50 protein-coding genes and 4 tRNA genes (1 of these 54 running past the window's edge) are annotated in these 57671 nt (G+C 61.4%); 8 read left to right on the top strand and 46 right to left on the bottom strand.

Going from position 1 to position 57671, the window contains the following annotated elements; all coding sequences use genetic code 11:
- The 24 genes from DMP08_RS07030 to DMP08_RS06915 form a co-directional block, all read right to left on the bottom strand.
- A protein-coding gene (locus DMP08_RS07030; RefSeq protein ID WP_244596860.1) for an ABC transporter substrate-binding protein crosses the window boundary here: on the bottom strand, positions 1–662 show its 5' portion. Its footprint begins 340 nt before the window's first position; the window shows 662 of its 1002 coding nt (coding positions 1–662); it begins with the start codon at positions 660–662; its stop codon lies beyond the left edge, outside the window.
- A 56-nt stretch (positions 663–718) separates the two neighbouring features.
- A complete protein-coding gene (gene nirJ2, locus DMP08_RS07025; protein WP_123192221.1) occupies positions 719–1732 on the bottom strand; it encodes a putative heme d1 biosynthesis radical SAM protein NirJ2 in 1014 nt (337 codons plus the stop codon).
- 150 nt (positions 1733–1882) lie between these two features.
- A complete protein-coding gene (locus DMP08_RS07020; RefSeq protein WP_123192220.1) occupies positions 1883–2647 on the bottom strand; it encodes a MerR family transcriptional regulator in 765 nt (254 codons plus the stop codon).
- Positions 2648–2976: 329 nt separating this feature from the next.
- The gene (locus DMP08_RS07015) at positions 2977–3789 is read right to left on the bottom strand and encodes a DivIVA domain-containing protein (protein ID WP_123192219.1); all 813 of its coding nucleotides are present in this window, start codon (positions 3787–3789) and stop codon (positions 2977–2979) included.
- A gap of 53 nt (positions 3790–3842) precedes the next feature.
- Complete coding sequence (locus DMP08_RS07010) at positions 3843–4103, bottom strand: YggT family protein (protein ID WP_114567214.1); 261 nt, start codon at positions 4101–4103, stop codon at positions 3843–3845.
- Positions 4097–4948: a pyrroline-5-carboxylate reductase gene (gene proC / locus DMP08_RS07005; protein ID WP_123192218.1), complete on the bottom strand. Its 852-nt coding sequence runs from the start codon at positions 4946–4948 to the stop codon at positions 4097–4099. Before proC ends, DMP08_RS07010 begins: the two co-directional genes overlap by 7 nt.
- On the bottom strand, positions 4948–5895 hold the full coding sequence (gene sepF, locus DMP08_RS07000) for a cell division protein SepF (RefSeq protein WP_123192217.1): 948 nt from the start codon (positions 5893–5895) through the stop codon (positions 4948–4950). The genes proC and sepF overlap by 1 nt, the downstream gene beginning before the upstream one ends.
- A gap of 73 nt (positions 5896–5968) precedes the next feature.
- Positions 5969–6670 carry a YggS family pyridoxal phosphate-dependent enzyme gene (locus DMP08_RS06995; RefSeq protein ID WP_123192216.1) on the bottom strand — a complete coding sequence of 234 codons (702 nt, stop codon included), beginning with the start codon at positions 6668–6670 and terminating at the stop codon, positions 5969–5971.
- A gap of 2 nt (positions 6671–6672) precedes the next feature.
- The gene (locus DMP08_RS06990; protein ID WP_123192215.1) at positions 6673–7521 is read right to left on the bottom strand and encodes a purine nucleoside phosphorylase YfiH/LACC1 family protein; all 849 of its coding nucleotides are present in this window, start codon (positions 7519–7521) and stop codon (positions 6673–6675) included.
- Positions 7522–7534: 13 nt separating this feature from the next.
- Positions 7535–8659 (bottom strand): cell division protein FtsZ, encoded by a 1125-nt coding sequence (gene ftsZ / locus DMP08_RS06985; RefSeq protein ID WP_123192214.1) that lies wholly within the window; start codon positions 8657–8659, stop codon positions 7535–7537.
- A gap of 268 nt (positions 8660–8927) precedes the next feature.
- Positions 8928–9977: a cell division protein FtsQ/DivIB gene (locus DMP08_RS06980; protein WP_123192213.1), complete on the bottom strand. Its 1050-nt coding sequence runs from the start codon at positions 9975–9977 to the stop codon at positions 8928–8930.
- Positions 9931–10857, bottom strand: a complete 927-nt coding sequence (murB, locus tag DMP08_RS06975; protein WP_123192212.1) for a UDP-N-acetylmuramate dehydrogenase — start codon at positions 10855–10857, stop codon at positions 9931–9933. The genes DMP08_RS06980 and murB overlap by 47 nt, the downstream gene beginning before the upstream one ends.
- Positions 10858–10864: 7 nt before the next feature.
- Entirely contained in the window at positions 10865–12307 is a 1443-nt protein-coding gene (gene murC / locus DMP08_RS06970; RefSeq protein ID WP_123192211.1) for a UDP-N-acetylmuramate--L-alanine ligase, read from the bottom strand.
- A gap of 48 nt (positions 12308–12355) precedes the next feature.
- Positions 12356–13474 (bottom strand): undecaprenyldiphospho-muramoylpentapeptide beta-N-acetylglucosaminyltransferase, encoded by a 1119-nt coding sequence (gene murG / locus DMP08_RS06965; protein WP_123192210.1) that lies wholly within the window; start codon positions 13472–13474, stop codon positions 12356–12358.
- 4 nt (positions 13475–13478) lie between these two features.
- A complete protein-coding gene (locus tag DMP08_RS06960) occupies positions 13479–14759 on the bottom strand; it encodes an FtsW/RodA/SpoVE family cell cycle protein (protein WP_123192209.1) in 1281 nt (426 codons plus the stop codon).
- A 10-nt stretch (positions 14760–14769) separates the two neighbouring features.
- Positions 14770–16251, bottom strand: coding sequence for a UDP-N-acetylmuramoyl-L-alanine--D-glutamate ligase (gene murD / locus DMP08_RS06955; RefSeq protein WP_244596859.1), 1482 nt, complete (start codon positions 16249–16251; stop codon positions 14770–14772).
- A 15-nt stretch (positions 16252–16266) separates the two neighbouring features.
- Positions 16267–17313 (bottom strand): phospho-N-acetylmuramoyl-pentapeptide-transferase, encoded by a 1047-nt coding sequence (mraY, locus tag DMP08_RS06950; RefSeq protein WP_123192207.1) that lies wholly within the window; start codon positions 17311–17313, stop codon positions 16267–16269.
- Position 17314: 1 nt separating this feature from the next.
- Positions 17315–18799 carry a UDP-N-acetylmuramoyl-tripeptide--D-alanyl-D-alanine ligase gene (locus tag DMP08_RS06945; protein WP_123192206.1) on the bottom strand — a complete coding sequence of 495 codons (1485 nt, stop codon included), beginning with the start codon at positions 18797–18799 and terminating at the stop codon, positions 17315–17317.
- Positions 18800–18802: 3 nt separating this feature from the next.
- Positions 18803–20302: a UDP-N-acetylmuramoyl-L-alanyl-D-glutamate--2,6-diaminopimelate ligase gene (locus tag DMP08_RS06940; protein WP_123192205.1), complete on the bottom strand. Its 1500-nt coding sequence runs from the start codon at positions 20300–20302 to the stop codon at positions 18803–18805.
- Positions 20303–20309: 7 nt separating this feature from the next.
- Positions 20310–22214, bottom strand: coding sequence for a peptidoglycan D,D-transpeptidase FtsI family protein (locus DMP08_RS06935; RefSeq protein ID WP_244596857.1), 1905 nt, complete (start codon positions 22212–22214; stop codon positions 20310–20312).
- A gap of 4 nt (positions 22215–22218) precedes the next feature.
- Positions 22219–22683, bottom strand: coding sequence for a cell division protein FtsL (locus DMP08_RS06930; protein ID WP_123192203.1), 465 nt, complete (start codon positions 22681–22683; stop codon positions 22219–22221).
- 65 nt (positions 22684–22748) lie between these two features.
- On the bottom strand, positions 22749–23705 hold the full coding sequence (gene rsmH / locus DMP08_RS06925; RefSeq protein WP_123192202.1) for a 16S rRNA (cytosine(1402)-N(4))-methyltransferase RsmH: 957 nt from the start codon (positions 23703–23705) through the stop codon (positions 22749–22751).
- An 18-nt stretch (positions 23706–23723) separates the two neighbouring features.
- Positions 23724–24173, bottom strand: coding sequence for a division/cell wall cluster transcriptional repressor MraZ (locus DMP08_RS06920; protein WP_114567196.1), 450 nt, complete (start codon positions 24171–24173; stop codon positions 23724–23726).
- Positions 24174–24787: 614 nt separating this feature from the next.
- Positions 24788–25681: a site-specific tyrosine recombinase gene (locus DMP08_RS06915; protein ID WP_123192201.1), complete on the bottom strand. Its 894-nt coding sequence runs from the start codon at positions 25679–25681 to the stop codon at positions 24788–24790.
- Positions 25682–25996: 315 nt separating this feature from the next.
- On the opposite strand from DMP08_RS06915, the gene DMP08_RS06910 reads away from it, so the two are divergent.
- On the top strand, positions 25997–27475 hold the full coding sequence (locus tag DMP08_RS06910) for a DUF1846 domain-containing protein (protein ID WP_123192200.1): 1479 nt from the start codon (positions 25997–25999) through the stop codon (positions 27473–27475).
- Between the two features lie 394 nt (positions 27476–27869).
- Here the strand turns inward: DMP08_RS06910 and DMP08_RS06905 are convergent, their stop codons facing one another.
- Complete coding sequence (locus DMP08_RS06905) at positions 27870–28784, bottom strand: NAD(+)/NADH kinase (protein ID WP_123192199.1); 915 nt, start codon at positions 28782–28784, stop codon at positions 27870–27872.
- Positions 28785–28850: 66 nt separating this feature from the next.
- Between DMP08_RS06905 and murJ the strand changes: the two genes are divergently transcribed.
- On the top strand, positions 28851–30875 hold the full coding sequence (gene murJ / locus DMP08_RS06900; protein WP_244596855.1) for a murein biosynthesis integral membrane protein MurJ: 2025 nt from the start codon (positions 28851–28853) through the stop codon (positions 30873–30875).
- A 121-nt stretch (positions 30876–30996) separates the two neighbouring features.
- Here murJ and asnB read toward each other — a convergent pair whose 3' ends face one another.
- Positions 30997–32958, bottom strand: a complete 1962-nt coding sequence (asnB, locus tag DMP08_RS06895) for an asparagine synthase (glutamine-hydrolyzing) (RefSeq protein WP_123192198.1) — start codon at positions 32956–32958, stop codon at positions 30997–30999.
- 234 nt (positions 32959–33192) lie between these two features.
- Between asnB and DMP08_RS06890 the strand changes: the two genes are divergently transcribed.
- The 4 genes from DMP08_RS06890 (at position 33193) to DMP08_RS06875 (ending at position 38500) form a co-directional block, all read left to right on the top strand.
- Positions 33193–33540: an SdpI family protein gene (locus DMP08_RS06890; RefSeq protein WP_244596853.1), complete on the top strand. Its 348-nt coding sequence runs from the start codon at positions 33193–33195 to the stop codon at positions 33538–33540.
- A gap of 383 nt (positions 33541–33923) precedes the next feature.
- Entirely contained in the window at positions 33924–35213 is a 1290-nt protein-coding gene (locus DMP08_RS06885) for a carboxylate--amine ligase (protein ID WP_123192196.1), read from the top strand.
- A 1-nt stretch (position 35214) separates the two neighbouring features.
- Positions 35215–36699, top strand: a complete 1485-nt coding sequence (locus DMP08_RS06880; RefSeq protein ID WP_123192195.1) for a response regulator transcription factor — start codon at positions 35215–35217, stop codon at positions 36697–36699.
- Positions 36700–36904: 205 nt separating this feature from the next.
- Entirely contained in the window at positions 36905–38500 is a 1596-nt protein-coding gene (locus DMP08_RS06875) for an FAD-dependent oxidoreductase (RefSeq protein WP_123192194.1), read from the top strand.
- Positions 38501–38574: 74 nt separating this feature from the next.
- On the opposite strand, the gene map is transcribed toward DMP08_RS06875, so the two are convergent.
- The 18 genes from map to putP all read right to left on the bottom strand — a co-directional run bounded on the left by map (position 38575) and on the right by putP (position 51218).
- Positions 38575–39345 (bottom strand): type I methionyl aminopeptidase, encoded by a 771-nt coding sequence (map, locus tag DMP08_RS06870; RefSeq protein WP_123192193.1) that lies wholly within the window; start codon positions 39343–39345, stop codon positions 38575–38577.
- A 153-nt stretch (positions 39346–39498) separates the two neighbouring features.
- On the bottom strand, positions 39499–40851 hold the full coding sequence (locus tag DMP08_RS06865) for a DUF1254 domain-containing protein (RefSeq protein ID WP_123192192.1): 1353 nt from the start codon (positions 40849–40851) through the stop codon (positions 39499–39501).
- Positions 40852–41099: 248 nt separating this feature from the next.
- Positions 41100–41282, bottom strand: coding sequence for a type II toxin-antitoxin system antitoxin (locus tag DMP08_RS06860; RefSeq protein ID WP_123192240.1), 183 nt, complete (start codon positions 41280–41282; stop codon positions 41100–41102).
- A 52-nt stretch (positions 41283–41334) separates the two neighbouring features.
- Entirely contained in the window at positions 41335–42309 is a 975-nt protein-coding gene (locus DMP08_RS06855; protein WP_244596851.1) for an SPFH domain-containing protein, read from the bottom strand.
- A gap of 113 nt (positions 42310–42422) precedes the next feature.
- Positions 42423–43133 (bottom strand): 50S ribosomal protein L1, encoded by a 711-nt coding sequence (gene rplA / locus DMP08_RS06850; protein WP_211328407.1) that lies wholly within the window; start codon positions 43131–43133, stop codon positions 42423–42425.
- Between the two features lie 114 nt (positions 43134–43247).
- On the bottom strand, positions 43248–43745 hold the full coding sequence (gene rplK, locus DMP08_RS06845) for a 50S ribosomal protein L11 (protein ID WP_114567175.1): 498 nt from the start codon (positions 43743–43745) through the stop codon (positions 43248–43250).
- Between the two features lie 126 nt (positions 43746–43871).
- Entirely contained in the window at positions 43872–44402 is a 531-nt protein-coding gene (gene nusG / locus DMP08_RS06840; protein WP_114567174.1) for a transcription termination/antitermination protein NusG, read from the bottom strand.
- Positions 44403–44405: 3 nt separating this feature from the next.
- Positions 44406–44849, bottom strand: a complete 444-nt coding sequence (gene secE, locus DMP08_RS06835) for a preprotein translocase subunit SecE (protein WP_123192191.1) — start codon at positions 44847–44849, stop codon at positions 44406–44408.
- Between the two features lie 106 nt (positions 44850–44955).
- A tRNA-Trp gene (locus tag DMP08_RS06830) sits at positions 44956–45032 on the bottom strand.
- 24 nt (positions 45033–45056) lie between these two features.
- On the bottom strand, positions 45057–45206 hold the full coding sequence (gene rpmG / locus DMP08_RS06825) for a 50S ribosomal protein L33 (RefSeq protein WP_080803366.1): 150 nt from the start codon (positions 45204–45206) through the stop codon (positions 45057–45059).
- Between the two features lie 112 nt (positions 45207–45318).
- Complete coding sequence (gene tuf / locus DMP08_RS06820; RefSeq protein WP_114567172.1) at positions 45319–46521, bottom strand: elongation factor Tu; 1203 nt, start codon at positions 46519–46521, stop codon at positions 45319–45321.
- An 88-nt stretch (positions 46522–46609) separates the two neighbouring features.
- Positions 46610–46686 (bottom strand) — tRNA-Met (locus DMP08_RS06815).
- Between the two features lie 8 nt (positions 46687–46694).
- A tRNA-Thr gene (locus tag DMP08_RS06810) sits at positions 46695–46770 on the bottom strand.
- 6 nt (positions 46771–46776) lie between these two features.
- Positions 46777–46861, bottom strand: a tRNA-Tyr gene (locus DMP08_RS06805).
- Between the two features lie 137 nt (positions 46862–46998).
- Entirely contained in the window at positions 46999–47577 is a 579-nt protein-coding gene (locus DMP08_RS06800; RefSeq protein WP_123192190.1) for a DNA-deoxyinosine glycosylase, read from the bottom strand.
- 14 nt (positions 47578–47591) lie between these two features.
- Complete coding sequence (locus DMP08_RS06795; RefSeq protein ID WP_123192189.1) at positions 47592–48104, bottom strand: YbhB/YbcL family Raf kinase inhibitor-like protein; 513 nt, start codon at positions 48102–48104, stop codon at positions 47592–47594.
- Positions 48105–48186: 82 nt separating this feature from the next.
- Complete coding sequence (locus DMP08_RS06790; RefSeq protein WP_123192188.1) at positions 48187–49344, bottom strand: coiled-coil domain-containing protein; 1158 nt, start codon at positions 49342–49344, stop codon at positions 48187–48189.
- A gap of 305 nt (positions 49345–49649) precedes the next feature.
- Complete coding sequence (gene putP, locus DMP08_RS06785; RefSeq protein WP_123192187.1) at positions 49650–51218, bottom strand: sodium/proline symporter PutP; 1569 nt, start codon at positions 51216–51218, stop codon at positions 49650–49652.
- A gap of 245 nt (positions 51219–51463) precedes the next feature.
- Here putP and DMP08_RS06780 point away from each other — a divergent pair, with 245 nt between their 5' ends.
- On the top strand, positions 51464–52750 hold the full coding sequence (locus DMP08_RS06780) for an aspartate aminotransferase type Ic (RefSeq protein ID WP_123192237.1): 1287 nt from the start codon (positions 51464–51466) through the stop codon (positions 52748–52750).
- A gap of 99 nt (positions 52751–52849) precedes the next feature.
- Here DMP08_RS06780 and DMP08_RS06775 read toward each other — a convergent pair whose 3' ends face one another.
- Both DMP08_RS06775 and DMP08_RS06770 read right to left on the bottom strand, forming a co-directional pair.
- A complete protein-coding gene (locus DMP08_RS06775; RefSeq protein WP_123192186.1) occupies positions 52850–53674 on the bottom strand; it encodes an esterase/lipase family protein in 825 nt (274 codons plus the stop codon).
- A gap of 270 nt (positions 53675–53944) precedes the next feature.
- A complete protein-coding gene (locus DMP08_RS06770; RefSeq protein WP_123192236.1) occupies positions 53945–55567 on the bottom strand; it encodes an FAD-dependent oxidoreductase in 1623 nt (540 codons plus the stop codon).
- Positions 55568–55825: 258 nt separating this feature from the next.
- Between DMP08_RS06770 and DMP08_RS06765 the strand changes: the two genes are divergently transcribed.
- Positions 55826–57232, top strand: a complete 1407-nt coding sequence (locus DMP08_RS06765; protein WP_123192185.1) for a helix-turn-helix transcriptional regulator — start codon at positions 55826–55828, stop codon at positions 57230–57232.
- Positions 57233–57671: the final 439 nt, after the last annotated feature.

Below are 57671 nucleotides of genomic sequence, written 5' to 3'. Positions count from 1 at the left end.
CCGCCCGAATACGTGGTGAGGACCAGGGCCGTAGAAGACTTGTCCGCAGGCACGTTCGCCTTAACGGCCTCCACCCTATCGGCCGTTTCCTGCCCGTTTTTCTGGTACAGGTCGTCGCGTCCGGTGATGTCGCAGCACGTGCGCAGCATGCGCAGGTAGTCGTCGAACGTGGTTACCTGAAAGCAAGCTACCGGAATCCCCGAAGCCTCGATGGCAGTTTTGAGGTCGGCTTGACTCGAGTTACCGCCGCGGCCGCCCGTACCGCTCGTCATGATGACGAAATCAGGTTCGAGCGCGATGATGGACTCGAGGTTCGGGCTGGAAAAATCCCCGACCTTCTGGACATCCTGCGATACCAGATCGTAATCGGAAAGGGTGAACGCATCATCGGAAGCCCCGACCAACGTGCCGCCCGCCAATTCCCAAACGCTCGCAAAGCTGCCCATGCAGGCCACCACGCGCTGGGGATTGCTCACCGTCACTTCGGCGCCCGTGTCATCGGTGAACGTAACCGCGCCCGCATGTTGAGATGTCGATTCCGGAGCGGTTTCGCCGGATTCGGCGGGAGCCGAGTTTGCGCACCCAGCAAGCAGCATCGATGCAGCCAAAACCGCCGCAGCCGTGCACGCCATCGCGCGCTGGGGAAACGTGCCTTGGATCATAGAACAGTCCTTTCATCGAATGACCTAGTCAAATACTTACACAAAGCCAACAAGATCTACGCCGGCTGGCACATTGGATCGTCCAGCTGCAATCCATGGGCGCAGTAATCATCCTGAGCCAAGATATCCCCGTCGTGGTAGTACGCCGCACGCGCCCGGCATCCGCCGCAGCCCTGCGCGTAGTCGCAGGTGCCGCATGCGCCGGAATAGGCCTGAGTCCGCAGTTGCTCGAACACGGGGCTCGTCCTCCAGATCTCGTCAAAGGGCGTCTGCCGGACGTCGCCAGCCTCTTCGGTCATGTACGCGCAAGGTCGCACGATGCCCTCGCTGCCGATCACGCAGTAGGTCAGCCCCGCCAGGCATCCGCGCTCGAAGCGCGTGTCCACTCCCAGTTGCTTCGCCACGCGCGTGAATTGCGGCGCGCACGTAGGCTTCACGTCAATGGGAACTTCGGCAGCCTTCGTCATGATGTCTTTGAGCAGGCGCTCGTTCTCAAGCACGTGCAAACTGGTCTCCTGAATGAACTTTCCACGCCCGACGGGGATGAGGAAGAACACGTAATGGGCGATGGCACCTGCCTGCACGGCGAAATCGGTAATGTCGCACACCTCGTCGCGGTTCCAGTCGACCACGGTCGTGTGCAGCTGAAACGGCAACCCTACGCTCTTGCATGCCTCAATGCCGCCCATCGTCAGATCGTAGGCATGCTCCAGCCCGCGAAACTTGTCATGCTTGGCAGCATCCAAACTGTCCACGCTGATCCCCATGGCGCAAGCGCCCGCGTCTTTGAGGCGCTGGGCCACTTCGGTCGTGATAAGCGTGCCGTTCGAGCCGAACACGGGCCGCAAGCCAAGCGAAGCCGCATGCGACACCAGCTGATAGATATCCGGACGCATAAGCGGCTCGCCGCCCGAAAAGATCATGATCTTGAATCCGGCGCGCGCGATCTGCTCGATCATGGCGAAGGCTTCCTCGGTCGAAAGCTCCCGATCGGTTGCCTCCTCGGCATCCTGGTAGCAGTGCACGCACTTAAGGTTGCACTTGTTCGTCGTCATCCACGACACGATCATGGGCGGTTCCTTTCAAGTCCAGGGTATGCAAAGCCAGGGGCGGCGCACGCCGTCCTTCAGCTTGGAACACGGGTAAAATCCGCGACGTTCAGGAACGGGTCGGAGATGGAGGAGAGACGTCTCCGCTCCTGAACGTCGCGCTCGGCACGGCTACTCGACCGGCCCGGAATAGTTTCGATACGCGGCCACCACAGCCTCGAGATGATCGAACACGGCCTGGCGCAATTCGTCGAACGAGCCGTCTCCGTGGGCATGCGGGGCCATGTTCTCCATGAGGATGAAGTTCGCTTCCGCATGGGCGGCGTCCTGAGAATCCTCAAGCTCCAAGTACCGCCGCGCAAGATCCTGGTTCCGCGGACTGGTCAAGGACTCGCGCGCGGGCATCTGGCGAATGGTGTCGGCAATCAACTCGTGCCATTTCGACACGGATTCGCCGCGAGCAATCCGCTCCTCGGCTTCCTGCGGCGGCGCGTCGTCGCGGATGCAGGTGAGCCTCCAGAAAAAGCGGCTTTCATCTTGACAGCGCTCGACCGCCTCGGCCATGCGCGCCCAGTCGACGTCTTGCGCGCTCTGCGCTTCATCATGCAGCGCACGAAGCGTGGTCATGCGCTTGAACAGGGAAAGGAACTGCTCTTCGATGGCATCCATCTGTGCATCCGCAAGATCCTGCACCGCGGCGGCCTGCCGGTAAAGAGCTGCGTCGGATTTGATCTGAGTGAGCGACAAGCCCAGGTACTTCAAGGTCAGAATACGATACAGGTCTTTCACGTTGGCGTCGGTGTACAGGCGCTGGTTTTGAGGCCCCTTCGCAGAAGGAGACAGCAAGCCTTGCTGATCGTAGTACTGGATGGTGCGCACCGTCACCCCGACGCGCCGCGCCAGCTCTCCTACAGTCAGGTAGTTCGGATCGGTCATGGATGCTCCTTTGCGGCAACTCGCTAGGCTGCCACGTACTCGTCCTGGCAAACACGCCCCCGCGCGTTCACGTGTCCGAGCATAGGCGATGACGTTACGTCATCGCCAACGGTTTTCAAAAGATGGCAACAAATACCGGGAAAATCCCTGGGAACAGACCGAAAACCAACGTAAACGGCACCGAGGAACGGAAAAGCCCCCGCACATCCGAATCCGTCGCGCAATCCCCTACTCATACACGTACGCACGAGCAGGGGTCAGCGGCAACGAAACGGAGCGCGGGGGCTTCGTAACGTCAAGCAGGTTCACCGGCTCGAAGCCGGCAAGAACTAGTCCAGATCTTCGAACTCGAAAGCGTCGTCGGCGTCGCCGAAGCCCGAAAGGTCCTTCTCTGCACCCGACGGCCTGGGAGTTGCCGGCGCAACTACCGCGCCCGTCGTCGGCTGAGGAGCGGTATAGGCACCCGCACCGTCGCGGTTGATGGGAGCCTGAGCCGGAGACGTCACGCGACCCGTAGACGCTGCTTCGGCAGGAGCGGACACGCGCGCATGAGCGCTTGCGGGCAACGCGATGCCGCCGGTAGGCAGCGAGCCGCCGATTTCGGCCAGCTTGCGCGTTGCGTCGCTGATGAAGTCCGTAAGCAGCTCCTGGTACTCCTCGCGAGAATCCTCGCGATCGTCCTCAAGCTTCTTGATGGCGTCGAGAACCTTCTGCTTCTCGTTCTCGGCCTTGTCGATGATGCGCTGCGCCTCTTCTTCGGCGTCCTTGATGGTGGCCGCAGACTGGGCGTTCGCGTTGGCGATGATCTCGTCGGCAGAACGCTGCGCGATGATGAGCGCCTGGGCAATGGCGTTGTCGTCGGCCTTCTTCGCCTCGAGCTGGCGCTCCAGGTCGGCGATGCGCTCGTCCTTTTCGGCAAGCAGGCTGTCATCGATAACCGGCATCTCAACCGTGCGAGCCGGCGTATCGAACCCGTCGAACTTGCGGTCATCCAGCTGGTTTTCAAGCTGAATGATCTGGGCGTTCATGCCATCGATCTCGTCGGCAACGTGCTCGAGGAACACGTCCACTTCATCGACGTCGTATCCCTTGCGGTCGATCGAGAAGCTCTGGTTGTGGATCTCAGCCGAGGTGATAGCCATCTGTTATTCCCTTCATCCAGTACGCACACTGCAAGCAGGCACGATTGTACGCGTTAGAACAAGCCAATCAGTAAACGTACTCCCAATTGTAATACAAGCAGGGCGATGATGGGAGTAACGTCCACTATACCTCCAAGCGGGGGAATCAGCTTCCTGAACAGGTTGAGGTACGGATCGCACAGCTTTGCAAGCACGTTGTTGATGTCGGCCAGGATACCGCGATCGGTAGGAAGCCAGGACATCATCACGTACACGAACAGCACCATGCTGTACACGTCGGCGATGGAAATGATCAGGTACTTCAAACTCAACATGCAGAAAGCTCCTTCGATCGGCGGACGGCGGCGTCAACGCCGGCATCGAACACGTGCGAGAACCCGGCCTCGTCCATAGCGGCAAGCGCCGCCAACGTGGTGCCCCCGGGACTGCACACGGCAACGCGCGTGGTGGCGGGGTCCTGCCCCGTTTCCTTCATGAGCGAAGCCGTTCCGTACACGGTTTGCAGCGCAAGCGCTTCGGCAAGCTGAGGATCGAGCCCCTGCCTCGCGCCAGCGTCGCGCAGTGCTTCTATCATAGCGGCCACGTACGCCGGGCCGGAGCCGCTCACGGCACCTGCGGCGTCCATGGCGTCCTCGTCGACGACGTACGCTTCGCCCAAGCAGGCGAACAGGCCATGCACCAGCTCCACATCGGCCGAAGACGCCTGCGAGCCCGCGGCAACCGTGGTCGCGCCGGCGCCCACCAAAAGCGGCGTGTTCGGCATGACGCACACCAGACGCGCGCCCGGCGGCAAGGCAGCTTCCAAGCGCTCGGTCGAAAGCCCTGCGGCAATGGACACGAACAAAGGGCCCTCGGCCCCGCCCGCAAACGAAGGCTGGCTGGCAATGCCCTCCAGCACGTCCATCATAACCTGCGGCTTAACGGCCAAAAGCACAAGATCGACGCCGCCCTCCACCGCACTCGCATCCGCCACGCAGGCAACGCGATAGCGCTCGGCCAAATAGTCGCGGCGCTCTTGGCCAGGATCGGCCACCACGAAAACGGACGCGTCGAACGCGTCGGCGGGCGCAGAGGAACCGGCTATCCAGCCGCCCATGATGGCCTCGCCCATCTTTCCGCCGCCGATGACGGCGATGCGGGAAACGCTCGCGCGCGCCATTACAGCACGCCCTGATTGCGCAACGCGGCCTTCTCGGCTTCGCTGAGAGCAGCGCCGCGCGTGATGACGAACACCTTGTCGGCAATGCAGTCGACGCTTGCGTCAAGCGCGCACGACACGCCGAACGCGAAATCGAGAATGCGCTTCGACAGATGATCGGGCGTGTTACGCAAAGCGATGACCACCGCGTCGCCTTCCTTGAGGGCCTTCGCGACGCGCTCCGCCTCACCGTAGCTGGCAGGCTTGAGCAACGTGATGGCGCGCGCAGGAACAGCCGCGACAACGGGCGCGGGAGCGGTTACGCCAGCGCCGGGATTGGCAACAGCCGTCGCCACGGTGGCGTTCGACCTTGCGCCCGCGGCTGCGGGCGCGGCGTCCAAGACCGGATCGGGAGCCGTAGACGTGAACAGCGAGTTCAAGCTTTCGGAGCGCTCGCGGTTCTGAGCGGCTGCGGCACGCGCGTTCGGCGTGTTGGCCGGAGCGGAGGTTGCCGCGTCGACCATCGTGCGATCGCTGCGGTACGAAGCCGCCGACGAAATCGAGCTCACGCGGCGAGCCGGCAACGGGTCGCGGTTCAAGCTTTCCGGCACCTGGGTATGCGCGCGCACGTCGTCGATGGAGACGAGCTTCGGCGGAGTGAACCCTGCACTGCGCGCCGACGTGCGACTTGACGAGCGAGCCGGACGCGTGGTGACCGGCGCGTACGGATCGTACTTGGATGCCGGCGCGTCGCCGCCCAAACCTGCATCCTCGCGATAATCGGGGCCGTACTCGCCGTAATCCCCCGCATACTCATCGCCGAACTCGTCTTCGAAGCTACGATCGTCGTAGCCGCGGTCGTAATAACCGTCGTCGTACCCTTGATTCGCATCGGCAAAGCCGAGCTTCGATTTGATTCCGTCGAGCATCCCGCCGCCCCCGGACTTCTTCATCTTTGGCAACTCCATACCGTTCACCTGCTTCGTTTCATTCCCGACGGTCGCGCCGCCGCTGCAAACTGTTTCGGTTCGCGTCGCGCTCTCACGCGTGCGTTGCTTCGAATTCCTCGTCGAACAGGGCTCGACCGATGCGCACTATGGTAGCGCCTGCAAGAACGGCCTCATGCCAATCCTCACTCATACCCATAGAAAGTTCATCGAAAACCGCTGCTCGCTGCGCATCCAGGGTACCGCGCACCTCATCGCGCAAACGCGCAAGATCCTCGAAGCACGCACGAGCCGCGTCAAGATCTCCCTGCGGAGCCATCGTCATAAGCCCGCGCACGCGCACATGCGGAAAATCTGCGCATCGCGCAAGCATGGGGGCAACCTCATTGGGCGCAAGACCGCTTTTGCTGGCCTCGCCCGACACGTTGACTTCCAAGAGCACGTCTTGCACCTTGCCCGCCTCGGCTGCGGCAGCGTCGAACTTAGCCAGATGCCGCTCTTGATGCAGCGAATGGACAAGCGATGCATGCGCCACGATGTCGCCGATCCTGCGCGACTGGATGTTCCCTATGAAATGCCAGGTAGCGCTCGGGAAAGCTTCGGCCTTCTCCATAAGCATGTCCGGGCGATTCTCGCCGAAATCGCAAGCCCCGGCCTTGAGCGCGGCGGCCACTTCGGCCACGCCCACCGTTTTGGAGACAGCCACCAAGCGAACTTCGCGAGGGTCGCGCCCGGCGTCCCGGCAGCTTGCCGCAAGATCGGCCAGCGTACGTTCGTAGCGTTCTTTGAAGCCCATGCCTACCTTGCCTTCCTATACGCGATCGCACCGTGCCGGCCGCACACGCCGCCTGACGCGCGATACGAGAAATACTCCTCATGCGAGCACTGGGTGCATACGCCCGCATCCACGATGCGATGCGGGGAAACGCCCGCCTCTTCCAAGCCGACGGAAAGGGCCTTCACCAGGCTGACATGACCGTTGTCCGCGATGCAGCCGCTTCCGAATCGCGCAGCGAACCGATCGCGCACGTCCGTGCCGGTTTCAAAGCAGCATGTGCGAATATGAGGGCCTACGTACACGTTGTACTCGCTCGAAGCTCCTGCTCCCAAACGAGGGCGGTCAAGCTTCGCCAGCGTTTCCGCAGCTTTCGCAGCCACGCCGTTCATCACGCCGCGCCACCCCGCATGCACCACGGCGAAACGCCCCGTAGGAGACACGATCACAACGGGGACGCAATCGGCGAAGCACAGCAGCGCCGCAACGTCGCAAGCCCCGACAACCAGCGCGTCAGCGCCCTTTCGAGCCTGCTCGCAAGCTTCGTCGACAAGCGACGCAGACGCACCCTCGATGCAGACCAGCGTATCGCCGTGCACCTGGTTGGCCATGACAAGGCGAACGTTCGAAGCATCAAGAGATTCAAGCAGGATGCCGCGGTTCTCCTGCACGGAAGAAAGATCGTCCTCCACGTGGGAACCCAGATTCAGCGATTCGTACGGGCCCTTGCTCACGCCGCCCTCGCGGCCCGTGAAGACAACGCGCACGCCGACGCTCTCATACAGCCTGTCGTCGGTAAGCACAGGAAGACAACGCGCGCCGAAACGGCGCGCGTTCAAAAGCGGACTGGGCAGCTGCTCGGTCGCAACCATTCGGCGGCCGCTCTTAATGCTGGCGCTTCAGAAAGTCGGGAATGTAATCCTCGTCGGCGAAACGACCGGATGCGCTCGTGCGCGAGGAGTACGACGACATCGGAACCGGCTGGGGAGCAGGCTCCGGAGCGGACGTCGATGCGAACAGGTCCTTACGCGAGAAGTCCATAGCGGACTGCTGCGCAGAACCCATCTTGAAGCCCGTGGCGATAACGGTGATGCGCACCTGATCCTGCATGGTTTCGTCAATGATCTGGCCGTAGATAATGTTGGCGTTCTCATCCGCGCACGCCTCGACCGTACGAGCAGCCTCGTCAACTTCGGTCAGCGTGAGATCGGGACCGCCCGCGATAGAGAACAGAACGCGCGACGCGCCGGCGATGGAAGCCTCGAGCAGATTCGAGTTCGTAGCCTGCTGAGCGGCATCGAGCGCACGATTCTCGCCCGAGGACAGGCCGATGCCCATCATGGCCGTGCCCGCGTCCTTCATAACGGTGCGGATGTCCGCGAAGTCCAAGTTGATAAGGCCCGGAATGGTGATCAGGTCGGTTACGCCCTGAATGCCCTGGCGCAACGTGTCGTCAGCGATACGGAACGCATCGAGCATGCTGGTCTTCTTGTCGACGATCTCGAGAAGGCGATCGTTCGGAATCACGATGAGAGTGTCGACCTTCTGCGACAGCAGGTCGATGCCCTGCTCCGCCTGGTTGCGACGCGTGCGTCCCTCGAACGAGAACGGCTTGGTGACGATACCCACTGTCAACGCGCCGATTTCCTCGCGTGCGATTTCAGCGATGATAGGCGCAGCGCCCGTGCCCGTGCCGCCGCCTTCGCCAGCCGTAACGAACACCATGTCCGCCTCGGCGAGCGCTTCGCGGATCTCCGCACGGCTTTCCTCGGCTGCCTGGCACCCCACCTCGGGGTTCGCGCCGGCGCCCAAACCGCGCGTCAGCTCTTCGCCGATGTGGATCGTCTTGTCGGCATCCGACATGAGCAGCGCCTGGCGATCGGTGTTGACGGCGATGAATTCGACGCCGCGCACGCCCGCTTCGACCATGCGGTTCACGGCATTCGTGCCGCCGCCGCCGACGCCGACGACCTTGATGACCGCCAAATGATCACCCAAATTGTTTGGCATTGTTTCCTCCACACCTGCTGCGTTTTCAAATGCTGCGATTCTGTTCCGTGGGAACCGTTCACGTGCGGTTATTGTACACGATGATCAACCATTTGCAAATTACGCTGCGGTAATGATAACCGCACGTCCACATATGCTTCGGCGAGCGTCACATCTCATTCGAGAGCGAGACGAAGGGATGAGACGAAGGGACGGGGTCAATGACTCATTTTCGGCCGCAGGCCAGAAAATGAGTCATTGACCCCGTCCCTTCGTCTCATCCTGCGGGCTAGGAGGCGCGCCAGGTTGGGCGCTCGACCGTGCGGACATTGATGTAAGCCACTCCGTCAGGATGCTGCTTCATGATCTCCAGGCAAACGCGTTCTTTTTCGCGAATGTTGTCGGCAGTGCCGAAGACGATGTCGGGACCGTCCTTGATGGTGAGCGTGGTCGACTCTCTTTCGGTAGCCTTGACGGCAGTGACCCTGTCGGCAAGCTCGGTGGTCATGCCCGCCACGATGTCGAGCGCGTTGTTCACGTTGGCATCGGTGCAGTACGTCCCCACTTCCGGCTTGGTTCCATACGGCACATCGGTGATCCGCAGCACGGAATCGGCGTCCTCGTACACTTTGGAACTGGTCCTTCGACCGGCCTCGGAGTCTTTGTCGGGAATGGGCATGAGCCACATGCCGTCCGACGCGATAGCCCACGGCTGCGTCTTCTCCGCATTCTGCGTGGGCACCTCCACCACCGCTTCGATAGTGCGCTCGGTCACCGCCAGCTCCAGCGTATCCGGGAAGATGCGGTTGACCGACACGTCCTGCACCCAGGAGTTCTTCAGCAGGTTGTCCCTGATCTTGGAAGCGTCCACGCGCAAAAGCGTCGTGCCCGCCGGCACTCCGGCCATGTTCTGCATGTCCTCGGCGGTCAGGTGCTCGACGCCTTTCACCGATACGCTCTCGATGGTGAACAGGTTGGAATAGTAGACGCCCACTCCGCCTACGATGAGCGCGCCCACGAAAGCGGCCGCGATGCCGATGCGAACCAGATGGCGGCGATACGTGTGCTGCGTGCGCGCAGAGCGCTGCGCACGATCCAAGTCGCCCACGCGCACGGATGTGAGCGACGGCTGGTTCTGACCGGATCGGCGATTGGGCATCTGGCCGCCGGGCATAGCACGATAAGCCCCGCCGTACGACGAGGAGCGACCACCCGGACGGTTCGCCGCAGCGCGGGAAGACGCAGCGGGCCGCGCGCTTGCGACCGCCGAGCGCCGCGGGCGCGAAGACGCCTTACGAGAACCCGAGGAAGCGGACTTCCGGTTGTAATTCGATGCCATACGCTTCGTACACCTTATATCTAGCCAGCTCGATCAGATCCATCACGTCGCGCGCAGTTGCGGTGCCCTTGTTCACGATGAAATTCGCATGAACTTCGGACACCTGGGCTCCGCCGATCGTGCAGCCCTTCAAACCGACCGCCTCGATAAGGCGGCCAGCAGAATCCCCTTCGGGGTTGCGAAACACGCTGCCGCATGAAGGAAGCGACAGAGGCTGCGTCTTCTTGCGCCGCGTATGCGACGCCTCCATCTTACCTCGTAAATAGAACGGGTCGGCCGGCTCTACGGAAAGTTCGCATTCCACGATCACCTCGTCGAAAGCGAACGAACTGGAGCGATACCCCCAGGAAATCTCGTCCCCCGCGCGTCGCATCAAGCCTTTTCGAGCGTCGAGCGTGGTCACTGAAACCACGCGCGATCCAATCCACTCGTCGCGGGATCCCGCGTTCATGCGCAACGCGCCGCCCACGGTTCCCGGCGTGCCCACCGCAAACTCCAACCCGGCAAGCGAACGGCGAAACGCCTCCTGCACCACCGACGACAGCGGCACCCCGGCCCCCACGCAGAAGCGCTTCGCGTCCTCGTCGAAGCGGCATGTGCGGAAATCGCGGCCCAACGTCACCACCACACCCGGATAGCCCTCGTCGGAAACCAGCAAGTTGCTTCCGCGCCCGACGGCGACCCAAGGAACGCCGGACGTCTCGCACACCTCGACAAGATGCTTGAGCGCGCCCACAGACGCCACCTGCACGTAAAAGCGAGCCGGCCCCCCGATGCGGTACATGGTATGGCGAGCCATAGGCTCTGCCGGATACACGTCGCCGTCGAACGCGTCGTCGACGAGCAGCGCCTCAAGCGGAGAGGTATGGCGAGCGGTCATCGAGGCATCACGCCCGCGAGTCCTGGCCGGAAACCGCCGCAGACGGATCAACGCCCCGCTCAAGCGCATCGACCAGCTGCGGCCCGATGGCCGTCACGTCGCCCGCGCCCATGGTGATGAGCAGATCGCCCGCGCCCAACTTGGACAACAGGTAGGGAACCACCTCGATGCGACGGGGAACGTACGCCGCCTCCGGATGGCCAACGTGGTCAAGCACGACGTTCAAGAACGTCTTGCCGGACACGCCGGGAACGGGGGCCTCGCCCGCCGGATACACGTCCATGAACGTCACGGCGTCGGCAGCGTCGAACGCGGCGGCAAAATCGTCTTTGAGCACCTCGGTGAACAGCGGCGCACGCGAGTATCGATGCGGCTGGAACAGCACGTGCACGTGCGAGAACCCCAAGCGCGAGGCAGCTTCGATCGTGGCAGCGATCTCGGTGGGATGGTGCGCGTAGTCGTCCACGACGGTAACGCCGGCCACTTCCCCTATCAGGTCGAAGCGGCGCTTGACGCCCGCAAATCCGCTCAGCGCGTCGGCCGCAGCCTGCGCATCGTAGCCGAGCGCCCACAAAAGCGCCACCACGCCGGCAGCGTTCAGCACGTTGTGCCGACCGGGGTTCTGCTTAACATGCGCGCGAACCTGCTGGCCGTTGGGCAGGGAAAGCACGAAGTCGCTGCCCACGCCATGAGGCTCGTAGGACGTGATGCGCGCGTCGCACCCTTCGGCAAAGCCGTACACGACCAGCTTGCGGTCGGCCTGCTGCGCCAGCTGCACCAAAGCCTCGTCTTCGCCACATGCAACAACCACGCCTTCGTCGGCGGGCACCGATGCGATGAACGCGGCGAACTTCTCGTAGATCTCGTCAAGATCGCGATAATGGTCCAGGTGGTCGGCTTCGATATTGGTCACGAGGACAGCCTTCGGGGACAGGTGCCTGAAGGACTTGTCGGACTCGTCGGCCTCGACCACGTAATGACGGCCCGCTCCCGAATGGGCGTTGGTTCCGTAGGCGCGCACGATGCCGCCGATGAGGAACGTGGGATCCTCGCCCATTCCGTCCAGCACGCTGGCAAGCATGGACGAGGTCGTGGTCTTGCCGTGCGTACCGGCCACGGCAAGCGTTTCCAGGCCCACGCCCAGGTGGGCGAGCATCTGAGCCCGATGCCAGATGGTCAGTCCGCGCTCTTTGGCGGCGATCAGCTCGGGGTTGTTGTCCAAGATGGCAGTCGACACGACGACCACGGGATCGCCCGCGGGAATATTGGACGCATCATGGCCGACGTGCACCGTGATGCCGGCGTCTTTGAGCTGCTTGGTGTAGCGACTTTCCTTGATGTCCGAACCGCTCACCTGCATCCCCTGGTCAAACGCGACGCGTGCGATGCCGCTCATGCCGACCCCGCCCACGCCGATGAAGTGAACCTGTTCGATGCGCGTTGTTTCCATCTTTCGTCCTTCGATTGCCTCTCGTCTTTCGCGAACCGCCATTGTACCCTACCGAGCGTCTTTTGAGCCTCGACTCGACGCAGCCTGCATGACCGCGTCCGCCAAAAGGGCGGCGGCGTCCCTCGTCTTCTGCGCCCGCGCCGCGCAGGCCATGCGCTCGCGCACGTCGGCATCCTCGACGAGCGTGCGCAGCAGACGCTCGAATTCGGGGCCTTCCACGTCGGCATCGGCCACCATGAACGCAGCGCCGGCGTCAACGCACGCACGCGCGTTCATGGTCTGATGGTCTTCAGTGGCGTACGGGAACGGAACCAGCAAAGCAGGCAGGGCGCGCGCCGATATCTCGGCGAGCGACGTGGCGCCCGCGCGCGAGACGATGGCGTCGGCTGCGGCCATAGCCAAACCCATCTGGTCGGTGTAGCCGTACAGATGCCAGCGGCGAGCCTCGACTTCGCCGAGGGAAAGCGCGTCGGCCACCGCGTCAAGCTCCTTCGGGCCGGTGACGTGCACCACGTGCAGGTCCTCGTAGGAAAGCAGCGCGTCTTTGAGCGCCGTCACCGCTTGGTTCAGGTGGCGCGCGCCCAAGCTGCCGCCGGTGACCAGCAGCATGCGCGCATCGTCGGGCACGCCGAAGGCGGCGCGCCCCTCGGCGCGGGTTGCTCCGAACACGCTCGAACGCACAGGATTGCCCGTCACCTTGACCCGGCTCTTGTCCGAAAGCGCCTCGGCCGCGCGCTCGTAGGTCAGGCACACGGCGGCGGCGCGCTTCGCAAGGTACTTGTTCGCCATGCCCATAACCGAATTCTGCTCGTGCACCACCACCGGAATGTCGCGCTGCTCGGCAGCGCGCGCCACCGGAATGCACACGTACCCGCCGAAGCCCACCACGGCGTCAGGCTGAATCTCATCGAACCATCGCTTGGCCTCGCCGGTGCTCTTCTGTATCTTCATGATGGCTTTCGGCAGCGTCAGCGGATGACTTCGATCGAAACCCTGCGCTTCGAACGCTTTGAACTCGATGCCCGCAGCGGGCACGAGGCGCGACTCGACGCCTGTTGGAGTGCCGGCGAAGCGCACGGTGCATCCGCGCTTCTCCAGTTCTTCGGCCAGCGCAAGCGCGGGGTTGATATGGCCGGCCGTTCCGCCGCCGGATAAAACGATAAGCATAACGCTACCTCCTGCCACGTCGAGACGACGATCCTGACCCGCGCCCCTCGCCCCTGCCGTCCAAGCCGGGATCGGCGGCACGCACCACGCGCAGGTCGGCACGTCGGCGGTCGTACACCGTGGGGCCGTTCGCGCTTTGAGACACTGACAAAATGATCCCGACCATAATCAGCATGGCCACCAACGACGATCCGCCCGACGACACGAAGGGCAACGGTTTTCCCACTACGGGAAAGCACCCGATGACCATGGCTATGTTGAGAAACGCCTGGAACGCAATCATGATGGTGCAACCGCCGGCAACCATGGTACCGAAGTTGTCGGAGGCCGATCCCGCTATGCGCATGCCCGCGTACAGCAGCAGCAAGAACAGCGCCACCACCACGAGCGCGCCCACCAGGCCCAGCTCCTCGCCGATGATAGCGAAGATGAAGTCGGTGTCGGCCTGGGTGAGATACAGGTACTTCTCATGGGAGTTGCCCAAGCCCTGCCCGAACAAGCCGCCGCCCGAAAGGGCGTAAAGCGAGTGAATCAACTGGTACCCCGTATCGAAGCCTCCCTGCCCGTCGTTCCACGGATTCAAGAACACCATGAGACGATCGCGCCTGTACGACGAGCCGAAAATGCCGATCAAGCCCAGCGCGACCACCACGCCCACCACGATGAGCATGGTCCGAAGCGGAACCTCCCCCAGCCACATAACGGCTAGAATGCCCACGACGCATATCATGGCGGTTCCCAAGTCGGATTGCGGGCCCAGAATCATGAGCACCGGGGCCACCACCAGCAAACCGACCAGGCACAAAAACGCGCTTGTGGTGTACTGCCCCTCGCGGAAGTCGGCGAACAGGCGCGCCGCCACCAAGATCAGGGCGATCTTGGCGAACTCGGACGCCTGCAAGCTGAAGCCGCCGATGCTGAGCCAGCGGCGAGCGCCCCATTCCTCGTCGCCCACGCCTGCCACCGCCGTGGCCACGAGCAACAGAAACGCCAAGGCCCATAGCACCCACACCACGTTGCTGCGCCATAGCGAAACGGGCACGAACTTCCATATCGCCACCGCCAAGACCACGCCGACGACGGCGAACTTGATCTGGTTGATGGTTTCGGCCATCGAGCTCCCGGCTCCGTCCGCGCCCGTTTTGGCCAAGGTGATGACCGCCGACGTGGAGTAGATCATCACGAACCCGATAAGCATGAGGGCGAGAACCGTCAGAAGCAGGATGATCTGCGGGCCCATGATGTGAGCGGGAGCGTCCCGCCTGTCGCTTCGCGTGCGCGCCATAGCCAACCCGCTATGCGCCCAGCGCCGTTGCGCGAGCGGCTACCAAGCTTTTGAATGCGCGGCCGCGTTCCTCGAACGAGCCGAACTCATCGAACGACGCGCACGCCGGAGACAGCAGCACCACGTCGCCCGCATGCGCGACGGCGAGTGCTTCGTCCAACGCAGCTTCCAAACCGTCGGCACGCAGCAGCGGGAAACCGGCAGGGGCTTCAGACGATGCAGCCGCGAAAGCATCGGCGAACCGAGCGCCCGCCGCACCGAAGCACACCGCCGCGCGCGCATGCTCGTGCGCGGCGGCAACCAGAGGAGCCAGGTCGGTGCCTTTGTCGTCGCCGCCCAGAAGAACGATCGGACGCGCCTCGGGAAACGCCGCTAGCGCCTTGAGCGTGGCGTCGACGTTCGTAGCCTTGGAATCGTTGTAGCATGCCGCGCCGCACACGCTTCCGCACGGCTCGACGCGATGCTCAAGCGGTGCAAACGTGCGCAAGCCCGCGGCCACGCTCGCCTCGTCCGCGCCCAGCGCGAGCGCCGCCGTCGCTGCGGCGAGGGCGTTCGAAACGTTGTGCTCGCCTTTGATGAGCAAGGACTCGGCAGGAACCAGGGCGCGATCGCACGTGCCTTCGGCCACGTGAAGCCACCCGTCAGGACCCAGAAACGCCGCGTTCTCGCTCCCGCACGCCGCGCGCATGTCGCCGCGCACGCCCGCGCCCGTGCCCAGCGGCACGTACGAGAACCCGCGCTGCGCAGGCTCCAGCGCACGCAGACGACGTACCTCGGCCCGGACGACATCGTTCGTGGCATCCAGTACGGCAACCGATTCCGGAACGGTAGCAAGATTCGAGAGGATCTTCAGCTTTGCATCGCGGTACGCCTCCAAGGAGCCGTGCCAATGCAGATGGTCGGGCGTGATGTTGAGCAGCACGGCCACCTGCGGCGCGAACCGGACGGTGGACGCAAGCTGGTACGACGAGACCTCGGCCACGTACACGTCGGTGTTGCCACCCGCCACGGCCTCCAAGCATGTATCGCCTATGTTGCCGACGGCCTTCGCGTTCATGCCGGCGACGCGAAGCAGGTGCGCGACAAGGGCCGTGACCGTGGTCTTGCCGTTCGTGCCCGTAATGGCCACCCAACGGCTGTCGGCTGCGCTCTCGCGCCAGGCAAACTCCACCTCGCCGATGATCTCGGCGCTGCACTGAGCAGCGCTGCGGTACAGCAAAGACCCTTCGGGGATGCCAGGGCTTGCTATGCAGAGATCGAACGCGCCCTCGATGCGATCGAGATCGAACAGCACTTCGGCGCCCGCCGAAGCAAGCGAAGCCGCAGCATCCTCGGCACTTGCCGTGCGGGCGCCCGCCGCTACGGTCAGGCTTTCGATGCGCTTGCCCGCGGCAACCAGGTAATCGGCTACTGCTCGCCCGCTTTTGCCGAGCCCCAAAACGAGCACGCGCCCCAAGTTCTCCGGCGCGCGCTTGCAATGCGATCTGTACACGCGATCCTCCATAAACTACGCCACCGCCATGAGCGTCTCGGCGAAGTACAGGGAGAAGCCCGTTGCAGCCAGAACGCCGGAGATGATCCAGAATCGCACGACCACCTTCGTTTCGCTCCAGCCCTTCTTCTCGAAATGGTGGTGCAACGGAGCCATCAGGAAGATGCGCTTCTTCGTTTTCTTGTAGTACAGCACCTGGATCATGACCGACAGCGCCTCGGCAACGAACAGGCCGCCGATGATGAGCACGATAAACTCGGACTTGGTGAGAACCGCAAGGCACCCAAGCGACATGCCCAGAGCAAGCGAACCCGTGTCGCCCATGAAGATGTCGGCCGGAAAGGAGTTGAACCACAGAAAGCCGATGCACGCGCCCGCAAGCGCCGCACCGAAGATGGCGGGCTCGAGCATGTCGGAGCGGTACGCGATGGCCGCCATGACGATCATGACGATCATGACCGTTCCCGCCGCCAGGCCGTCCAACCCGTCGGTGAGGTTCACCGCGTTGCACAGGCCCACCAGCAGGATGTCCACGAACGCCAGGTACAGCCAAGGGATGGCGACACCGTCCCCAACGGGCACGACCGTGGTCAGAACGCCCAGGTCGAACGTGTAGATAAACGGAATCTCAACCGTGGGGGCAACGTGCAGCCAGTTCACCGCAACCAGGCAGAACACCGTAGCGATAAGGAACTGGCCCACCAGCTTGGCCTTCGGGGTCAAGCCCAGTGAACGCTCCTTGACCACCTTCGACGCGTCATCGATAAGCCCCAACGCGCCGGTCAGGACGGTAGCGCCCACAAGCGCGAACGTCTCGGCCGTGGGCTTGCCCACCAGCAGAGCAACCGCCACAACGGCCACCAGCATGACGACGCCGCCCATGGTGGGCGTGCCCTGCTTGACCAGATGGCTTTCAGGCCCGTCCGCACGCACCTGCTGCCCGATATGGCTCGACTTCAAAAGCTTGATCCATGCCGGCATCAGCACGATGGTGAACGCAATGGCCAACACGATGGCCAAGAACACGAGAAACGTCGGGTATTGAGCGAAAATAGTGAACATATTAATTAACCAGTCCTTTGACTACGCGTTCGAGACCCATGAAGTGAGATGCCTTCACCAGCACGGCATCGCCGGGCTCTACGCAATCGTCCAAACAATCCAAAACCTCAGACAACGCCGCCGCGCGCACGATGCGTCCGGGCTCCATGCCGGACTCTTCCGCAGCATCGGCTATGACCTGCGCCAATTCGCCCACGCACACCAGTCGATCAAGGGGCAGACCTGCAGCCAAGCGCCCGATGCCGGCATGGCATGCCAACGCGTAGTCGCCCAGCTCTCCCATGTCTCCCAGCACGGCGATGCGCTTGCCGGAAACGTTCAGCGAGCAGAACGTCGACAACGACGCTCGCATGGAATCCGGATTCGCGTTGTACGCGTCGTTCACCACGGTGAAACCGCCGCGCGCCTCGATCACTTCCTGCCTTCCCGCCTCGGGCTCGGCCTTGGCAAGCGCGCCCGCAACATCGTGCAGGCTCATGCCGAACGAACGCCCCACCGCCGCGGCGACGCAGGCGTTGGACACGTTGTGCAACCCGCGCAGGTTGAGCGAGCACGCAACCGCCTCGTGCGCGCCGTCCTCGGCGAAACCGCACGCGTGCAGCATGAAACAAGGGCGACCTTGGTCGTCAAGCTCGATCCGCTCGGCCCACACGGACGCGTTCGCGCGATCCTGCTCGGAGAAGGCCGCGCGACGGTCGGCCGCCTGCAACGATCCGTCGAACAGCACCGTGTCCACCCGGCGTTTGTCAAGGCATGCGTGATCGCGCACGTACGAGGCGAAGTCGTCGTCGGCGTTCACGAACGCGCGGCCCGTGCCCTCGGGCAGGGCGCACAGCAACTCGGCTTTGGCGCGCGCGATGTTCTGGCGGTTTCCCAGCAGTTCGATGTGGCTTTCGCCCACGTTCACCACGATGCCCCAATCAGGGCGCACGAAATCGCACAGGTCGGCAAGCTGGCCCAAGCCGCGCATGCCCATCTCCACGACCACGGCCTGGGTTTCCGGCTGGGCGTTCAGCAGGGTCTTGGGAACTCCCAGCTCGTTGTTCTGATTGCCGGCGGTCGCCACCACCGTGTGGGACGCGGCGAGCACGTCGCGCACCAGGTTCTTGGTCGTGGTCTTGCCCGTAGAGCCGGTCAGCGCGATAATGCGGCCCTTCAGGTGGCCGCGCCACTCGCGCGCTAGGTCGGTCACGGCATGCGCGGTGTCCGGCACCTCGATCACGGCAGCGCCCAGCTCGCGCGCGAGCATCTGCACGGACGGATCGATCGGCTGCATCACGAGCGCGCACACAGCTCCTGCGCGCAAGGCCGCGGCCACGAAATCATGGCCGTCCACGCGCTCGCCCGGCAAAGCCAGGTACACGTCGCCCGGCTTCACGTCACGGGAATCCCACGTCAAGCCCGTAGCGATAACGCACGCATCAAGCGGCTCTACCGAAAAGGAGCCGCCCGTGCAGGCGGCTATCTGTTTGAGGTTCAAGCGCATGCGCTACTCCTGCGATCCAGAGCCAGGGCCAAAGGCGCGTTCCAGTTCTTCGGCGGCTACCACGCGGTCGTCGAACGAAAGCACCTGATCGCCCACCAGCTGGTAGTCCTCGTGTCCCTTGCCTGCCACCAGCACCGAATCGCCGGGCTTCGCAATTTGCAGCGCGCGAGCGATGGCCGCGCGGCGGTCGGGTTCCACGTCGAAGCGATCCAGGCCCGCGCCCATGCCGCTTACGATGTCCTCGATGATGGCGTTGGGGTCTTCCGTGCGCGGGTTGTCCGAAGTCACTACGGCGAAATCGGCCGCAAGAGCCGCGCGTCCCATGATGGGCCGCTTGCTGGCGTCGCGATCGCCGCCGCAGCCGAACACGCAGATAGTGCGGCCCGGCGTGAGCGCCATGATGGATCCGAGCGCCTTCTCCAGCGCATCGGGCGTGTGGGCGTAGTCGACGAACACCGACACGTCGCCGGTATGCTCCGCGTCCACGCGCTCCAGGCGGCCGGGAATCTGCGGGGCCTCTTCAAGGGCCTCCACGATCACGTCAGCCGAGAATCCCAGCTGAAGCCCGACGCCGAACGCGCACATGACGTTCTCCACGTTGAACTTGCCCACCAGAGGGTAGTCGAACGTCAAACGGCTGCCGCGCACGTCGAGCGTGACGGTGGTGTGCGTGGGCGCGTACTGCACGTCCACCGGATGGATCTGAGCGGACGGGTCGAAGCCGGTGGTCACCACGTTGTCCTCGGCCACCGAGCAGCGGCGCAGAAGCTCCTTGCCCCACTTGTCGTCGATGCAGATAACGCGGCGCGCGGGGTAGTCCTTCGAGAACAGGCGCGCCTTCGCTTCGAAGTACGCCTCGAACGTATGGTGGTAGTCCAGGTGGTCCTGCGTCAGGTTGGAAAACGCCGTGACGGCGAAGGTCGTGCCCCACGTGCGCTCCAGATCGAGCGCGTGCGAGCTGACCTCCATGGCCACCGTGTCGCAACGCTCGTCGCGCATGCGCGCGAACAGCTGCTGCAAATCAGGCGATTCGGGCGTGGTATGCGCGGATTTCTCGTTCACGCCGCCCATGCGAACGCCCACGGTTCCGATGACGCCCGTGCGCTTGCCGGCCACCTTCGCGATATGCTCCACCAGGTAGGTGGTGGTGGTCTTGCCGTTCGTGCCGGTGATGCCCACCAGCGACAGGTCCTTGGAAGGATGGTCGTAGAAGTTCGCCGCCGCAACGGCCATGGCCTTGCGCGTGTCCTTCACCACGACCTCCGTGACGTCAGTCGCGTCGGCCAAGTACACTTTCCGCTCGACGACCAGCACCTTCGCACCGCGATCGATGGCGTCTTGCGCAAAGGAATGGCCGTCCGTCGTGAAGCCGACGATGCAGAAGAACGCGTCGCCCGGCTGAACCCGGTCGCTGCGATAGGCGATGCCCTCCGCCACGTCGTCAGCGTTGCCGATAATGGTGCAGTCTATGCCCGCGAACAGTTCGGTACAGGTCTTGCCCATAGCTTCCTCACTCCGGATATATGTTGAATCGGTCGATGGCTGTTGCCATTATATCCTTAAAAATTGGCGTGACCACACCGTCGGTGGGAACCTCGTTGGCACCCACAAAACAAACCAATTGGCTTGACGAGTCGGCCAAAAAACCGGTGAAGGCCAGGTTGTACACGCCTTTTCGATACCCGCCGTTCACCTCGTCGTAAATCTCGGCCGTGGAGGTTTTGCCCGCCACGTTGAACCCTTCGATAGCGGCCTTCTTGCCGGTGCCGTCCGACACTACGGATTTGAGCATGCTGGTCAGGTCCGTGATGGCCGCTTTGTTCTCGATAACCTGTTCGGTGGCGTATTCGGGCGTCTCGCCGCTTTGGGGCTTCGAGAGCAGGAAGTGAGGCGTGCACTCCACGCCGTCGTTCACAAGCGCGCCGTACCATCGAGTGATCTGCAGCGGCGTGAGCGACATGCCCTGGCCGAAGCTGACGTTGTAGCCGGTGACCTTGCTCCACTGGTCGAACGGCTTCAGGGCGCCCAGGTAATCGGTGCCGGCCTCCCCCTCGCCCGGATAGTCCACGCCCGTCTTGGTGTGCAGGTTGTACTCGTTGATCTTGTTGTACAGGTTCTGGAAGCCCGTCTTCTCGGTGGCCAGCGATATGCCGACGTTCGACGACTGGTCCATGATCTGGCGCAACGTGAACGTCGCATCGCCGCGCTCGTGCGCGTCCGAGATGACGAACCCGTCAGCTTCGATGTAGGCCGGGCAGAACAGCTCGCTGTCGGGCGTCATGGTGCCCGCCTCCAAAATGGCCATGGCCGACACCGATTTGAAGATGGAGCCCGGCTCGAACAGGTCGGTCACGCACTTGAGTTGCGGAGCGTCCGGCTTCATTTCCGTACGATCGGCGGGGTTGAGCAGCGGAAGCGACGCGGCGGCGTAGATCTCGCCCGTGCCGCCGTCCATCACGATAGCGCTGCCGCCGTTCGCCGTGATGCCCTTCTCGTCGGCCGTAAGGCGCTCTTCGACGTACTGCTGCAGCTCGATGTCGATCGATATGATGATGTCCTGGCCGTCCACGGCGGCTTTCGAGTCCCGCGTGCCGCCCGGAATCGGCGTGCCGTCGGGACTGCGCTCCTCGCGCGTGTACCCGGGTTCGCCGGACAGGATACCGTTGTAGTACAGCTCCAAGCCCGAAACGCCCTCGTAGTACTCGCGGTTGTTCTCGATCTCCGTGTCGAGCTTGCACACGCCTACCACCTGGCCGCCCACCTGGCCGTTGGGATACTCGCGCTTCCACAGCGTTTTATAGCGAATGCCCAGGTCCTTGCCTTCGTACGCAGCGTCCTTCTTCGTGACCTCGCTCACGCGCGCGCGCACCTGCTCGCCCACTTCGACGTCGGCCTTCTCCTTGATGACGGAGTAACGCGTCCCCGAAACCGTGATAGCCGCCAGATAGTCGGACTTCTGCCCGCCCAGCACGTCGACGAGCGTCTGCGCCGTGGCGTTCGCGTCGTCCACTTCGGTGGGGTCCACGTAGATGGTGGTGGATTCGACGGACGTGGCAAGCACCACGCCGTTGCGATCGTAGATGGTTCCGCGGCGCGGCTCGATCCAGTCGTAGCTCATGCGCGCGTTCTCCGCTTCGGCCGCCATGCGCGGCGCATCGACCACCTGCAAGAACACCAGGCGCAACAAGAAGAGCGCCGCGATTACGGCAAACACCAGAATAGGAAGGAACACGCGATTGGAATCGGCTCCAACGTCGGCGAACGAACCGCGCCCGCCCGTAGGCGAAGGACGCGCGCCACGAGAGCCGCGGGAGCCGCGCGAACCGTGGGGCTTCGGAGGACGCGCAGACGAGCGGGAGCTTCCGCGACCGCGAGCGGAGCGCTCGCCTCGCGGCATGTGAGGTCTATCAGCCACGGTTTTACGCTCCGGCGCCGGCGGCTATGGCAATGCTCTTCGAAAGCGACAGGGCGCCGGATTCGTCGGTAGCAACGACGTCTTTACCCAGCTCGATCACGCCAGTGGCCTCAGGAGCGGCCATGCCCAGCTTGCCCGCCTGCTGCTTTACCTTCGTGGGATTGGACAGCGCGCTTTGGGACACCTCGAGCGCAGCGCCCGAGGAGCGGGCGTCGCTGATCTGGCTGGAAAGCTGCGTGGAGCTCATGGTGGTGGAAACCGTAGCGGACATAAGCCCGATGCGCACGAACGCAATCAGCGCGGCCACCACCAAAACGACGGCGACGGCCTTCGCCAAGAACACGACATTGGAAGGAGGGGAAGCGGGCTGCGTGCGCGTGCCGCGGCCCGGAACCACGCTGATGCGAGCCCTGCGCTCATGCTCGGGTACGCGCTCAGGATAATAGGAATACGCCGGTGCTGCGCTCATGCCCAACCCCCTTTCTTCGTTTTAGCTGCCTGTTCGGGTGGTGTACGTTCTGCGGTTTTCGTCGTTCAGCGCTTCTGCGCGATGCGCAGCTTTGCACTGCGAGCGCGCGGATTGCGCTCTATTTCTTCAGCGGTCGGTAGGACCGGCTTACGCGTTACTATGTCGAGTATCGGCTCTTTCCCGCACACGCAGACCGGAAGGTCGGGCGGGCAGGTGCATCGACGGGCGAAGGATTGGAACGTGTCCTTCACGATGCGATCTTCAAGCGAGTGGTAGCTGATGACCACCAGCCTGCCCCCGGGATTCAGCCAGCGTATGGCCGCGTCCAGTCCGCGCTTGAGCACGTCGAGCTCGCCGTTCACTTCGATGCGAAGGGCTTGGAACGTGCGCTTCGCCGGATGCCCTCCCGCTCGGCGCGCCGATGCCGGGATGGCAGCCTTGATGACGTCGACCAGCTGCGCGCTTGTCTCGATGGGCCCGTTCTGACGCTCGCGGACCACGAAGTCGGCTATGCGACTGGCCCACTTCTCGTCAGAGTACGTACGGATGATCCGAGTGAGATCTGCTGCGTTGTAGGTGTTGATGATCTCTGCTGCGGTTAGGGTTTGTTTCCCCGGATCCATCCGCATATCAAGAGGGCCGTTCTCCTTGAAGGAGAAGCCTCGAGACGGCGTGTCGATCTGGACCGACGATACGCCGAGGTCGAACAAAAACGCGTCGACCCCGGGCACTTCCACGCTGAGAAGCGCGTCGTCCATATCACCGAAGTTGCCGCGCACTAATTCGAGGCGCGGGCGTACATCATCAGGCAACGTCCCGAGTTTTTGACGAGCAGCGGCAAGCGCCACTTCGTCTTGATCGATGCCGATGAGCGTACCCGCGCTCCCGATGAGCTTGGCCGCTTCGAGGGAATGCCCTGCACCGCCGAGTGTTGCGTCCACGAATGTATGCTGTGGTTTGAGGTTCGAGTATTCGAGGCACTCGGCGAGCAGAACAGGGGTATGCCGATATTCGTTTATCATTTCGCTCACGCCTTACAATCAGTCGAACAGAAGACCGAGGTCGGTATCCTCGTCGTTTTGGTCGTAGCGCTTTGCGTCCCAGATTTCGAAGTAGCCCGTGTTGCCCAGCACGACGACGTCCTTGTCGATGCCGACAGCCGCGCGTTGTTCGCTCGAGAGCATGATGCGACCGGACGCGTCAACGGACACGTCGGCTGCACGAGACTTGAGCTTGCGGCGCAGACGCACGTGGAGATCGTTCGTGCGGTCGAACTTCTCGAACTTGTCCTCGAACACGCCGGCCACCCATGCGTTGAACGCATCGGGCTCGAACACGTAGAGGCATTCGTCCTTCGGGTTGCGGGTTACCACCAAATCCGTCGAAAGCACCTTGCGAAACGATGCAGGAAGCGACATGCGGCCCTTAGCGTCCACCTTGTGGCGGTACGCGCTGTTGAGATCAACCACCTTTTCGGTGTCCTCGGCCATGCCTTCCTTCCCGCCGCGACTCGCACGGCCCTTTCGATGCTTGGAATTCTATCCCACTTTGCCCCACTTCGCAACAAAATCCGGCCTTTTGACCCATTTAGACCCTTTTGAAACCATCCCGTTCCCCAAGTTGTCCCCCGACCCCCAAAAATGCAAGATTGAGACACGGCTAGATATTGAACCGACGGACGAAAACGAACACAAGATATTGATCGAACTACCGCCTTAGAGGGCCTTGGCATCTATATGGAGCGAGTTATGCGGAATATGTGGCACAACGGATCGCCGACCGATTCGTTGGATAAACCGTTTGGCAAAACGGGCGAGGAGACGGGCGAATCGGGCGGCGAAAGGCGCCCCTGCGGTGGGGTGCCGTCCCACCGCGTCCCCCGCAGACCGTGATCGTGATGGGATGCCGTCCCACCGCCCCCTCTCCAGCGAAAGGCAGCGCGCCGAAGCCTCGAACGCCGCGGGACGCTTCCAATGCGCGGAGCATCCGCTTGGCGAAGCGACGGCAAACGCCCGGACAAGCCGAGCGAAAGGAAAGCGGGCGGCGGACGCCCCCCCTTCGCCGTCCGAGCGAGCCAGACAGCTGCCCGGAAAATCCCGATACATTACTTCGCGCGCGGGTGCGCGCGTAGATATTCCTCGCGCATGTGAGCACGATTGATGTGCGTGTAGATCTGCGTGGTGGAAATGTCCGAATGGCCGAGGATTTCCTGGATGACACGAAGGTCGGCGCCGCCTTCAAGCATGTGCGTGGCGAACGAATGGCGCAGCGTGTGAGGATGGAGGTTTGCCACGCCGATAGATCGCCCCGCCTCGGCCACGATGGCATGTACGCTTTGGCGCGTCAGCCGCCCGCCGCGCGCGTTCAGAAAGACCGCCGACGTAGGCTTCGCTCCCGGCTTCGTCAAACCGGGACGCCCGTTGTCGAGGTAGTCGGCCAACGACCGCAGCGCCGCACCCGATATGGGCGACACGCGTTCTTTGCCGCCCTTGCCCAAAATGCGCAGGTACCCTTCCTCGAGCACCGCGTCGCCCAGATCAAGCCCCACGCACTCGCTTACACGCAAGCCGCACCCGTACAAAACCTCCAAGATGGCCCGGTTGCGCAGCGGGATGGGGGCGCGCTTGGGAGGATCGGCCAACATGGACTCCACCTGCACCGCGCTCAACACGTCGGGGAGTCGATCGGGAGCCTTGGGAAGCTGCAACGTGTCGGTGGGATTGCGGCGCACGTGCCCCTCTCGCACGAGGAACCTATAGAAGCCCTTGAGCACCGACACGTGGCGATCCACCGTGGCGGCGGCGTATTCGCGGCCGAACAGGTCGGCCTCGTAGGCCACGATGGTCTCGCGCTGTACGTCACCAACGCCCTTCACACCGCACGCATTCAAAAATGTCGCGAAATCCCGCAGGTCAGAAGCGTACGCCGACACGGTAAGAGGCGAGCTTCCCCGCTCGATGCGCAGATGAGCCAGATATTCTCGAACCAGTTCGTCCATCCACCAACCCCGTCGTCGACCCGGCAAGCGGGCATGAAAAGCAACGATCGACCGATTCGCGCAAAACACGCTGCGGCACCGTCGCACTGATCGAACAGCATAGCATGACGCTATGAAAAACCAGGTGCGGAAAGGACGGGCGCCGAACGCCTTCGGACCTGCAGGTATGGCGAACCGAAGGAAGATCCCCTTCGTTACCTGCAATTAACAAAAACGAAACACCTACCAAGTAGGGTATACTGAATCGGATTGCGCACGGCCTTCTGCGGTCGTGCGCGAACATCATCGACGGCAAGAAAGGGGCGCCGCATTCCCATGCGCATCGGATTCGACAACGACAAGTACATCGCGCTGCAGGCCGAGCATATCCGCAACCGCATCGACCAGTTCGGCGGAAAGCTCTACCTGGAATTCGGCGGGAAACTCTTCGACGACTACCATGCAGCCCGCGTGCTGCCCGGATTCGAGCCCGACTCGAAGATCCGCATGCTCAAGCAGCTGGTGGACGATGTCGAGATCATCATAGCTATCAACGCGAACGACATCGAGAAGAACAAGGTTCGCGGCGACCTGGGAATCACGTACGACGAAGACGTGCTGCGCCTCATGGACATCTTCCGCGGCATGGGCTTCACCACCACCGGCGTGGTGATCACCCATTACACGAACCAACCCTCGGCCGAGGCGTTTCGCAAGCGCCTGGACAGCCTGGGCATCAAAAGCTCCCTGCACTACCCCATTGCCGGCTATCCCTACGACATCGACCGTATCGTCAGCGACGAGGGCTACGGCAAGAACGAGTACATCGAAACGAAGCGCCCGCTTGTCGTGGTGACCGCCCCCGGCCCCGGCTCGGGCAAGATGGCCACGTGCCTGTCGCAGCTGTACCACGAGCACAAGCGCGGCGTGGCGGCCGGCTACGCGAAGTACGAGACGTTCCCCATCTGGAACCTGCCGCTCAAGCACCCCGTGAACATCGCGTACGAGGCGGCCACGGTCGATTTGGACGACGCCAACACCATCGACCCGTTCCACCTGGAAGCGTACGGCGAGACCACCGTGAACTACAATCGCGACGTGGAGATATTCCCTGTGCTCAAGGCCATGATGGAGCGCATCTCCGGAACGAGCCCCTACCAGTCCCCCACCGACATGGGCGTCAACATGGCCGGCAACGCCATCGTGGACGACGACGCCGTGCGCGAAGCCGCCAAGATGGAGATCGTGCGCCGCTACTTCCAGGCGGCCGTCGAAGCGCGCCGCACCGGCGTCGGACAGGAGCACGTGGAGAAGCTGGAGCTCCTGATGAACCAGGCCGGCGTGAACGCAAGCTTCTCGCCGGCGCGATCGGCCGCGCTTCTGAAGGAGGAGACCACCGGCGGTCCGGTGGGCGCAATGGTGCTGCCCGACGGCACCGTGGTGACGGGCAAGACGTCGCCGTTGCTGGGAGCCGCATCGTCGCTGCTCATGAACGCGCTCAAGGGCGTGGCCGGCGTCGAGGACATCAACGTGATCAGCGATGCGGTCATCGAGCCCATCTGCCGTCTGAAGACCGAGCAGCTGCACAGCCGCAACCCGCGCCTGCACTCCGACGAGACGTTGCTTGCCCTGTCCATCAGCTCCGCAACCGACGAGCTTGCAGCCAAACTGATCGACCATATCGACGACCTGCGCGGCTGCGATGCGTACTTCAGCGTGATCATCTCGGCCACCGACGAGAAGCTGTACCGCACGCTCGGCATCAACGTATGCTGCGAACCGAAATACGAGCAGCACCGGTACTACCATAAGTAAGCAATATCGAAGGGGCCCGCGGGCCCCTTCGATATGCGAGCGCCTTGCAGCAGCCGCCACCTTCTACCGTTTGCGGCCGCAAGGCGCTCGCCTCCTCATTGTCGATCCAAAAACACGTTTTCATGGCCGAAAACGTGTTTTTGGATCGACAATGCACCTTACAAGCATTATTGACTTTCTTATATTTTGTTGCACGGATCGTGAGACAATGGGCAAGCAACACTCGGTGCAAGGAGGGTGCTCATGACCGGAGTACACGATGTCGAACTGGCTCGCCTCTTCCTGTGCTCACTGACGAGCGGCATCGGGAATCGCACCCTGCAAGACGTCCTTAGCCGCCGAGCCACGCACTTCGAACGGCGGCGCAACCGACGACCATTCCGGCCTCCACCCCCTAGAAAAACACCTTCGCTGCATGCTCGTAGAAGCCCTCGTGCTGATGACGCAGCAAAACAGTGGGGGCTTCGCCTCGGCTGACGTAGATGCGACGCACCGGACGGTCGAACGACAACAGCTCCCCATCGGCAAACAGGGTGGCGTCGCGTCGAGCCGCCTCGCGCGGCAAGCCCATTTCCACCACGTCGTTCGATGCCGTGACTATGGCGCGCGAATGCAGCGTATGCGGCGCGAGCGGCACCACCACCAGCCCCGTGAACCCGGGCGCCACCAAGGGGCCTCCCGCCGACAGAGCGTAAGCCGTCGATCCCGTTGCCGTGGCAACCACCAAGCCGTCGCCGCGCATTTCGGCAACGTGCGAACCGGAAACGCCCAGCGTGAAATCGATGACGCGACCGTTCGCGCCGCGCGTCACCGCAAGTTCGTTGAGCGCGAAGAAACTACGGGCGCCCGCCTCGCACGGCGACGTCGGCTCGTCGACCGCCCCATCCGCAGCGTCATCGTCGGCCCACGGATCGGCCTCCCCCTCGCATACAACGTCGATGCGCAGGTTCGCACGCTGCTCGGCCACCACGTCGCCCGCCAAAGCCGCGGCCACGATGGCGACCACGCCGGCATCGCTCGAATTCGCCAAAAAGCCCAAGCGACCGAAGTTGATGCCCAGGATAGGCACCCCGGTCGTACCGATCTGGCGCGCGGTGCGCAGGATGGTGCCATCGCCGCCAAGCACCACCGTCATCTCCACGCCCGCCGCCAACGCGGCGTTCAAGCCGTCATGGTCGCATGCGCACGACAGCTCGGTGGAATCGACCAGCGTGTAGTCGACCCCCTGCGTGGCCAGGTACGTTGCCAATAGCAAGGAAGCATCCACGGCTTTCGAGTTGGAATTATTGCGTACGATGAGGATGTGCATGAGGCTCTTCTTTCCGGGTTTGCTATGATGGGCCATTATATCCGAAGCATAAGGAAGCGTCCCTCCATGTCCGACAAGCTCGCACGAGCTCAACATATGCGTCCCGCCGACCCCGGTTCCACCTCGGAGATATTCGTAGGAGGACGACATGCCGGACTCGACCGCACCGCAATCGCAGCCGCCGTTGCGCAAACGGTCGTGCCCAAGCCGGAGCCCCGGCACGACCCCGCAAGCGCAAAAGCACGACTGCGCTCGGCGGCTCCAGGAGAGACGTCCGAGATATTCATAGGAGGGCGCCACGCCGGCGCCGATCGCACGACGCCCCCGCTCGACCCCTTCGAACCGCAGACCCCCGACCCGCGCGAAGCCGCGAAAACAGCCGCGCGAAACACGCGCAAAGAGCGCGCGGCCTTCCCGGGGTCAACCTCGGAGCTGCCCATCATCAGCAAGCATGGCGGAGCGGACAAGACGGTCTCGAACGTTGCTGAGCCCGAAGATGCCCAGGCAACCGTCGGCTCGTCGGCCGCGCTCATCAGCGCGTGCACGCTGATCTCGCGCGTACTGGGATTCGTTCGCACTTGGGTTATGGCGTTCGCGCTGGGCTCTACGCTTCTGTCGAGCTCCTATCAAGTGGCGAACAACCTTCCTGCTCAGCTGTACGAGCTGGTAATAGGCGGCATGATCGTGACCGCCTTCCTGCCCGTGTACCTGTCGGTGAAAAAACGCCTGGGGCGCGAGGCCGGCAACGAGTACGCCTCGAACCTGCTCACCATCGTCGTGCTGCTGCTGGGCGTGGTGTCGGCGCTGTGCATCGCGTTTCCGGGAGTTGCCATTTACACGCAAAGCTTCTTCTCGGAGCAATCCGAGATGGCGCTCTCCGTGTTCTTCTTCCAGTTCTTCGCCATCCAAATCGTGTTCTCGGGTGCGACGGCTATCGTATCGGGCCTGCTCAACGCCAATAGGGACTACCTTTGGTCGTCGATCGCGCCAGCGGCCCAAAGCGTCGTCGTCATCGTCTCGTTTCTGCTGTACGCTGCGGTTGCGCCGCAGGACCCCGAACTTGCGCTCTACATCATAGCCATCGGCAACCCGCTGGGAGTGTTCATCGCGCTGGCCATGCAGCTGCCCGCCCTCAAGCGCAACGGCATCCACATCAGGCCGCGCATCAACCTGCGCGATCCCGCGCTGCGCGAAACGCTGAGCATCGGCGTGCCCGCTGTGTTCGTCATGCTGTGCTCGTTCGTAGTGGTCTCGGTCCAGAATGCGGCTGCCTACAGCTTCGCGTCCAACGGCCCGTCCATTCTGCTGTACGCGCGCCAATGGTTCACGCTGCCCTACGCGTTTTTAGCGGTGCCCATCACCACCGCCATGTTCACCGAGCTGGCCGATATGCAGGCCGAGGGCAACATGGAAGGCGTAAAGCGCGGCATTATCGGGGGCACGAACCAGATCCTGTTCTTCATGATCCCCTTCGCCATGTATTTGATGGTGTTCTCGCTGCCGCTGATCACGCTGTACAATGCGGGAGCGTTCACTTCGGAAAGCGTTGCATCCATCGCGTCGTACATGGCAGTTCTGGCGCTTGCGCTGCCCGTGTACGGAGTTAACACCTACCTGCAGAAAACCTTCAGCAGTCTGCGGAAAATGGGGGTGTTCGCAGCATTCAACTTCGTAGCCGGCGCTGCCCAGATCGCGCTCACGATTTACGGGGCCTCGAACGCCGATCGCTTCTCCATCGAGATCATCGCAGTGGCCGAGGTGCTGTTCTACGTGGTGGCCGACGTATGCCTGTTCGCTTATCTGCGCAGTCGCCTGGGAGCGTTCGGCCTGCGATCGGTGGCGAAGGCATGCTTCTCCGGCCTGGTGTTCGGCGGCTTGGGCGCCCTTGCCGGCGGCGGCGTGCTGTTCGGCTTGCAGGCGTTCGTCGCCCCTATCGCCGGATCGATTCCGCTTGCCTTGACCTACGTGCTCGCTGGCGGCTCCGTTGCTCTGCTGGTGACGTTCGGCCTGTCCATCAAGTTGCACGTGCCCGAAGCCGCGTTCGTAGGATCGCTCATCGGCAAGGTGAAGGGTAAGCTGGGGCGCGGGTAGGACCGATCTCCCGCGTCGTCCTTCCTTGGAAAACCCGCACTAGTCCGCTTCGGACGAGTATGCAAAAAAGCCGCGACGCCCATCGGGTGCCGCGGCTTTTCACGTGCGAAATCCTGAAGCGTTACGCCACGTTCGTCTTCGGAGCCAACTTCTCGCTCGATGCGCCGAAGAACACCTCGTACCAGCATAAGAAGCAGTAGATGTTCCAGATGCGCATCATCTTGAGCTTGCCGCGGCCCTCGACCGTGGTGAAGTCCGCCGACTTGTGGTCATCGAGCATCTGCACCAGATAATCCACGTTGAAGAACTCCTGCGCGGCCTCCCCCGTGAACGCCTCCTTGATGCGGTTGTAGTACTCGTCCGTTTGCAACCACACGGTCAGCGGCGTGATGAACGGCTGCTTGGGCATGTGCGCGACCTTTTTCTGGAAGCCCAGCTTGCTCGCAGCCACGCGCAGGGCGTACTTGGCGTGCTCGTCGGTCACGCGGCAGGCGGTGGGCAGCTGCAGCGCCACGTCGAGCACCTTCTTGTCCAAGAACGGAACGCGCAGCTCAAGCGACTGGGACATGGACATCTTGTCGGCCTTCAGGCAGATGTCGAACGGCATGTAGCTGACCATGTCCACGTACTGCGTCTGCGTGATGATATCCAGGCCCTGGTCCGCCACAGCATCGAAATGCGGCTTGCACCACTCCCACGGCTTGCAAGGACCCTCGTAGTTGCGCAGCACATTGGGGATCTCGTCCCACATGTAGTTCATGCTGGCGCGCTGATAGCTCTTCTCCGGCCCGCCCGACCCGCGCATGGCGAAGCGGCGGCCATGAAACGTCGGCAGCTTCTCGGCCACGGCGCCGGCAGCGGCGCGCAAAGGACGCGGCACCTTGAAGTACTTCTCGAATTCGTACTGGTCGTGATAGATCCAGTAACCGCCGAACAGCTCGTCGGCGCCCTCGCCCGACTGCACCACCTTCACCTGCTCGCGCGCCAGCTTGCTCACAAAGAACAGCGGGATAGCGCTGGGCGCTCCCAACGGCTCGTCCATGTGGTACTGCTCGGTGGGCACGATGTCCAAAAATTCCTGGGCACTCACCTGGGTTTGGAAGTTCGGCAGGTTCGCCCACTCGGCGAACGCCGTCGCGTCGTCAAGCTCGTTGAGCTTGATCTCGAAATCGGACTGGGCGGCGATCTCGGCCATCTTGTCCTCGCAGCCGATGTCGTAGCCCACCGAGAACGTCTTGATGTCGGGCGCGTGCTGCCCCATGCAGTACGCCGCCAGAGAGCTGTCGATGCCGCCGGACAGGAAGCTGCCGATCTCCACGTCGGCTATCTCGTGCGCGGCAACCGATTCGTCGAACACGCGGTTGATCTCGTCGGCCCATTCCTCCAGGCTCTTCGAATCGTCGATCTTGTACGTGATCTTGTAGTAGCACTCCGTGCGCAGCTGGCCGTTCTCGAGCACCATGAAATGGCCGGGCAGAAGCTTGTGCACGCCCTTGAACATGGTTTGGGAATCGTTCATGTACTCGAAGCACAGATACTGCGGCAGCATCTCGCGGTTGAGCTCCTTCTTGAACGCCGGATGCGCCAAGAACGCCTTGATCTCGCTTCCGTAGATCAGGCGGTCGCCCGCATGCTGGTAGTAGAACGGCTTGATGCCGAAGATGTCGCGCGCACACACCAGGCGCTTGTTCGGCGCATCCCAGATGGCGATGGCAAACATCCCGCGCAGCTTCTCGAACACATCGGTGCCCCATGCCTCAAAGCCGTGCACGATGGTCTCGGTGTCTCCGTTGGTCTTGAAAACGTAGCCGAGCGCCTCAAGCTCTGCGCGCAGCTCTTGGAAGTTGTAGATCTCGCCGTTGAACGTCACGGTCACGGTGCCGTCGGCGTTCTGCATGGGCTGGCGACTGCCCTCAAGATCGATGATGGACAGGCGGCGAAAGCCCATCGCAATGTCATCGGTGACGAAGAAGCCCTCGTCGTCGGGCCCGCGGTGGGCGATGCGATCCGCCATGTCCTTGACCACGGCCTTGTTCGTTTCCTGGTCGTAGTCGACCGCGGTGAATCCCACGAATCCGCACATGTAGCTGGTTCTCCTCCTGCGTACGCGCCGCCTTGTTTGCGCAGCGCGGGTTTTAGTCGTTAACGTCGATATGATACGCCACCCGTTCCCCTCCTGCTTGCATTTCACGAAACCCGCAGGGAGTGCAGGAACAAGAGGCATATCGTAAACTAGAGGAGCAAGATCGGCCGACCCTGAGTCCAAGCATCCCGCTCAAGAGTCAGCTTCAAAGCCCGCATGCAACAAAGGACAGCGATGAAACGCTCTGGACTGATCGCAATGATCGCACTTGCCGCCCTCCCCCTCGTCACGACGGGACTCGCCGTCCTGTTCGCCATGCCCGACACCGTTCCGCTTCATATAGGCGCAAACGGCATCGACCGCATCGGCTCCAAATACGAAGCGTTTGAAATAGGCTTTCTCATGACAGGCTGCTGCGCACTGTTCGCCGTCATGTACGCGTTTATGGACAAGCTAGCCGCAATGGGCCTTGTGCACGGTACCGACGCACACGGCGGACGCACCCTCCTCCTCTTTGCCCAAATAAGCATGAACGCCATCCAAATCTTTCTTCTTTTCTTGATGTCTTTTGACACGCAATGAGGGAGCCGACACGGGGCAAGCACGGGCGCGCAAGGGTCGAACCCGCCTTCAAACGGACCGCGCACGTCATGGCCGAGCGCGGCCCGCTTGAAGGGTGCGAGTTTGTCAAAACGGAAGAGTTTTGTTGATCCTCAACCCAGGATAAACTCAACCTACAAGCCTACGACCAGGCATGATGAAAAACGCTCATAGCCACATTGCCTCAACAGGGCGAAAAATCGCCGCAAAACTCGCTCGTTTTGGCAGAGCCCCGGCCCCACCGTCGAAACACGTGGGGCCGAAAGCGGCGAGAACGCGATATGGGCACTTTCGCGAAACGCAGCCGCCGCCGCGCGCACTGTGGGATAATGGGCAGGATTTCGACTCACAAGGAGATTCAGGACATGACCGAGCAGAGCCCCCTCATCAAGAACCCCGCCGACGTGCAGCGTCGGCTGCAGCCCGTCGTTGTCGGCGGCGACATCCTAGCGTACAGCTACGTGCGCGAGCTGCACCGCGCATACGGCATCACACGCACCATCGTGCTGGCAACGCAGGACATCAAGATGCTGTCGAGCAGCCGGTTCACCGATTATCGCCTGGAGCCGCTCATCCACGATCCGGAAGGTCTGTACGACGCGCTCGAGCGCGTGGCCGCGCAAACGCACGCCGAAGACCCCGAGCGCGTGCTGCTGGTTCTGGGCTGCGACGACTGCCACGCGCGCATGCTGTCCGCCGGAAAGGCGCGCCTGGAGGCCACAGGCTACACGGTCCCCTACATCGATTTCGAGCTGCTTGACGAGATCACCCAGAAGCGCCGCTTCTACGAACTGTGCGAAGAGCTGGACATCCCCTACCCGCGCACCTGGTACTTCGACTGCGGCGAAAACGGCCCCGACGAGCTGCCCGTGCACGACTTCCCCTATCCGCTCATCGCGAAGCCCTCGAACTCGGCGCAGTTCCAAGACGCCACCATCGAAGGATGGCGCAAGATCTACGAGATCGAGACGCCGGAAGAGCTTGCCCAGGTGTGGCGCAGCATCCGCACGTCCAATTACAACAACGAACTGGTGCTGCAAGACTTCATCCCCGGCGGCGACGACGCGATCCGCACGCTCACCACGTTCTCGGACGCGTCGGGAGACATGCGCGTAGTGTCGGGCGGCGTCGTGTGCCTTCAAGACCACGATCCCACCGCGCTCGGCAATCCGCTGTGCATCATGGGAGAACGCGAAGAAGCCATCATCGAAGCCGCGAAAAGGATGCTCGCCCGCATCGGGTACCGCGGATTCGCGAACTTCGACATCAAGTACGACGAACGGGACGGGTCCTTCCGATTCTTCGAGGTGAACACGCGCTGCGGACGCAACACCTACTACATGAGCCTGGGCGGCGTGAACTTCACCACGCTCATCGTGCGCGAATTCATCCTGGGAGAGCGCATCGACTACCGCGAAGCATACGACCCTTATCTGTACAGCTGCGTACCCCGCTACGTGCTCGACCGCAGCATGGAGAACCGCGCGCGCCTGCAACAAGCCCTTGACGTGCTGCGTCGCACAGCCGAGCCCTACCCGCTGCATTACGGGCCGGACTCGTTCATACACAACATGTGGGCGCGCATCATGCACGTAAACCAAATCCCGAAGTTCAAGCGCTTCTACTGGGATACCGACGGCAAGCAGCTGAAGTAACATGAACGCCGACGTCCCCTCAAGCACGGGAAGCTGCAATGCTCGCCACGACCTTCGCAGCCTGATCACGGTCTCTGCAGGCTATGGCATCGTGTGTGGGCTCACGTTCCCGCTCATGATCTCGAGCACGTTTCTTCAGGAAATGAGCCTCTCCCACGGAGCCGGGAACTCGTTCGGCGCGCTCTTCTTCATCGCGTACACGGCTACTATGCTGATCACGGCGGCCCTTCACGTGTTTCGCCGCAAAGCAGAGCACCGCCTGCGCATGGCCACGGCATTCGGCGCGGCGTTTCTTGGCAACGCGCTCATGCTTGCACGGCTTCTTGGGGCAATCGAGGGCGGATGGCTTTACGCCATCGTGGTGTCGGGCAGCATCGGATACGGCCTCGCAACCGCGGAACTGGGATGGATGGCGCGAATATCCGCACTCTCGCGAGAAGGCGGCCCCTCCCTGGCGCGCGCGATTCCCCTAGCCTACCTGATAGGCGGAATCGCGGCGACCATCATCTTCTCGGCAAGCGGAATCGTGGAGCTTGCATTCGCGCTTACCATAATCATCGTGTCAGCGGTGCCTTTGGTCGCTCGACAGGAGCTTGAAGCGGCGGGAAGGCGCATCAGCATCTCAGAAGCAGGCATCATCAATTTCGTGAAAGCCGTTTCGTATCTGGCGGTGTTCTCGTTCGCGTTCGGAGCCGTCAGCCAGGTGGCTGCCACCGCCGAAACCGACATCATTCCCATCCAGGCGCAAGCCATGCTGGGCATCGTGGTGGCCTCGATGATCATGCTGGGCGCTTCGTTTCTGCGCAAACGCGCCGTTCAGGTGTCTGACCTGTATGGCATGCTGTTCCCCATCGTGGCCATCGCCCTTGTCGCGCTGCCCTTCGTCACCTCGCCTGCGGCGCACATCGCCGCGACCGTGCTAGTGTTCGTGGCTTTCTATCTTTCCTGCATGAACGTGCGCATCATCGTGTGCCAGCTCAGCGAGCGCGACAACGTGTCGCTTTGGGTGTATTTGGGAACCGCGCTGGGCATCGGCGGGCTGCTTATTCTTGCCGGCGTAGCCCTGGGGGCACGAGTCTTGGCTCAGGGAAGCCCTGCGACCGGACTTGCCCTCATATCGCTTACTTCCCTTTTCGTGCTGGCCATGAACCCCATCTTGTCCACGCGACTCGAACGCAGAATCCAGAAGCAGACAGACAGCTCCGAGCGCGCAAGCAAAACCAGCTCGCCCGCGCCCGAAAACCGCGAGGACCCCGCCTTGCTTCTTCGGACCTTCGCGGAAGAGCATGCTATGACCGCGCGCGAGAGCGAAGTTCTAGCTTTACTCTGCCAGGGACGAACGCGCACCTACATCGCAGCCGAGCTTGGCCTGTCTCCCAACACCATCAAGGGATACATCCACAACGTCTATCAAAAAACAGGATCGTTCGACAAGCAAGACCTCATCGATCGCGTTGAGCTTTATCGCGACCGCGCGGCACTATAGACGTCTTGCTGTATCGATTTTCGCAGTTCAAAGCATTAAAAAAAGAAGCAAAGCCGCCCACCCTCCATTATGGAGGGTGGGCGGCTTTGCTTGACAATTTCACCTTCCCCACCCCTTTTGGTGCTGGTTCGAGATCCCTCTGTTCGTATGATGAGCCCAGAGCGAACAGGGAGGTTCGCGAAACCACAAGGATTGGGAGGACATCATGCACGACAAGGGTATCGAAGCTGCCGAGGCCGCATCGCAAGGGTTCACGCGTCGGTCGTTTCTGCTCGGCTTGGGCGCAACGGCTGCCGTAGTTGCCGGCAGCGGACTTGCCGGCTGCGCACCGCAGGCAAGCACCGGCTCCGCTGCGCAGGAATCCGACGGCGCTTCGAACGGAAGCGGCAACACGGCCAAAGCGGATACCGTGCAAGCGGTTGCCGAGACGCCGGCCAAATCCCAAGAATCGAAGGATGCCGACATCGTAGTCATCGGCAGCGGCATCGCCGGCATGAGCGCCGCCGTCGAGGCTTCGCTTGCCGGAGCGCGCGTCATCATCCTTGAGAAGCACACCGTCACGGGCGGAGATTCGTCCATCTGCACGGGCAATTTCTACTGCTGCGGATCCAAGAAGCAAGACAGCATGGGCCTCACCAACTATGGTACGCCGGATGAGATCGCCCAATTCCTGTTCGATCAGTCCGACGGGGACGCGAACATGGACATCTGCCGCATGGTGGCGGAAAACGGCGGCGCAGCCATGGACTGGCTGGTCGGCTTCGGCTGCGACTTCAAGAAGAAGGCGGGCGACGGCGTATCCGACCGATCCATGGTGGCCGCCGACGGCGGTAAGGGCATCATCGACACGCTCATCGCCAAAGCGGAAGAGAACGGCGCCGAGCTCATGATGGAAACGCGCGCCATTAAAATAACCACGGACAATGGCAAAGTATCCGGAGTCATCGCTCGAAAGGGCGACGTCGAGTACACGATTTCCGCCAAAGCGGTCATGCTGGCATCCGGCGGCTTCGACGGCCAAGACTGGTCGAAGGAACTGTACGCACCCGGCACGGTAGGCTGGCACACCTTCTCAAGCCCCAGCAACACGGGCGACGGCATCGAACTGGGCAAAGACGCCGGAGCCCTCACGCTGCTCAAGGGCGGCCTTTCGCAAATCCACCTGGTAGGCAAAGAACCCCTGCCGCTCAACGACGAGCTGTCGCAGCTGCGCATGATCAACACGGGCGTGTTCGTAACCGACCTTGGCTACCGTTGCGCGAACGAATCCATGACCAGCCAGTTCGACTACTTCACGCCGTTCATCCAGAGCGGTCGCAAAGAGTTCTTCATCATCTGCGACTCGCAGCAGACCGACAAGCGCATGGAGCTGTTGAAGAAGGGTGTCGAAAAGGGCGTCGTCAACACCGCCGACACCATCGAAGAGCTGGCCGAGCAAGCAGGTCTGCCCGGCTATCCCCTGACGAAGACGATCGAGCAGTACAACAAGCTCTGCGAAGCTGGCGAGGACCCGGCCTTCCATAAGAAGCCCGAAGATCTTCAGCCCGTCGTGCAGGCGCCGTTCTACGCCGTCCAGATCACGCCGAACACCAACGACTCGTTCGGCCAGCTCGTCATCAGCACGAAAGCGGAAGTGCTCGACAAAGATCGCAAGCCCGTTCCCGGCCTGTACGGTGGCGGAACCATCGCCAATGCCGAGCTGTTCTACATGCGCTACGCCGTAAGCGGCGCCTCCATGTGCATGGGCACCGTAACGGGCCGCATAGCAGCTCAAGAAGCCATGAAGTACTACAGCGCCTAGCCTGGCACCCCCCCCCTCCAAACGGAAGGCCCTCACAACGAGGGCCTTCCGTTTTGCATAGAGTCTTTAGGTGATCACACCGGGCGCTCGCGCCCTTCTTCCGTGGTCAGGATAAGCGGACCGTCCTCGGTGATGGCCACCGTCTTCTCAAAGTGAGCCGAAGGCAGGCCGTCGCGCGTGCACACCAGCCATCCGTCGGGCATCACGCGCGTCTTGTACGTTCCCACGTTCACCATAGGCTCGATAGCCAGCACCATGCCCGCCTCAAGCTTGACGCCCGTGTGCTTCCGGCCGAAGTTCGGCACGTTGGGATCCTCGTGCATGTCGCGCCCAATGCCGTGCCCCACGTATTCGCGCACCACGCCGAAACCAGCCGCTTCGGCGATCGATTGAACGGCATGCCCGATATCCCCCAGGCGATTGCCCGGTCGCGCAGCGTCGAGCCCCGCCCACATGCACTGCTCGGTCACCTCGAGCAGGCGCTGCTTTTCGGCCGAGATCTTCCCCACGGGGTAGGTCCAGGCGTTGTCCCCCACCCATCCGTCAACCGTGGCGCCCGTATCGACGGACAGGATGTCTCCGTCTTTGAGCACCACGTTCGCAGAGGGGATACCGTGCACGATCTGGTCGTTCACCGACGCGCAGATCGAGCCGGGGAATCCGCCGTAGCCCTTGAACGCAGGTATACCGCCCTCTGCACGGATGATGGTTTCCGCCAGCTCGTCCAGCTCAAGCGTGGACACGCCCGCTCGAACATGGGATCCCACCTCGCGCAACACCAAAGCCGAAATGCGACCGGCTTCCTTCATGGCCTCGATCTCGGCCTTCGACTTCTTTATGATCATGCTTTCAACGCACCTTGCCTCTAACGCGCCCGTTCTTTTGTCGCCGACCAGTATAGCACCCCTGCCAAATCCTACGGCTCCCGACTCCCCCGCAGCTTGCCGCCGCAAGCCGATCAGGCCGCAGCTCGCACAACGGCCGTGCACAAGGTCGGGCTATACGGCTTCAAGCGGCGGAAGCTTCCAGTCGAAAGAAAGGACGCGCTCGTCCGGAAGGTAGATGCGCATCGTCAGCGAGAATATGCCTTCGCACAAAGGCAGCCAGAAGCGCACGCGATCATCTGCGGGCCTTTCAGCCTGAAGATACAGGTCGAGCGATCCATCCTCGTTGAAGGGTAGATCGTCCACCTCGCCGATGTTGTAACGGTTCAGCTCGTTAGGTATCAACCTGCCCGCTTCGGTATAGGCCGTAAGCGACCACCAGCCCTCGCTTGCATGGGGCGGGGTTTCGCCTGCGGCGAAATGCAGGCGGTACGACTTATCGCCGCGCAAGGGATTTCCCGCAGCGTCCATGACCATCGATGGATACACCGCCATGGTCACAGGATTGGCGAACCCGCCGAACGCCACCACGGCACGGTACGCGTAATCAGTGCCGAACGTGCCTACGCGGTTGTCCATGAACATCCAGCCGTTCGAAACGGTGGTGCCGGCATGAGCCGACGAGAAATCGCGATCCAAAAGCGTCGGCAGATACGTTGCCGCTTCGGCAACGCCCTCCCCTAAGGATGCGATATCGAACGTCAGCCCCGCGCCGACGCCCACGGTTTCGAACTGGGCTATCGCCGAAGCGTCCTCGGGGGCTCCCGGGTTGCCCGAAGCCAGCCCATTGAAGCGCGTGAAGAAATCCTGGACGGAAAGCCGCTGCATGAACTCCAAGGGAACGTAGTCGTACGCAGGGTCGTAGGACCCCTTCGGGCACTCGTACCCCACGCCCTCGTCCAGCGCATGGGCTGAAAGCGGGTACATTCTCATGCCCTGCTGAACCTCTCGAACACCCGGCAGGTCGTCAACGCCAAAGCACTTGGTGCGAAGCAGCAGCCAAACGAAATTCGTGGGCATGGAGACCTTAGTCACGCCCTCCGGAAGCTCGCCCGACCAGAACGGCCCGACGAAAGCGTAGGTTGCAGCATCGCTGCCCCCTACCCCGCCCGTGCCAAGCACTGCCGGCGTGTTGGAGTACCCATCGAACGTCTGAATCGAGCAGTAACGATCTGTGGCGGGCTTGTACAGCAAAACCGGCTCGGCTCCCAAGTCCAGATAAGCCTGCGAGTACACTGTATCCACGTTAGGACGCGTCAGGCTTACCATATCAGGCGTCGCCAGCGTTTGAGCATGGAACAGCTGGTTGATGGGAGCGTGCTCCGCATCGGGAACCACCACGTTCGTCGTCCGATCCTTGATGACGTCCATGAGCACCAAGGGATAGGCGTATAGGTACGCCTCCTCCAGCAAAGCCACGGTTTCCTCAAGCGTCCCGAACTCGTTCAAGCGTACAGAAGCATCCATGTCGTCTCCTCACCGCATACGTTTTCGGCATCGGCTCAAACGCAAACCCCATCCGACACCCGTCCTTTCAAGTGTAATCCCTTCGGATATCGAAGCAAGCCCCTTGCTCCTTCACTTCGAAACCGGAGGACACCGCAGCGAAAAAGGACGGGCGATGAGACAAAGGGACGGGGTCAATGTCTCATTTTCTGGCCTGCGGCCGAAAATGAGACATTGACCCCGTCCCTTTGTCTCGCTCCGTCCCCGTCTTATCCAGGGTCGGTTTCGTCGCGCGGGGGCGGAGGCTTCAACCTGCCCGCTTCGCTCAACGCGTGACGCAAGATGAATTCCACCTGCGCGTTCACGCTGCGCAAGTCATCGGCAGCCCAACGCTCGATGGCCTCCCATAAAGCGGGATCCACGCGCAAGGGGTATTGTTTGCGTTTCGCCATATCGTCACCGCATCGGCGCACCCGGAAGCAGGCCCGAGTGCGCCGATTCCTTTTACTGGTAAAGCGTGCCCGTATTCAGCACGGGCTGCGCGTCAGAGTCTCCGCAAAGAACCACCATCAGGTTCGAAACCATAGCGGCCTTGCGCTCGTCGTCCAAGTCTACCACGTTCTTGCTAGATAGCTCGGAAAGCGCCATATCGACCATGCCCACGGCACCCTGTACGATCTTCTCACGCGCAGCGATCACCGCGTCAGCCTGCTGGCGACGCAGCATCGCCTGAGCAATCTCCGGGGCATACGCAAGGTGCGTAAGGCGCGCGTCGTCAATCACCACGCCGGCCTTTTCCAAGCGTACCGAAAGCTCTTCTTTAAGGGCGGCGGAAACCTCCTCGATGTTGCTGCGGAGCGTGATCCCACCCTCGGGCTCGCCGGGCATCTGATCGTAGGCGTACGCGGTAGCCACGTGCCTCAGAGCCGTTTCGCTTTGCGTATGCACGTAGGAGTTGTAGTCATCCACATCGAACAAAGCCTTCGCCGTGTTCTCAACGCGCCAAACAACAACGTCTGCGATCTCGATGGGGTTGCCGCATTTGTCGTTCACCTTCAAGTGATCGCCATTGTACGTGCGAGCGCGCAGCGAGATCTTCGTATTCATGGGTACGGCTTTGCCCGTAGCGGGATCAACCGTACTGCCAGCACTGCGCGAATAGAACGGGTTCGCCCAATGGAAGCCCTCGTCCCGCACCGTACCCTTGTAGTCGCCGAACAGGATGAGAACGCGCGCCTGGTTCGGTTGAATGGTGAAGAAGCCCATAAGCAGAATCAACGGAACGATGCATACTCCCACGATACCCGAAACAAGCAGCCCGACGCCAAGCGCCTGCGCTGTAGTGGTCACCGGAACATCGTCGGGAGGAAGCATGGTAGCCCCCGTAGCGATGATCGCAGCAAATGCGACGACCAAAACCACCGTCAACACCAACATCGGCCAGCCGCTTCGTACGTGAACGGTCTTTTCAACGGACATGACGTTTCCTTTCTCAGATTGTCGATACCAACATGATATCACATTGAGATCTTGAACGGGGCAAAAGAAAAGGGACCCGCAGGTCCCTTTTCTTCAACGTCTAACAGTGCAGCTTATTCGGCAGCAGCTTCCGTGTAGTTGCGATTCACGCTGGAATCAACGGACACGCCCGGCGTCATGGTGGCCGAAACGGAGATCGACTTCACGTACTTGCCCTTGGCCGCAGACGGCTTCATACGAAGGATCTCGTCGTACACGGCACCGTAGTTCTCAGCAAGCTGCTCAGCCGTGAAGCTGGCCTTGCCGATGACAACGTGAGCGATACCGTAGCGGTCCGCACGATACTCCACGCGGCCGCCCTTGAGCTCGTTGATGGCCTTGACAACGTCGTTGGTCACCGTGCCCAGCTTGGGGTTCGGCATCAAGCCGCGGGGGCCCAGGATCTTGCCCAGACGACCAACTTTGCCCATCTGGTCGGGCGTCGCAACAGCGGCGTCAAAGTTGAACTCGCCAGCCTGGATCTGCTGAACCAGCTCGTCGGTGCCCACGATGTCGGCGCCGGCTTCTTCGGCGGCGCGGGCAGCCTCGCCCTCAGCGAACACGGCAACGCGAACCGTCTTGCCCGAGCCGTTCGGCAGGCTCACGGTACCACGCAGCTGCTGGTCAGCCTGACGGGTGTCGATGCCCAGACGGAAGTGAGCCTCGACGGTCTGGTCGAACTTAGCCGTCGAAACCTCTTTTACAAGGCTGAACGCTTCGAGCGGAGCGTAGGTGGACTCGCCGATCTTCTCGAGAGCCGCACGGTAGTTCTTGGACATTTTCATGATGTTTCCTTTCGTGGTGTGTAGCGGACGCAAAGCGCCCTTCCACTTTCCTGTATCGTCAAAGCAGCTGCGCACATCATGCGCAGCTGCGATCACGCATTGCAGAAGACGTCGTTAGTCGATCGTCTTGCCCTGGAGCATAGCAGCAACCTTCTTGGAAGGCACGTACTTCTTCTTCATCTCGCGACCCTCGATGCGCACGCCCATGCTGCGCGCCGTGCCGGCGATGATCTCCATGGCAGCCTCAACCGTGTTGGCGTTGAGGTCCGGGAGCTTGATCTCGGCGATCTCGCGAAGCTGGTCCTCGGTCAACGTGCCGACGGACTGCAGCTGCGGGATGCCGGAGCCGCTGTTGATGCCCAGCTTCTCCTTGATGAGCACGGCCGCCGGAGGAGTCTTGCACACGAAGGTGAAGGACTTGTCCTCGTACACCGTGATCTCAACCGGGATGATGGTACCGGACTGGTCCTGCGTCTGAGCGTTGAACGCCTGGCAGAACTGCATGATGTTGACGCCCTGAGCGCCAAGCGCCGGGCCAACCGGAGGAGCCGGGTTCGCGGCACCCGCGGGGATCTGAAGCTTGATAAAGCCGGTTTGCTTCTTTTCAGCCATGGTGAACTATCCTTTCAGCTGACTGTCACACATAAAGTTAAACGTTGTTTCTATCAACAAAGCGGCAGGTTTCGAGTGAGAAGCCCCGGTCCACGCGGGCACGCGAAGCCGCTTTTGTTCGCACCTTTAGATCTTCGCCACCTGATCGAACGAAAGCTCGACAGGAGTTTCGCGGCCGAAGATGGAGACCATAACCTTCACCTTGCCCGCATCAGGCGATACCTCGGAAACCACGCCATCGAACTCGGCGAGGGGACCCGACACAACCTTGACCGACTGACCCACTTCCAAGCTCGAAGAAACCGCAGGCTTCTTCTTCGTGTCCGTGCGCTTCATGATCTTGTTGTACTCTTCGCGCGTAAGAGGAGCAGGGTTGCCGTCCGCACCCACGAATCCGGTCACACCCGGCGTATTGCGAACTGCGGCCCAGCTACGATCGTCCAAATCCATGCGGACGAGGACGTATCCGGGAAACACCTTCTTCTCGCTCTCGACGCGACGACCGCCCTCTTTGATCTCGGTGACCGTCTCCGTCGGAATCTCGATAGCGAACACGTTGTTTTCAAGGCCCATCGTTTCAATACGGGTCTCGAGGTTTTTCTTGACTTTGTTCTCGTATCCTGAATACGTATGCAGGACGTACCACTTCTTAGCCATCTGCTAAGCCCCCAAACCAGAAATCCCGATCAACAACGGCGTGATAACGACGTTGTCAAGTACGGCGACATACACACCGAAGAACAGCAGTGCAACAACCACGACAACGCTCCAACGGAGCACGTCCTGCTTCGTCGGCCAGGTAACGCGCTTCAGCTCGGAGCGCACGTCTTTAAGAAAACCGAAGCGGCGCTTCTTCGCCGGCTTCTTCTCAGCCTTCTTCTCAAGTTCCTTGCGCTGCGCCTTTTCCTGCTTGCCGTCGTTCACGGACGTTTCGTTCTTCTGGGATTTCTTGAAGAACTTCCTCTTGGGCGCTTCAGTTTCAACAGCGTCTGCCTCGGCGACCTTGCTCGCCTCGGCTTCGGCAGCCTGAAGCTGCGCCTGCTCCTTGCGAGCAGCACGAGCAGCAGAAGCCTTCGCACGCTGTGTCTTTGATTTCTTCGCCATCTGATTCCTTAACCGGGGATCGTTATCCGTCTAAACGCCAAACAAGCAGCCTGATTCCAAGCTGCTCATCCAAGCAACCTGAATGCAAGCTGCTCATATCTCGAGCTGGCAGGCCAGGAGGGACTCGAACCCCCAACATGCGGTTTTGGAGACCGCCGCTCTACCAATTGGAGCTACTGGCCTATGCTCGTGCAAACCTCAGACGCGCTATCGGGTCTCTTTATGCACCGTGTGGCACTGGCACCACTTGCAGTACTTCTTCAACTCGATACGGTCGGGATTGTTCTGCTTGTTCTTCTTGGTCGTGTAATTGCGGCGCTTGCACTCCGTGCATGCCAAGGTGACCAACGTACGCATGAATTCTCCTTTTACCTAATCCGAACGGCGCTCGAATCACATACACATGAATTCTCATGAACGGGGCCCGCTGATGCGGGCCCCGCATAAGGTTAACTGATGAAACAGGGTGCTACTTGATGATCTTGGTCACGCGACCAGAGCCAACCGTGCGGCCACCCTCGCGGATAGCGAAGCGCAGGCCCTCTTCCATCGCGATCGGGTGAATGAGCTCGCCCTTGATCTCGATGTTGTCGCCCGGCATGACCATCTCGGTGCCCTCGGGAAGGTGAGCAACACCCGTCACGTCCGTCGTGCGGAAGTAGAACTGCGGGCGGTAACCGTCGAAGAACGGCGTGTGGCGGCCGCCCTCTTCCTTCGTCAGGATGTAGACCTGGCCCTCGAACTCGGTGTGCGGGGTCACGCTGCCGGGCTTGCAGAGAACCTGGCCACGAACGATGTCCTCGCGCTTAACGCCGCGAAGCAGGCAGCCGATGTTGTCGCCAGCCTGAGCCTCGTCGAGCAGCTTGCGGAACATCTCGATACCGGTGCAAACCGTGTTAGCGGTTTCCTTGATACCGATGATCTCCAGCGGGTCGTTCACGTGCAGCACGCCACGCTCGACACGGCCGGTGGCAACGGTGCCACGACCGGTGATGGTCATGGTGTCCTCAACAGCCATCAGGAACGGCTTGTCAACCATGCGCTCCGGCGTCGGGATGTAGGAGTCAACGGCGTCCATGAGCTCCCAAACCTTGTCCTGCCACTCCTTCTCACCCTCAAGAGCCTTAAGAGCGGAGCCGCGGATGATCGGGGTGTCGTCGCCGGGGAACTCGTAGCTGTCGAGCAGCTCGCGAACTTCCATCTCGACGAGCTCGAGGAGCTCCTCGTCGTCGACCATGTCGCACTTGTTCAGGAAGACGACGATGTAGGGAACGCCGACCTGACGGGCGAGCAGGATGTGCTCGCGGGTCTGAGCCATGGGGCCGTCGGTAGCGGCGATAACCAGGATGGCGCCGTCCATCTGAGCAGCACCCGTGATCATGTTCTTGACGTAGTCAGCGTGACCGGGGCAGTCAACGTGAGCATAGTGGCGAGCTTCCGTCTCGTACTCGATGTGAGCGATGGAGATCGTGATGCCGCGCTCGCGCTCTTCGGGGGCCTTGTCGATGTTCTCGAAAGCCGTGAAGTCGGCGTGAGCGGTGCCGTGAGAGCCGTCGTTCTCGGACAGCGTCTTGGAAATAGCAGCCGTCAGCGTCGTCTTGCCGTGGTCAACGTGACCGATGGTGCCGATGTTAACATGCGGCTTGGAACGCTCGAACTTCTCCTTAGCCATGTGTCATCCTCCTTATAGGGTTCGCTTTCGCGAAAACAAAACAAAAAATAACGACGCGTCCGACAAAGCGGACGCGGAATAATGCAAATGGTAGCGGTGACTGGATTTGAACCAGTGACGCCACGGGTATGAACCGTGTGCTCTGACCAACTGAGCTACACCGCCATTTAGCATGGAGCCTGCGATCGGACTTGAACCGACGACCTCTTCCTTACCAAGGAAGTGCTCTACCGACTGAGCTACACAGGCGAAAGATGGTGGGCGCGCTAGGATTCGAACCTAGGTAGGCATAGCCAACGGGTTTACAGCCCGTCCCCTTTAGCCACTCGGGCACACGCCCATAATTCGCTGCTCAATTCATGTGTATTTATCAAGCTGCCTGCCGCTCTTTCGTTTGTCCCGAACGAGCGAGCAGGAGAATAATACGCTAGGATTCAAACCGTGTCAACCATCTACACGCCTCCGGGCGTGTCTCCATCATTCCTCCTCACTTTGACCCTCCTGCATGGATATAGAGACGGCAGGTTTTTTCTCCCTTATACCGCTACCACCTGGAGAAACGGCTTGCAACAGCGGCTGGTACGCACTTATGAGGACATCCAGGTTCATACGAGCATTCGCTCCGCTTGTCGAAGGAAGCGGCACAAAATTTGCTTCCGGGATCATTTTCCTTGCGTAGCGCTTGAAAAGTTCTTCGGCTTTTCTTCCCGTGGTGAGCACCGTGGAAATCGAGGCGATTCGCGCGATGCGCTCCAGATCGTTGGGGATTGGATTCGCAATGCTTGCATCCGAGGCGCCTTCAATAGCGCACGACGCCAATACGTCCCAAAGCGCTATATGGTGCCGAAGCGCAAATTGCGCGCGAGCATCGGTACCCCTTGGCTCCGGCTCGTCGAACAAAGCCGCCAAGACCTTCCAGAAGCGATTTTGGGGATGGGCGTAGTAAAAGCCCGCCCTGCGCGAAGCCGGCGAAGGCATGGTTCCCAAGACAAGCACGCGCGAAGACTCGTCGAACACCGGCTCGATCGGGTGAACGACGCTTTCGACCCGACTCATGCGACGACGCTCCCCTACGCTCTGCTGGGCAACTCGACGGATGCCCGAGCCAACACGTGGCCCCGGATGGCGCGGCGAAACTCATTAAGGTAGTACCCTTCGGGAAGGCCGAGTTCGCAATCGAGCGCATAGACGGTCAGCGTGTAGACATGCGTCTTGTCTGGAGGATACGGTCCGGAATAGCGCTGCGTTACCTGCGGGTTGGAGCTTGCGCCGGCAAGAGGCGACCAATTGCTGTTGGATCCTTGAACGCAGGGCACGGCCCCCGACGCGCTTGCATTTTCGGGAATACGGGTTGCGTCGGGCGCAATATTGCAGGCAAGCCAGTGAATCCAGCAGAATCCGCCCACGGGAATGGCATCCCAATCAACGAACGCAAGCGCAAGCGACCGCGCGCCCTCCGGCACGTCCGCCACCTCGAAAGGAAACGAGCGAACAGGGTTTCCCTCCACCGTGTATTCCTCCGGGGCGTATTTCCCGAACCTGTCAGGCAAAAGCCCGTTCTCAAGTTCAACGGTTACGCGCATCCCTCTCCCCTTTCGACATCCGGCGCTTGCGCGCGATACGAAAAAAGGGCCGAAGCCCTCTTTTCGTATATGGTTTTCCAACTTAGAACTGAAGCGCCGCCGTGAATTGCGACCACGACAAGGGGTCGGTGTCGCGCACGTAAGCGTTGAAGGTTGGCGCGTGCACGTAGTGCGAGCCGCCGTAGCTGACCGCGATGCCAACGTGGCCGTAGCGCCACAGGACGTCGCCGGGGCGAGCCTGGGACACCGGAACGATATTGGAAGCAGCAGCGTACTGAGCCTCGCTCTGGTGCGGCACGTAACGACCGACCTGACGGTACGCCCACGTAACCAAGCCGGAGCAGTCGAACGCGTCCGGCCCCTCGGCGCCCCAAACGTACGGGCAGCCGATGCGGCTCATAGCGTAGCCTACCACGCCGCTGTAGTCGCCGACGCTTCCGCCGCCGCCGCCGGTGTTACCGCCACCGCCGCCGCCAGTGTTTCCACCGCCGCCGCCACCGCCGGGATACACGATGGAACCGCCGCCGCCACCGCCGGTGTTATTCTGCTGCTTGCGAGCCTCTTCCTCGGCAGCAGCCTGAGCGGCTGCTGCTGCGGCCGCCGCTGCGGCAGCCTGCTCTTGCAGCAGAAGTTCCTGCGCCTCGGCATCGAGCGTGCTGACCAGCTTGGCCGCGTTATCGACCTTGGCCTGAACCTCAGCCTGAATCTGCTTGGCCTCTTCAGCCTTCTGCGACGCGATCTTTTCCTGGCGAGCATACTCGTCTTTGGCAGCCTGCAGCTCTTCGCGCAGGGTCTTGGTCTCGTTGACCATGTTCGAGTCGTTCTCGTTCATCTGGTTCAGAAGATCCCAGTTCTGCGTAAACTCGTCGAACGACGTAGCGCCCAGAACGAAATCGAGGAAGCTCGAAGAACCGGAACGGTACATGCTGCGCGCACGCGTTCCCAGCTTGTCCTGGAGATCGGCGATCTTGCCGTTGGCGTCGTCGATCTTCGCCTGCTCGGCCTCCATGGCCTGCTTGGCAGCGTCGCGCTTGTCCAGCGCGGAATAATAGTTGATCTCGGCTGCCTCGAGGTCAGCCTGCAATCCGACCAACTGATTGCGGACGGCGTCAGCTTCGGCTTGCTTCTCAGCAGCCGTCTCTGCGAACGCGACCTTCGGAGCCATAAAAGAAAGGGCGCCGAGCGCAGCAGCGCCGCTGATAAATGCTCGCCTGTCAAGTCCGATTAGATGCTCGCTCATGCGAAAGCCTCCTAGATTGAGCACGTAGTACGTATGGGCAAAAGCTGAACGAATAATACCATGTTTGCGCCGTGGAACAAAAAGCGTTGTGGAGGCATTTCATAACCCCTGCTCAGGTAGGAAAGACTGAGCAACCACTCGAGAAGCCGTCCGCCGCATCGGGCTCGCAATGGGTTAATGAGCCTGGGAACTGGGCAAATGCATTACCACAACCACTTGTGCCCCTACTCCTATATATAGTAGAACGGGCCCGACGCTTGCGCATCGAGCCCGTTTCCATTCGGTTCGGCAGGTGCAAAACCGCTTTACTTCGAGACATCGGCCTCCATGTAGTGATCGAACTCGTGCTGCACGGCCTCTGACGGCGCAGCGGTAAGCTTCGACACGATAACGATGGCCAAAAGCGACACGATGAACGCCGGCAAAAGCTCGTAGATGCCGAACACGCCGCCCAGGGGCTTGACGAGGTTATGCCAGATGAGCACCGTTGCCGTACCGGCGATCATGCCGGCCAGCGCGCCTTGCATGTTGGTGCGGCGCCAGTACAGGCTGCACAGCGTAAGCGGTCCGAACGATGCGCCCAGACCAGCCCATGCGTAGCTGACCACGCCGAAGATGGACGAGTTCTCGTCGTACGCCACGAATATGCCGAACAGGAATACCGCGATGAGCGTGAGACGCGCGACGATCATGACCTGGCGGTCGGTGGCGTCCTTCTTGATGACGCCGCGGAAGATGTTCTCGGCCACCGACGAACCGGCGATCAGCAGGTACGAGGACGACGAGCTCATGGATGCGGCGAAGATGCCGGACACCACGACGCCGCACATGAAGGGCGGCAGAATCATCTGCGAAAGCACGATGAACACGTTCTCGGCCGCCGCCTGCGTTGCGAAATCGGTGGGGATGATAGCGCGGCCCACCAGGCCGATGCAGATGCCGCATGCCAGCGACACGACGCACCACACCACGGCGATGACGCGCGATTTCTTGATCTCCTCGGCGTCGCGGATGCCCATGAAGCGCACGAGCACCTGCGGCATGCCGAAGTAGCCAAGACCCCACGCCAGCATGGAAGCGATGGTGATGAGCGGATAATCAGCCGGAACGTCGAACAGCGGCGCACCGTTTTCCACGATCTGCCTGCCGGCCTCGTCCACGATGGGCACCGCGATTTCCGTGCCGCTCAAGAAGCCGGGGATGTTCTGCAGGAACGCCACCGTGTTGTCGACGCCTCCCGCCCAGGCCACCGAGCCGATAAACACCACGGCCAGCGCGAAGAACATGAGCACGCCCTGCACGAAGTCGGTCGCGACAACGGAGAGGTAACCGCCCACCAATGTGTACAGGAACACGACGATGGCGCCGAGCACCATCATGGTGGAATAATCGAGGCCGAACAGCGTGGCGAACAGTTTTCCGCAGGTCACGAAACAGCTGCCCACGTAGACGCAGAAAAAGACCATGATGATGATCGCCGCGACCGTCGATACGATGTTCTTCGTATCATGGAAGCGCTTGCTGTAGAATTCCGGCAACGTGATGGAGTCGCCCGCCACCACGGAATACTTCCGCAAACGCTTCGCCACGAATTTCCAGTTCAAGTAGGTACCGATCGCCAGGCCGATAGCGGTCCACATGGCATCGGAGGCACCGGTGAAATACGCTACGCCCGGAAGGCCCATGAGCAGCCAACCCGACATATCCGACGCCTCGGCCGACAGCGCCGTGAGCCATGGCCCAACGCCGCGCCCCCCTAAAAAGTACTCGGCCGTCGACGAGTTTGATCGCTTCGCGTACACGAAGCCGATGGTCAGTACGACGATGAAGTAGATGAGCATCGCCAGTACGGTCCAGAAATCGCTGGTGACCACGTTCGTCCCCTCCCCTCTTATTGGTCCGATGGAATCGGAAGATGTGTGAAACGATGGGATTATACGGCATATCCACCTGCGAAAGGCCGACTATTCGCCAAGCCGCCCAAGGGTTCGGTCGGGATCGGCGGGCGCGATTCCCCGATATTGCTCGACGATGACCTTCGACAATCGCTCCGTCGATCATCATTTACTTTATACTAAGGAGCCAACGCAACCGATTCGATCAGGCGGAAGGACGCATGATGACAGCCTATGCAGAGCAGGGAACCGAAGAGCTAGCCGAACTCAAAGCGAGTTTGGAGCGGGAGCACGCCGCATTCAAAGCACGGGGCCTGGCGCTCAACATGGCACGCGGGAAACCCGCCGAGGCTCAGCTCGACCTGAGCATGCCCCTGCTGGAAACGCTGCGGACAACCGACGACTGCACGGCGGCGGACGGCGCTGACGCACGCAACTACGGCGTGCTCGACGGCCTGCCCGAAGCAAAGGAGCTCATGGCCGTCATGCTGGACGACAAGCCGGAAAACGTGATCGTGTTCGGCAACGCCAGTTTGAACATCATGTACGACACCGTGGCGCGCTGCTGGATGTTCGGCACCTTGGGATCAACCCCCTGGTGCTCGCTCGATCGCGTTGCCTGGATCTGCCCGACGCCGGGCTACGACCGGCACTTCGGCGTGACCGAGGCGTTCGGCATCGAGATGATCCCCGTTCCCATGACCGAAGACGGTCCCGACATGGACGAAGTGGAGCGCATCGCCGCATCGGATGCGGCGGTCAAGGGAATCTGGTGCGTGCCGAAGTACTCGAATCCCGGCGGCGTCACGTATTCCGACGAAGTGGTGCGACGCCTGGCGTCCATGACCTGCGCCGCCGCCGACTTCCGTATATTCTGGGACAACGCTTACGGAATGCACCACCTGTTCGAAGCGGTGGACGAGCAGGACCTCCTGCTTGACATCGCGCAGGCTTGCGCCGAAGCGGGAAATCCCGACCGTTGCTTCAAGTTCGCCTCCACGTCCAAGGTCACGTTCCCGGGAGCCGGAATTTCCGCCATGGCGGCCAGCCCGGCGAACATTGCCGAAATCAAGCGTCGTATGGGCGCGCAGACCATCGGGCACGACAAGCTCAACCAGCTGCGCCACGTGCGCTTCCTGCGCGACGCCGAAGGACTGACGGAGCATATGCGCAAGCATGCCGCCATCCTGCGTCCGAAGTTTCAGCTGGTGGTTCGCAAATTGGAAGAGGGATTGGCCGACGTGGGCGAATGCTCATGGAGCAACCCGCGCGGAGGCTACTTCGTGTCGCTCGACGCGCCGGAGGGAACGGCTGCGCGCGCCGTGGAATTGGCGAAGGAAGCCGGGGTTACCATGACCGGCGCAGGAGCCACGTACCCCTACGGCCGGGATCCGCGCGACTCGAACATTCGCATCGCGCCCAGCCTCCCGCCGCTTGAAGAGCTTGATCAGGCTATGGACGTGTTCGTTTGCTGCGTCAAGCTCGCCTACGTGGAAAAGCTGCTGCGCTAGCGCGCAGCAGAGGCGGTGAGACGAAGGGACGGGGTCAATGACTCATTTTCTGGCCTGCGGCCGAAAATGAGTCATTGACCCCGTCCCTTCGTCTCACCGCTACCGAATGGAAGCGAGCTGCTCTATAAGATCCAGATGAACCTCGACGATGGAGTCCCATGTGCGCCCGTCGCCCGTAATGATAGGCGTATCGCGCTTGCGCTGATCGATGACGTCGTTGTGGTTGAGCCCGGGCTCGCCTTCCGGTACGCGCAGCTCCTGCCAAGGATCGCGTTTCGTGGACCAGGTGGGAACCAGCCCGTCGTTCTCCCCATCGTGCCGTTTCACCATCCAGTGCATCCACGCGCCCTTAGGCGAGCGATGACGCGGTTGCTCGACGGCTCCGAACGTCCGGTACACGATATCGGGCAAATCGGGGTACGCCTCGTTGAAGCGGGCAGCGCCTTCCGTCGACAAATCATGCAGCACGCCGATGCAGTCGGCGTACATGTCGCCGTTCTTCGTGGCCTTCCAGTTGATGGGAGACGCGATCCTCTCCAAGCACGACGAGCTCATCCCGAGAAAATGATCGGCGGTTCTCAATCCTCCATGGGGCGTTGCGAACGTGGTAATGGAGGCGATACGACCCTGCATGCTCGGTCGATGAGCCAAGCAGCGCGCGTCGAGGCCCCCTTTGGAATGGGCGATGATGTGCACCTTGGGGGCTTCGGTCAGCCTAAAAGCCATCTCCAGCGTACGCTCAAGCTGGTAAACGTTCGATTGAACGGATCCGAGGGAGTCCTGGTTTCCGAACATCGCGATGCCGCCGCGTCGACGAACCTCCTGCGGAATGCGGCCCCACAGGTTCGACTCGATCGCGCTGCGATCATGGGCAAGGATCCCGTGTAGGTACACGAACGGATACGAGGTTGAAAGATCGGTCAAAACGGCTCCGAATCAACGATGGGCACGAAGGTGCTCCCAGCTGCTTTCTGCTATATACAGGAAACGATTACAGCACGAATCAACGAGCACGACAAGAAGCCGCCTAGGAATTGCCCAGATCCAACACGCAAACAGCGCGGGGTTGACGCGAAACAGGCCGACGGATCCATCGCGAACGCGAAAGCCTCCCCGACAGCCGAAGCCGTCGGGGAGGCTGCATTCGCAAGCGCCCGGGGAGGGAGGGGACGCTGCGAGGTCCGTGGGTGCAGGCTACGCGCCCAAGGTATCGAGAGGCTCGTCCAGCTTGCCGAGCGCCGAACGCACGGCAAGCACGCCGAACGTCCAAGCGCGGCCATGCGATCCGCCCGTAATGAACAGCGGGTAGTCATCGCCATAGTACGAACCGGAAACGTTGCCAGAAGCGTACAGACCGCCCAGAGGCTCGCCATCGGGCTTCACCACTTCAAGCTTTTCGTTGATCTTCAAACCGCTCACGGTGCTGAGAACGGCGGGCATGCGCTTCACTGCGTAGAACGGAGGCTGCTTGATTGCATTCCAAGACATAAATTGGCCGTTTACGCCGAAATCTTCGTCAACGCCCTTTTCGGAAAGCTCGTTGTACCGGGCAACGGTCTTGAGGAATGCAGCCTTCTCGATCCCGCAAGCGTCCGCAAGCTCTTCAAGCGTGTCGGCCTTCACAATGGCACCGCGCTCGATAGCGTCCTGCCAGTCGGCTTCCGGGTTCGTGGTAGCACGGCTGTGACTGTTGGGATGCTTGTAATCGCCTTTTGCCGCATGCTCGGCCCAATGAGCGTCGGTAATCTGGAAAGCGGTCTGCTCCGGCTGAAGACGGACGGACGTAACAACGCTCTGATAGCCCAGGTCCTCGTTCGCAAAACGCTCGCCCTTGAGGTTCACGCGCAGCCATGGAATGCCGGAATAGGGAGCACCGCCTTCGGGCATCCACGTGGGATCGAAGTGCATCATGATGCAGTGCGGACCTTCGTCCATGGCCGCACCGGCCCAAAGACCCATTTTGTGACCGTCGCCCGTGTTGCATGGCGCGCCGTGCATGGTCTGCACGCCTTGCAGCATAGGAGCGAAGCATTCGAGCATTTCGGGGTCGTCGGACAAGTCGCCCGTGGCCATGAGAACACCTTTTGACGCGTTGATTTTCACATACGACTTGTCTTTACGCTGGCCTACAACTCCTGTCACGCGACCGCTCTCGTCCTGGACAAGACGAACCGCAGGGGTTTCGTACATGATATTTGCCCCTGCAGCCACCGCTTTTTCAACCATGGTATTAAGAAGCAGACGGAACTGCTCATAGCGCGTCGCCATATCGTTGTTGATAAACCAGCCATACGTATGACCGCTCTCCAACATGACGGGCGTATGCTCAGGCGTTTGACGAATGATGTAGTCTACAACCTCGCCACTGCGACGCAGGAACAGGTTGACCGCACGCGGATTGTCGCGGCCATTGGACAAGTTGGCAAAATCGGCGTAAATCTGAGGCAAATCGTACGTCTGGCCCGCTTCCAAGAACTTCTTGGAATTGTAGGCGGCCACACACCACCCGTTCGTCTGGACCTTCTCCATCTTCTGAAGCACGGTCACTTTAGCCCCGCTTTGCGCGGCAGCAAGTGCAGCCGTCGTGCCCGAAGAGCCCAATCCTATGATGCAAATTTCAGTATCGACGGTCTCTGTAATGTCTCCATCCGCAATAGGCTCGGGTTTCGTTTCCCAGCTCCAGCGCGTCTGCACCGCCTCTTCCTTCTTCTGCTCCCCAGCATCTTTCGGAGAGCACCCCGCCATACCCGCAACAGCCGCACCCGCAGCCGTTACCGCCGCTGCAGTCAGAAAACCCCTACGAGACAACTCCTTCATGAAACCGCCTCCCTTTCTCGCTCTTTGCTTTCGCACGGTCTCGCATCTGCTTGATGCTGGACAAAACTCTACGTCGGAAACGATGAAGGATCGTCACCCGCCAGCTGCTTTAAGCAGGGGAATTTGCGTCTCCCCTTCTCCCCCTTCTTGCTGAAAACAGGGGGATTTCCAGCTCACGCACGTATTGGATGCCCTGCAAGCTCATGCAAGTCGGTATAATTATCCGCACGTCTGGGGAGACGCGTAAAGGAGGGGCGCATGGAGGGCGAACGAAGAAAACTGCTGGGAATGCCGTTCTGCTTTGCGGGAATGGGGATTTTTCGCGCATGGACCGAAACCCTGTACGCCAACACTTCGATAGCGTTCCCCCTTCAAACAAGCTCCTTCACCGGTTTCACCGCATTCAACACGATTACCGCCATCACGCTCGTCGTCGTTGCGTTTGGCGCAAGCAAGATTGCGCCTCTGTACGGCAAGTCGTGGCCCGCCCCTGTTGCCGCCATCTGCCTCATCGCATCAACATGCTGCAATTTCTACTCCATCCTCGACCCTGAAACCGGCCTATACCTGGGGATCCCCGCCGTCGTAGCAGGAGGAGTGGGCATAGCGTTTCTCATATTGCTGTGGTCGGAGCTTTTCGGATGCCTGAACCCTTTGCGCGTAGCCCTTTACTACTCCGGAGGAATTGTTGTCGGATCGCTCATCCTGTGGCTCTTCAAGGGCTTGGCGCTGCCATGGCTGTTCGTCTGCGCCTGTCTTGTCCCAATCGTATCGCTCGCATGCCTCAAGCAGGCGTACTCTTACCTCCCCGACACCGAGCGGCCCCATGCTGCTTGGGGATCGTTCTCTCTTCCTTGGAAGCCAATCGCCGTCGTAGCGCTTTACTCGTTCTCATACGGACTGTGCGAGCATGTATTTGAAGGGCCGCTTGGCATCCACTCGGGATTGGGCTGCGTGTTTGCAGGCGTCCTCGTATACGCCTGCATCAGTTTGCGTCGCACGGCTTTCCAATTCTCCGCACTTTGCAAGATAGCCTTGCTGCTTATCGTGTTCTCACTCGTTCCTTTCGGGGAGTTCGTTCCACGAGGAAGCTTCATTTCAAGCTTCTGCGCTCTTGGCAGCTACACGCTTTGCTTGATTGTGATCATGATCATTCTCAGCAACCTTGTCTACCGCTACGGCGTCAACGCGCTATGGCTGTTCGGAATCGAGCGAGCAGTGCGCCTTGCCTCAGTGCAAGCAGGAATCGGAACAAGAGACCTCACGAGCCTTGTTGCGTCACCTTTCACGGTTGATGTTGCGTTGGGCGTCGTGGTCACCTTGTCGGTAGTTTTCGCAACAAAGCTGCTGCTTTCGGAAAAGCAACTCTCCTCCCCATGGGGTGCCGTGCTCAAGGAAACCCTCGAAGACGACCAAAACATGCCGACCGAAAGAAATCGCCTAGGAATAAAGTGCCAAGAACTCGCAGAGCAAGCCGCGCTCACCCAACGCGAAGAAGAGATCCTTCTGCTGCTTGCACAGAAGAAGAAGCCTGCCGACATCGAACGCGAGTTGTTCGTAGCGAACAGCACCGTAAAGACCCATGTGAAGCATATCTACCAAAAACTCGACGTGCATTCTCGCAAAGAGCTGTTCAACCTGCTGGGCATCGAAAACGCAGGGTAGCGGACAAGCGGGCAAACGACGCATGTCGCATCAAGCGACGGCTCCGAGATGCGCAGAGGGATCCGCGCACGGAAGCGTTCAGGAGGCGCGCCCTCGCATTCGCCCGCGGGATAGTGGCGCTTTACAGCGAAAAGCCTTCGCCCCGCACCTGAAGTATTCGACCAAGAAGCTGCTCCTTTACGCCAAACCGCGCTCTTGGCAGATCGACGCCAACATACACGTGATCCCTGACTGCCCGATTTTTACTCCAATGTTGCGTACGGACTCGCACACTCAAAAGCCGCATCCCTGTGAACTGGGCTAATAGAATGCGGGTTATGTTTCAAAAAGTGTGTCCGATCCAATTATTCACTGCCTGTAATTCGTAGGCATGTGGAACTCCTCCCAGACGATGCCTGAGCCGTACCTGTCGGGTGTGCCCTCACCTTTGCCAGCATCT

Origin of the sequence: Paraeggerthella hongkongensis, assembly GCF_003726035.1 — a bacterium.
GTDB lineage: Bacteria > Actinomycetota > Coriobacteriia > Coriobacteriales > Eggerthellaceae > Paraeggerthella > Paraeggerthella hongkongensis.
Note: the sequence above shows the minus strand (reverse complement) of the source record. Positions and strands in the feature narration are given on the sequence as shown.

Excerpts from the sequence above, each read along its gene's own strand:
- nirJ2 (WP_123192221.1), bottom strand. The coding sequence starts at position 1,732 with ATGATCGTGTCGTGGATGACGACGAACAAGTGCAACCTTAAGTGCGTG.
- DMP08_RS07020 (WP_123192220.1), bottom strand. The coding sequence starts at position 2,647 with ATGACCGATCCGAACTACCTGACTGTAGGAGAGCTGGCGCGGCGCGTC.
- DMP08_RS07015 (WP_123192219.1), bottom strand. The coding sequence starts at position 3,789 with ATGGCTATCACCTCGGCTGAGATCCACAACCAGAGCTTCTCGATCGAC.
- DMP08_RS07010 (WP_114567214.1), bottom strand. The coding sequence starts at position 4,103 with ATGTTGAGTTTGAAGTACCTGATCATTTCCATCGCCGACGTGTACAGC.
- proC (WP_123192218.1), bottom strand. The coding sequence starts at position 4,948 with ATGGCGCGCGCGAGCGTTTCCCGCATCGCCGTCATCGGCGGCGGAAAG.
- sepF (WP_123192217.1), bottom strand. The coding sequence starts at position 5,895 with ATGGAGTTGCCAAAGATGAAGAAGTCCGGGGGCGGCGGGATGCTCGAC.
- DMP08_RS06995 (WP_123192216.1), bottom strand. The coding sequence starts at position 6,670 with ATGGGCTTCAAAGAACGCTACGAACGTACGCTGGCCGATCTTGCGGCA.
- DMP08_RS06990 (WP_123192215.1), bottom strand. The coding sequence starts at position 7,521 with ATGGTTGCGACCGAGCAGCTGCCCAGTCCGCTTTTGAACGCGCGCCGT.
- ftsZ (WP_123192214.1), bottom strand. The coding sequence starts at position 8,659 with ATGCCAAACAATTTGGGTGATCATTTGGCGGTCATCAAGGTCGTCGGC.
- DMP08_RS06980 (WP_123192213.1), bottom strand. The coding sequence starts at position 9,977 with ATGGCATCGAATTACAACCGGAAGTCCGCTTCCTCGGGTTCTCGTAAG.
- murB (WP_123192212.1), bottom strand. The coding sequence starts at position 10,857 with ATGACCGCTCGCCATACCTCTCCGCTTGAGGCGCTGCTCGTCGACGAC.
- murC (WP_123192211.1), bottom strand. The coding sequence starts at position 12,307 with ATGGAAACAACGCGCATCGAACAGGTTCACTTCATCGGCGTGGGCGGG.
- murG (WP_123192210.1), bottom strand. The coding sequence starts at position 13,474 with ATGCTTATCGTTTTATCCGGCGGCGGAACGGCCGGCCATATCAACCCC.
- DMP08_RS06960 (WP_123192209.1), bottom strand. The coding sequence starts at position 14,759 with ATGGCGCGCACGCGAAGCGACAGGCGGGACGCTCCCGCTCACATCATG.
- mraY (WP_123192207.1), bottom strand. The coding sequence starts at position 17,313 with ATGTTCACTATTTTCGCTCAATACCCGACGTTTCTCGTGTTCTTGGCC.
- DMP08_RS06945 (WP_123192206.1), bottom strand. The coding sequence starts at position 18,799 with ATGCGCTTGAACCTCAAACAGATAGCCGCCTGCACGGGCGGCTCCTTT.
- DMP08_RS06940 (WP_123192205.1), bottom strand. The coding sequence starts at position 20,302 with ATGGGCAAGACCTGTACCGAACTGTTCGCGGGCATAGACTGCACCATT.
- DMP08_RS06930 (WP_123192203.1), bottom strand. The coding sequence starts at position 22,683 with ATGAGCGCAGCACCGGCGTATTCCTATTATCCTGAGCGCGTACCCGAG.
- rsmH (WP_123192202.1), bottom strand. The coding sequence starts at position 23,705 with ATGATAAACGAATATCGGCATACCCCTGTTCTGCTCGCCGAGTGCCTC.
- DMP08_RS06920 (WP_114567196.1), bottom strand. The coding sequence starts at position 24,173 with ATGGCCGAGGACACCGAAAAGGTGGTTGATCTCAACAGCGCGTACCGC.
- DMP08_RS06915 (WP_123192201.1), bottom strand. The coding sequence starts at position 25,681 with ATGGACGAACTGGTTCGAGAATATCTGGCTCATCTGCGCATCGAGCGG.
- DMP08_RS06910 (WP_123192200.1), top strand. The coding sequence starts at position 25,997 with ATGCGCATCGGATTCGACAACGACAAGTACATCGCGCTGCAGGCCGAG.
- DMP08_RS06905 (WP_123192199.1), bottom strand. The coding sequence starts at position 28,784 with ATGCACATCCTCATCGTACGCAATAATTCCAACTCGAAAGCCGTGGAT.
- murJ (WP_244596855.1), top strand. The coding sequence starts at position 28,851 with ATGTCCGACAAGCTCGCACGAGCTCAACATATGCGTCCCGCCGACCCC.
- asnB (WP_123192198.1), bottom strand. The coding sequence starts at position 32,958 with ATGTGCGGATTCGTGGGATTCACCGCGGTCGACTACGACCAGGAAACG.
- DMP08_RS06890 (WP_244596853.1), top strand. The coding sequence starts at position 33,193 with ATGAAACGCTCTGGACTGATCGCAATGATCGCACTTGCCGCCCTCCCC.
- DMP08_RS06885 (WP_123192196.1), top strand. The coding sequence starts at position 33,924 with ATGACCGAGCAGAGCCCCCTCATCAAGAACCCCGCCGACGTGCAGCGT.
- DMP08_RS06880 (WP_123192195.1), top strand. The coding sequence starts at position 35,215 with ATGAACGCCGACGTCCCCTCAAGCACGGGAAGCTGCAATGCTCGCCAC.
- DMP08_RS06875 (WP_123192194.1), top strand. The coding sequence starts at position 36,905 with ATGCACGACAAGGGTATCGAAGCTGCCGAGGCCGCATCGCAAGGGTTC.
- map (WP_123192193.1), bottom strand. The coding sequence starts at position 39,345 with ATGATCATAAAGAAGTCGAAGGCCGAGATCGAGGCCATGAAGGAAGCC.
- DMP08_RS06865 (WP_123192192.1), bottom strand. The coding sequence starts at position 40,851 with ATGGATGCTTCTGTACGCTTGAACGAGTTCGGGACGCTTGAGGAAACC.
- DMP08_RS06860 (WP_123192240.1), bottom strand. The coding sequence starts at position 41,282 with ATGGCGAAACGCAAACAATACCCCTTGCGCGTGGATCCCGCTTTATGG.
- DMP08_RS06855 (WP_244596851.1), bottom strand. The coding sequence starts at position 42,309 with ATGTCCGTTGAAAAGACCGTTCACGTACGAAGCGGCTGGCCGATGTTG.
- rplA (WP_211328407.1), bottom strand. The coding sequence starts at position 43,133 with ATGAAAATGTCCAAGAACTACCGTGCGGCTCTCGAGAAGATCGGCGAG.
- rplK (WP_114567175.1), bottom strand. The coding sequence starts at position 43,745 with ATGGCTGAAAAGAAGCAAACCGGCTTTATCAAGCTTCAGATCCCCGCG.
- nusG (WP_114567174.1), bottom strand. The coding sequence starts at position 44,402 with ATGGCTAAGAAGTGGTACGTCCTGCATACGTATTCAGGATACGAGAAC.
- secE (WP_123192191.1), bottom strand. The coding sequence starts at position 44,849 with ATGGCGAAGAAATCAAAGACACAGCGTGCGAAGGCTTCTGCTGCTCGT.
- rpmG (WP_080803366.1), bottom strand. The coding sequence starts at position 45,206 with ATGCGTACGTTGGTCACCTTGGCATGCACGGAGTGCAAGCGCCGCAAT.
- tuf (WP_114567172.1), bottom strand. The coding sequence starts at position 46,521 with ATGGCTAAGGAGAAGTTCGAGCGTTCCAAGCCGCATGTTAACATCGGC.
- DMP08_RS06800 (WP_123192190.1), bottom strand. The coding sequence starts at position 47,577 with ATGAGTCGGGTCGAAAGCGTCGTTCACCCGATCGAGCCGGTGTTCGAC.
- DMP08_RS06795 (WP_123192189.1), bottom strand. The coding sequence starts at position 48,104 with ATGCGCGTAACCGTTGAACTTGAGAACGGGCTTTTGCCTGACAGGTTC.
- DMP08_RS06790 (WP_123192188.1), bottom strand. The coding sequence starts at position 49,344 with ATGAGCGAGCATCTAATCGGACTTGACAGGCGAGCATTTATCAGCGGC.
- DMP08_RS06780 (WP_123192237.1), top strand. The coding sequence starts at position 51,464 with ATGACAGCCTATGCAGAGCAGGGAACCGAAGAGCTAGCCGAACTCAAA.
- DMP08_RS06770 (WP_123192236.1), bottom strand. The coding sequence starts at position 55,567 with ATGAAGGAGTTGTCTCGTAGGGGTTTTCTGACTGCAGCGGCGGTAACG.
- DMP08_RS06765 (WP_123192185.1), top strand. The coding sequence starts at position 55,826 with ATGGAGGGCGAACGAAGAAAACTGCTGGGAATGCCGTTCTGCTTTGCG.